Origin of the sequence: Enterobacter sp. Sphag1F (assembly GCF_014193275.1) — a bacterium.
GTDB classification, from domain to species: Bacteria; Pseudomonadota; Gammaproteobacteria; order Enterobacterales; family Enterobacteriaceae; genus Pantoea; species Pantoea symbiotica.
In genome coordinates this window covers 229,902-277,492 of sequence record NZ_JACHZD010000007.1, presented here as the reverse complement: position 1 = coordinate 277,492, position 47,591 = coordinate 229,902, and the positions used below count along the sequence as shown (strand labels likewise).

45 protein-coding genes (1 of these 45 only partly in view) are annotated in these 47,591 nt (G+C 55.9%); 12 read left to right on the top strand and 33 right to left on the bottom strand.

The annotated features are described in order from the left end of the window. Nucleotides 1-145: 145 nt before the first annotated feature. The 4 genes from hemG to pepQ are packed head-to-tail and all read right to left on the bottom strand — an operon-like array spanning nt 146 to nt 4,127. Nucleotides 146-682 (bottom strand): menaquinone-dependent protoporphyrinogen IX dehydrogenase, encoded by a 537-nt coding sequence (hemG, locus tag FHW71_RS20905; RefSeq protein ID WP_179452806.1) that lies wholly within the window; start codon nt 680-682, stop codon nt 146-148. 17 nt (nt 683-699) lie between these two features. Further along, on the bottom strand, nt 700-2,151 hold the full coding sequence (gene trkH / locus FHW71_RS20900; RefSeq protein WP_008105835.1) for a Trk system potassium transporter TrkH: 1,452 nt from the start codon (nt 2,149-2,151) through the stop codon (nt 700-702). Nucleotides 2,152-2,178: 27 nt separating this feature from the next. Continuing rightward, nucleotides 2,179-2,796 (bottom strand): IMPACT family protein, encoded by a 618-nt coding sequence (locus tag FHW71_RS20895; RefSeq protein WP_179452807.1) that lies wholly within the window; start codon nt 2,794-2,796, stop codon nt 2,179-2,181. Further along, on the bottom strand, nt 2,796-4,127 hold the full coding sequence (gene pepQ / locus FHW71_RS20890; protein WP_036648706.1) for a Xaa-Pro dipeptidase: 1,332 nt from the start codon (nt 4,125-4,127) through the stop codon (nt 2,796-2,798). The genes FHW71_RS20895 and pepQ overlap by 1 nt, the downstream gene beginning before the upstream one ends. A gap of 186 nt (nt 4,128-4,313) precedes the next feature. Here pepQ and fadB point away from each other — a divergent pair, with 186 nt between their 5' ends. After that, nucleotides 4,314-6,497 (top strand): fatty acid oxidation complex subunit alpha FadB, encoded by a 2,184-nt coding sequence (fadB, locus tag FHW71_RS20885; RefSeq protein ID WP_179452808.1) that lies wholly within the window; start codon nt 4,314-4,316, stop codon nt 6,495-6,497. A 10-nt stretch (nt 6,498-6,507) separates the two neighbouring features. After that, the gene (gene fadA, locus FHW71_RS20880; RefSeq protein ID WP_179452809.1) at nt 6,508-7,671 is read left to right on the top strand and encodes an acetyl-CoA C-acyltransferase FadA; all 1,164 of its coding nucleotides are present in this window, start codon (nt 6,508-6,510) and stop codon (nt 7,669-7,671) included. Between the two features lie 83 nt (nt 7,672-7,754). Here fadA and fre read toward each other — a convergent pair whose 3' ends face one another. The 3 genes from fre to pepE form a co-directional block, all read right to left on the bottom strand. After that, nucleotides 7,755-8,456, bottom strand: coding sequence for an NAD(P)H-flavin reductase (gene fre / locus FHW71_RS20875; RefSeq protein ID WP_179452810.1), 702 nt, complete (start codon nt 8,454-8,456; stop codon nt 7,755-7,757). Nucleotides 8,457-8,495: 39 nt separating this feature from the next. Next, on the bottom strand, nt 8,496-9,980 hold the full coding sequence (gene ubiD, locus FHW71_RS20870; protein ID WP_008105823.1) for a 4-hydroxy-3-polyprenylbenzoate decarboxylase: 1,485 nt from the start codon (nt 9,978-9,980) through the stop codon (nt 8,496-8,498). Between the two features lie 73 nt (nt 9,981-10,053). After that, nucleotides 10,054-10,785 (bottom strand): dipeptidase PepE, encoded by a 732-nt coding sequence (pepE, locus tag FHW71_RS20865; protein ID WP_008105821.1) that lies wholly within the window; start codon nt 10,783-10,785, stop codon nt 10,054-10,056. 209 nt (nt 10,786-10,994) lie between these two features. Between pepE and rfaH the strand changes: the two genes are divergently transcribed. Further along, a complete protein-coding gene (gene rfaH, locus FHW71_RS20860) occupies nt 10,995-11,483 on the top strand; it encodes a transcription/translation regulatory transformer protein RfaH (RefSeq protein WP_008105818.1) in 489 nt (162 codons plus the stop codon). Here the strand turns inward: rfaH and tatD are convergent. The 10 genes from tatD to udp all read right to left on the bottom strand — a co-directional run bounded on the left by tatD (nt 11,480) and on the right by udp (nt 20,814). Continuing rightward, nucleotides 11,480-12,262, bottom strand: coding sequence for a 3'-5' ssDNA/RNA exonuclease TatD (gene tatD, locus FHW71_RS20855; RefSeq protein WP_179452811.1), 783 nt, complete (start codon nt 12,260-12,262; stop codon nt 11,480-11,482). The genes rfaH and tatD overlap by 4 nt on opposite strands. A gap of 60 nt (nt 12,263-12,322) precedes the next feature. Continuing rightward, entirely contained in the window at nt 12,323-13,081 is a 759-nt protein-coding gene (gene tatC / locus FHW71_RS20850; protein WP_061719385.1) for a Sec-independent protein translocase subunit TatC, read from the bottom strand. A 2-nt stretch (nt 13,082-13,083) separates the two neighbouring features. After that, nucleotides 13,084-13,611: a Sec-independent protein translocase protein TatB gene (tatB, locus tag FHW71_RS20845; RefSeq protein ID WP_061719384.1), complete on the bottom strand. Its 528-nt coding sequence runs from the start codon at nt 13,609-13,611 to the stop codon at nt 13,084-13,086. Between the two features lie 2 nt (nt 13,612-13,613). After that, a complete protein-coding gene (tatA, locus tag FHW71_RS20840) occupies nt 13,614-13,868 on the bottom strand; it encodes a Sec-independent protein translocase subunit TatA (protein WP_008105810.1) in 255 nt (84 codons plus the stop codon). Between the two features lie 110 nt (nt 13,869-13,978). After that, on the bottom strand, nt 13,979-15,616 hold the full coding sequence (gene ubiB, locus FHW71_RS20835; RefSeq protein WP_179452812.1) for a ubiquinone biosynthesis regulatory protein kinase UbiB: 1,638 nt from the start codon (nt 15,614-15,616) through the stop codon (nt 13,979-13,981). Continuing rightward, nucleotides 15,613-16,218, bottom strand: coding sequence for an SCP2 domain-containing protein (locus FHW71_RS20830; protein WP_179452813.1), 606 nt, complete (start codon nt 16,216-16,218; stop codon nt 15,613-15,615). The genes ubiB and FHW71_RS20830 overlap by 4 nt, the downstream gene beginning before the upstream one ends. A gap of 6 nt (nt 16,219-16,224) precedes the next feature. After that, nucleotides 16,225-16,983, bottom strand: a complete 759-nt coding sequence (gene ubiE / locus FHW71_RS20825) for a bifunctional demethylmenaquinone methyltransferase/2-methoxy-6-polyprenyl-1,4-benzoquinol methylase UbiE (RefSeq protein WP_008105805.1) — start codon at nt 16,981-16,983, stop codon at nt 16,225-16,227. 75 nt (nt 16,984-17,058) lie between these two features. Beyond that, complete coding sequence (gene rmuC, locus FHW71_RS20820; RefSeq protein ID WP_179452814.1) at nt 17,059-18,570, bottom strand: DNA recombination protein RmuC; 1,512 nt, start codon at nt 18,568-18,570, stop codon at nt 17,059-17,061. Nucleotides 18,571-18,681: 111 nt separating this feature from the next. Then, nucleotides 18,682-19,953 (bottom strand): tetratricopeptide repeat protein, encoded by a 1,272-nt coding sequence (locus FHW71_RS20815; RefSeq protein ID WP_179452815.1) that lies wholly within the window; start codon nt 19,951-19,953, stop codon nt 18,682-18,684. 99 nt (nt 19,954-20,052) lie between these two features. Continuing rightward, nucleotides 20,053-20,814, bottom strand: a complete 762-nt coding sequence (gene udp, locus FHW71_RS20810; RefSeq protein WP_008105797.1) for a uridine phosphorylase — start codon at nt 20,812-20,814, stop codon at nt 20,053-20,055. 301 nt (nt 20,815-21,115) lie between these two features. Here udp and FHW71_RS20805 point away from each other — a divergent pair, with 301 nt between their 5' ends. Next, nucleotides 21,116-21,952 (top strand): dienelactone hydrolase family protein, encoded by an 837-nt coding sequence (locus FHW71_RS20805; RefSeq protein WP_008105796.1) that lies wholly within the window; start codon nt 21,116-21,118, stop codon nt 21,950-21,952. A gap of 40 nt (nt 21,953-21,992) precedes the next feature. On the opposite strand, the gene metE is transcribed toward FHW71_RS20805, so the two are convergent. Continuing rightward, nucleotides 21,993-24,263, bottom strand: a complete 2,271-nt coding sequence (metE, locus tag FHW71_RS20800) for a 5-methyltetrahydropteroyltriglutamate--homocysteine S-methyltransferase (RefSeq protein WP_179452816.1) — start codon at nt 24,261-24,263, stop codon at nt 21,993-21,995. A gap of 135 nt (nt 24,264-24,398) precedes the next feature. Here metE and metR point away from each other — a divergent pair, with 135 nt between their 5' ends. Then, the gene (metR, locus tag FHW71_RS20795; RefSeq protein ID WP_008105792.1) at nt 24,399-25,331 is read left to right on the top strand and encodes an HTH-type transcriptional regulator MetR; all 933 of its coding nucleotides are present in this window, start codon (nt 24,399-24,401) and stop codon (nt 25,329-25,331) included. A gap of 93 nt (nt 25,332-25,424) precedes the next feature. After that, a complete protein-coding gene (locus FHW71_RS20790; protein ID WP_179452817.1) occupies nt 25,425-25,904 on the top strand; it encodes a DUF1456 family protein in 480 nt (159 codons plus the stop codon). Between the two features lie 125 nt (nt 25,905-26,029). Here the strand turns inward: FHW71_RS20790 and FHW71_RS20785 are convergent, their stop codons facing one another. The 3 genes from FHW71_RS20785 to pldB all read right to left on the bottom strand — a co-directional run bounded on the left by FHW71_RS20785 (nt 26,030) and on the right by pldB (nt 28,889). After that, on the bottom strand, nt 26,030-26,893 hold the full coding sequence (locus FHW71_RS20785) for a carboxylate/amino acid/amine transporter (RefSeq protein WP_008105787.1): 864 nt from the start codon (nt 26,891-26,893) through the stop codon (nt 26,030-26,032). A gap of 165 nt (nt 26,894-27,058) precedes the next feature. After that, entirely contained in the window at nt 27,059-27,859 is an 801-nt protein-coding gene (yigL, locus tag FHW71_RS20780; RefSeq protein ID WP_179452818.1) for a sugar/pyridoxal phosphate phosphatase YigL, read from the bottom strand. Between the two features lie 37 nt (nt 27,860-27,896). Next, nucleotides 27,897-28,889, bottom strand: coding sequence for a lysophospholipase L2 (pldB, locus tag FHW71_RS20775; RefSeq protein WP_179452819.1), 993 nt, complete (start codon nt 28,887-28,889; stop codon nt 27,897-27,899). A 104-nt stretch (nt 28,890-28,993) separates the two neighbouring features. Here pldB and rhtB point away from each other — a divergent pair, with 104 nt between their 5' ends. Beyond that, nucleotides 28,994-29,617, top strand: a complete 624-nt coding sequence (gene rhtB, locus FHW71_RS20770; RefSeq protein ID WP_008105784.1) for a homoserine/homoserine lactone efflux protein — start codon at nt 28,994-28,996, stop codon at nt 29,615-29,617. Between the two features lie 62 nt (nt 29,618-29,679). Here rhtB and rhtC read toward each other — a convergent pair whose 3' ends face one another. From rhtC to pldA, 3 genes are read right to left on the bottom strand one after another with little or no spacing between them, the layout of a single operon-like run. Then, nucleotides 29,680-30,303: a threonine export protein RhtC gene (gene rhtC, locus FHW71_RS20765; protein WP_008105783.1), complete on the bottom strand. Its 624-nt coding sequence runs from the start codon at nt 30,301-30,303 to the stop codon at nt 29,680-29,682. 12 nt (nt 30,304-30,315) lie between these two features. Further along, the gene (gene recQ / locus FHW71_RS20760; RefSeq protein WP_061719374.1) at nt 30,316-32,142 is read right to left on the bottom strand and encodes an ATP-dependent DNA helicase RecQ; all 1,827 of its coding nucleotides are present in this window, start codon (nt 32,140-32,142) and stop codon (nt 30,316-30,318) included. 23 nt (nt 32,143-32,165) lie between these two features. Further along, entirely contained in the window at nt 32,166-33,044 is an 879-nt protein-coding gene (gene pldA, locus FHW71_RS20755; protein WP_008105781.1) for a phospholipase A, read from the bottom strand. A gap of 165 nt (nt 33,045-33,209) precedes the next feature. Between pldA and FHW71_RS20750 the strand changes: the two genes are divergently transcribed. Then, nucleotides 33,210-33,680 carry a thioesterase family protein gene (locus FHW71_RS20750; protein ID WP_179452820.1) on the top strand — a complete coding sequence of 157 codons (471 nt, stop codon included), beginning with the start codon at nt 33,210-33,212 and terminating at the stop codon, nt 33,678-33,680. A gap of 22 nt (nt 33,681-33,702) precedes the next feature. Next, nucleotides 33,703-34,602 (top strand): EamA family transporter RarD, encoded by a 900-nt coding sequence (gene rarD / locus FHW71_RS20745; protein ID WP_061719373.1) that lies wholly within the window; start codon nt 33,703-33,705, stop codon nt 34,600-34,602. Here the strand turns inward: rarD and FHW71_RS20740 are convergent. From FHW71_RS20740 to FHW71_RS20700, 9 genes are all read right to left on the bottom strand, one after another. Beyond that, entirely contained in the window at nt 34,573-35,625 is a 1,053-nt protein-coding gene (locus FHW71_RS20740; RefSeq protein ID WP_179452821.1) for an AbrB family transcriptional regulator, read from the bottom strand. The genes rarD and FHW71_RS20740 overlap by 30 nt on opposite strands. 145 nt (nt 35,626-35,770) lie before the next feature. Next, nucleotides 35,771-36,724 (bottom strand): magnesium/cobalt transporter CorA, encoded by a 954-nt coding sequence (gene corA / locus FHW71_RS20735; RefSeq protein ID WP_008105777.1) that lies wholly within the window; start codon nt 36,722-36,724, stop codon nt 35,771-35,773. Between the two features lie 308 nt (nt 36,725-37,032). Continuing rightward, the gene (uvrD, locus tag FHW71_RS20730; RefSeq protein ID WP_008105776.1) at nt 37,033-39,195 is read right to left on the bottom strand and encodes a DNA helicase II; all 2,163 of its coding nucleotides are present in this window, start codon (nt 39,193-39,195) and stop codon (nt 37,033-37,035) included. A gap of 52 nt (nt 39,196-39,247) precedes the next feature. Then, on the bottom strand, nt 39,248-39,964 hold the full coding sequence (yigB, locus tag FHW71_RS20725) for a 5-amino-6-(5-phospho-D-ribitylamino)uracil phosphatase YigB (protein ID WP_179452822.1): 717 nt from the start codon (nt 39,962-39,964) through the stop codon (nt 39,248-39,250). After that, complete coding sequence (xerC, locus tag FHW71_RS20720) at nt 39,964-40,872, bottom strand: tyrosine recombinase XerC (protein WP_154156862.1); 909 nt, start codon at nt 40,870-40,872, stop codon at nt 39,964-39,966. The genes yigB and xerC overlap by 1 nt, the downstream gene beginning before the upstream one ends. After that, the gene (locus tag FHW71_RS20715; protein ID WP_061719368.1) at nt 40,869-41,573 is read right to left on the bottom strand and encodes a DUF484 domain-containing protein; all 705 of its coding nucleotides are present in this window, start codon (nt 41,571-41,573) and stop codon (nt 40,869-40,871) included. The genes xerC and FHW71_RS20715 overlap by 4 nt, the downstream gene beginning before the upstream one ends. After that, the gene (gene dapF, locus FHW71_RS20710) at nt 41,570-42,394 is read right to left on the bottom strand and encodes a diaminopimelate epimerase (RefSeq protein WP_008105772.1); all 825 of its coding nucleotides are present in this window, start codon (nt 42,392-42,394) and stop codon (nt 41,570-41,572) included. The genes FHW71_RS20715 and dapF overlap by 4 nt, the downstream gene beginning before the upstream one ends. Before the next feature lie 29 nt (nt 42,395-42,423). Next, nucleotides 42,424-42,627 (bottom strand): lipoprotein, encoded by a 204-nt coding sequence (locus FHW71_RS20705; RefSeq protein ID WP_008105771.1) that lies wholly within the window; start codon nt 42,625-42,627, stop codon nt 42,424-42,426. Nucleotides 42,628-42,761: 134 nt separating this feature from the next. After that, a complete protein-coding gene (locus tag FHW71_RS20700) occupies nt 42,762-45,323 on the bottom strand; it encodes a class I adenylate cyclase (RefSeq protein WP_179452823.1) in 2,562 nt (853 codons plus the stop codon). 316 nt (nt 45,324-45,639) lie between these two features. Here FHW71_RS20700 and hemC point away from each other — a divergent pair, with 316 nt between their 5' ends. The 3 genes in view from hemC to hemX are tightly spaced (at most 23 nt apart) and all read left to right on the top strand, a layout consistent with a single transcriptional unit that may run on beyond the window. Further along, nucleotides 45,640-46,581: a hydroxymethylbilane synthase gene (hemC, locus tag FHW71_RS20695; RefSeq protein WP_179452824.1), complete on the top strand. Its 942-nt coding sequence runs from the start codon at nt 45,640-45,642 to the stop codon at nt 46,579-46,581. Beyond that, the gene (gene hemD / locus FHW71_RS20690; RefSeq protein WP_179452825.1) at nt 46,578-47,318 is read left to right on the top strand and encodes a uroporphyrinogen-III synthase; all 741 of its coding nucleotides are present in this window, start codon (nt 46,578-46,580) and stop codon (nt 47,316-47,318) included. The genes hemC and hemD overlap by 4 nt, the downstream gene beginning before the upstream one ends. Nucleotides 47,319-47,341: 23 nt before the next feature. Continuing rightward, nucleotides 47,342-47,591, top strand: partial view of a uroporphyrinogen-III C-methyltransferase gene (hemX, locus tag FHW71_RS20685; RefSeq protein ID WP_179452826.1) — the 5' end (the start) only. Its footprint extends 881 nt past the window's final position; the window shows 250 of its 1,131 coding nt (coding positions 1-250); it begins with the start codon at nt 47,342-47,344; its stop codon lies beyond the right edge, outside the window.

The window sequence follows — 47,591 nt, the reverse complement described above, 5'->3', positions numbered from 1 at the left end:
TGAATTTCTTCACTCCCTGCTGAGCCGTCTGCGTTGCCGCTTTGCCGTCTCAGTGGTGGCGCATTATAGGGAGTTATTCGGAGGTGACAAGGGTTTATTGCAAATAAATTACTGTTCGACCTAAATTTCGCCACAACGCTGTATTTCACAACGATTTGCCTGATAACTGCGCAAAATCCTGGGCAAAAAGCGCCACTTTATTCCAATCAGTGTATTCAACTTCTTTCGATGCATCGGTTTCGCCGCCGGTCATACGCATAATGAATTGAATCATGACGCGATCAAACCAGCGATAACGCGGATAACGCAACGCCCCGGCGAAAACCGCACAGCAATCAGGTTGCCACGGTGACTGCTCCAGGAACTTGCGCGTATACGCATTGGTCTCTGGTGTGCACTTATCGGCTTTGCGCGCCGTGAGATTGACACTAAAGAAGCCGCTTACGCGCTGCTGCAACTGAGCTTTATGCTGCGTAACAAACTTAAGCAAAGCCGGATTGAAATGACCGTAGCGGATCGAAGCACCAATCAGCACGCGATCGTACTGCAACCAATCAATCTGGTTTGCCTCCAGTAGATCGATCACGTCACACAGTTGATGCGGCACTAACGTCTGCGCAATGCGCGCGGCAATGTCACGGGTTTGCCCATCGCGGCTGGAATACAGAATCAACGCTTTCATTACTCAATCCTATTTTATTATTCGCGCCAGAAGGTCGGCGTGAACAGCACCAGCAGCGTGAACACTTCAAGGCGTCCAAACAGCATGGTCAAAATCAAAATCCACTTCGCGACATCATTCATTGAAGTGAAGTTGTCTGCCACGACACCCAAACCGGGCCCGAGGTTATTCAGAGTCGCGGCCACGGCAGCAAAAGCAGAGAAGTCATCCACGCCGGTGGCGATGATGGCCAGCATACTGAGCAGGAACACCAACGCATAAGCTGAGAAGAAACCCCACACCGCTTCGAGGATACGTTCCGGCAACGCGCGGTTACCCAGTTTGATGGTGTAAACCGCATTCGGGTGCACCAAACGCTTCAGCTCACGCGAACCCTGTTTGAACAGCAGCAGAATACGGATCACCTTCAAACCGCCGCCCGTTGAACCCGCCATGCCACCGATAAAGGCCGAACACAGCAGCAGCACCGGCAGGAACAGCGGCCAGCGTGCAATGCTGTCGGTGGTGAAACCGGCCGTGGTCGCCATCGAAACCACCTGGAAAAACGCCTGATTCAACGTTTGCCAGCCGCTGGCGTACACATTGTGGAACCACAGCACGATGGTACAGATCAGCACTAAGGTCAGTTGTACACCAATAAACATGCGGAATTCGGGATCGCGCCAGTACACTTTCAGGTTGCGACCGCTTAATAAAGAGAAGTGCAGGCCGTAATTACAACCCGAGATCAACAGAAATACCGCGACGATGGTATTGATGGTTGGGCTATTGAAGTAGCCGATGCTGGCATCATGGGTTGAAAACCCGCCAATCGCGATAGTCGAGAAGCTATGGCCGATAGCATCAAACATCGGCATGCCCGCCAGCCACAGCGCCAACGCGCACGCGACGGTGAGCAACACATAGATCAGCCACAGCGTTTTCGCTGTTTCCGCAATACGCGGGCGCATCTTGTTATCTTTCAGCGGACCCGGCATTTCAGCGCGATAGAGCTGCATGCCACCCACGCCCAGAATCGGCAGAATCGCCACCGCCAGCACAATGATCCCCATCCCGCCGAGCCACTGCAGCATCTGCCGATAGAACAGAATCGCTTTCGGCAGCGTATCCAGTCCCACCAGCGTGGTGGCTCCGGTGGTTGTGAGGCCAGAGAAGGATTCAAAGAACGCATCAGTAACTGAAAGATGTGGCTGCTCGGCGAAGATAAACGGCATCGCACCGACGCTGCCCAGCACGGTCCAGAACAGCACCACGATGAGGAAGCCTTCGCGCGGCTTAAGTTCGCTTTTCTGCTTACGGTTAGGCCACCACAGCAGCGAACCGATGACGATTGCCATCATAAAGGTCTGACTGAACGCGCGCCCGGCTCCATCACGGTAAATCAAGGCGACGAGGCCAGGTAGAATCATGGTCACCGAGAACAGAATCACCAGCAGGCCCACGATGCGGGTAATGGCGCGAAAATGCATTCAGCCGTTTCCTTTAAACAGAAGCTTTTAGTTTGTCAGCGGGATGAGCGTCAGCGCGCCCCGGCTGTAATCAGAGAGGTTTTGGCGAAAGCCATCAATCTGCGCATGCGGCAACGCTAAACGCAGCGCAATACGATCCTGATAATGGCTCTCTTCTATAATGCCGTCAAAACGTTGCAGTAAACGCTCGATGTCGCTGAGTTGGGCGTAATCGCATTGCAGGGTAAAAGATTCCATCGGCACTTTACGTTGACGCGCCAGTTGCTTCAGCCCTTGCTGCACGCCGCCGCCATATGCTTTTACCAGTCCGCCGGTGCCCAGCATAATGCCACCATAATAACGCACCACCACCGCAGTAATCTCACCGACACCGCTGCCCATCAACTGGGCCAGCATCGGTTTGCCGGCGGTGCCAGATGGTTCACCATCATCGGAGAAACCCAACTGTTGCGAATTATCCGGCGCGCCTGCCACCCACGCCCAGCAGTGATGCCGCGCGGTGGGATGTTCCTGTTTCACCTGCTGTACAAACGCGCGCGCCGCTTCCACGCCCGCCGTGTGCGCCAGCAAGGTAATGAAGCGGCTTTTCTTGATGGTTTCCTCGCTGAGACTCACGGCCTCAGCGGGAATATCGTAAGCATCCATCAGGCAAGGTGCAGATCGCGCGTCATGTTTTCAATGCGATTAGTGTGGATCACCACGTTATCCTCGATCCGAATACCGCCGTACGGTTTCAGTGCATCGATTGCCGCCCAGTCAAAGTATTGACTGAACTTGCCGCCGCGCAGCTTCGCCAGCAGCGAATCGATAATATAGAAGCCCGGTTCGATAGTCAGCACCATGCCAGGTTCCAGCACGCGCGTACAACGTAGATACGGATACTGCGACGGTGCCGCCAGATGCGTGCCGTTGTCGTCCTGCATAAAGCCAGCCACGTCGTGCACCTGCAGGCCGAGCGGATGTCCAAGGCCATGCGGCATAAACGGACCGGTTAAATCTTCCGCCACCAGCGTCTCTTCGGTCAGGCCTTTCACCAGTTCGAACTTCAGCAGCAGACGCGCAATGCGCTGATGCATCTGCAGATGATAATCGGTATAGCGCACGCCAGCTTTCAAGGTGGCGATCAGCGCCAGCTCTTCCTTGTTCATCGCCGCAACCATTTCGGCATAGCGCGATTTGCTCTGCGCCGCATAGCTGCGCGTCAGGTCAGCGGCGTAACCGAGATATTCCGCACCGGCGTCAATCAGGAAGCTGTGACGTTTGGCCGGCGGCTGATGATCCAGTTTGGTGTAATGCAGCACTGCGGCATGTTCATTCAGGGCGATGATATTGCCGTAAGGCACATCGGTATCGCGATGGCCGGTTGCGGTCAGATAGGCGATATTGATATCGAACTCGCTCATGCCAGAGAAGAACGCCTCTTTGGCCGCGCGATGCCCCGCCACCGCCAGCTTCTGCGCTTCGCGCATACACGCCAGTTCGTACTCGGTTTTAATACTACGATGATAATGCAGGAAATCGATCACGCCTTTCGGGTTCACCTGCTCGCTGTTAATGCCGAGCTGGGAAGCGCGTGACGGCACCGGACCGATATACGCCACGTTTTCGCGCTGTGCAGGCAGCAACTGCGCGATCTCATCGGCACTCTTCAGGCCAATAACGTCCACATCGTTGGTCCAGAAGCTGTTGGGCAGCGGCTCAACGTTGTGCCAGTAATCTACCGGTGAATAGAACCACAGCTTGGGTTTATTCACGCCATCAATCCATAACCAGCAGTTTGGCACCTGCGTCACCGGCACCCACGCTTTGAACTGGGGATTCACCTTAAACGGATAGTCGTGATCGTCGAGAAAAACGGTCAGCAGCTCGCCGGAATGAATCAGCATGGCATCAAGCTTGAAGCGAGCCAGCACCTGCTGCGCTCGCTGCTGCAGCGTATTGATGTGCGCGTGATACAGGGTTTTCAGTGAATCCATGGACTTGTCTCCGATGTCGCGAAAGTGGCCGCAGTGTAGCACAGCCGTGTAAGCGATGCCGTGCTGCACGCGCTGTGATCGTTGTATCAAATAAGCAAACTCTCGTTTGCAAATAATTAACATCAGACTCACACTCCAACTCATCTGGTATGACCAGATCAACTTTCGCGGTTTCAGGAGACGGACATGCTCTACCAAGGCGATACCCTTTCAGTTCACTGGCTTGACGACGGCATCGCCGAGCTGGTTTTCGATGCGCCCGGTTCGGTGAACAAACTCGATACCAAAACCGTTGCCTCATTGGGCGAGGCATTAAGCGTATTGGAACAGCAACCCGCGCTGCGCGGCCTGTTGCTCTCGTCGGCCAAACCGGCATTTATCGTCGGTGCCGACATCACAGAATTCCTGTCGCTGTTTGATGCGCCAGAAGAGAAGCTGAGTCAGTGGTTGGCATTTGCCAACAGCATCTTCAATCGCTTAGAGGATTTGCCGGTGCCAACCGTGGCCGCCATCGACGGCTATGCGCTGGGCGGCGGCTGTGAATGCATACTGGCAACCGACTTCCGCGTTGCCACGCCCACCGCACGCATCGGCCTGCCGGAAACCAAACTGGGCATCATGCCGGGCTTTGGCGGCAGCGTGCGTTTGCCGCGCCTGCTCGGTGCCGATAGCGCGATGGAAATCATCGCCGCCGGTAAAGATGTTGATGGCAACAGCGCCCTGAAACTCGGTTTGGTGGATGCAGTGGTCAGCAGCGACAAACTACGTGCCGCCGCACTCACCGTTTTGCAGGACGCCATCGTGCAAGGCAACTGGCAAGCACATCGCGCGCCGAAGCTGGCACCGCTGAAACTCAGCCCGATTGAAGCCGCCATGAGCTTCACCATCGCCAAAAGCATGGTGCTGCAAACCGCAGGCAAACACTATCCGGCACCGATTACCGCCGTGAAAACCATTGAAGCTGCCGCCAGCCTCGGACGTGATGATGCGCTGAAGCTGGAAACCGCTGCTTTTGTACCGCTGGCGCAGAGCGATGTGGCGCGTGCGCTGGTCGGCATCTTCCTGAACGATCAGTACGTCAAAGGCCTGGCGAAGAAGCACAGCAGCGCGGCCGGTGCGCCGCAGCAAGCCGCAGTGTTGGGCGCAGGCATTATGGGCGGCGGCATTGCTTATCAATCGGCATGGAAAGGCGTGCCGGTGATGATGAAAGATATCAATCCGCAGGCGTTAACGCTGGGCATGACCGAAGCCAGCAAGCTGCTGAACAAACAGCTGGAGCGCGGCAAAATTGACGGCGCCAAACTGGCCAGCGTACTCACCACCATTCAGCCGACGCTGGATTACGCCGGATTTGAACGCACCGACGTAGTGGTGGAAGCGGTAGTGGAAAATCCGCAGATCAAAGCCAAAGTGCTGGCAGAAACAGAACAGCATCTGCGCGAGGACGCCATTCTCGCCTCCAACACTTCAACCATCCCGATTAGCCAGCTGGCGCAGGCCTTAAAACGCCCGGAAAACTTCTGCGGCATGCACTTCTTCAATCCGGTGCCGCGTATGCCGCTGGTTGAAGTGATTCGCGGAGAGAAAACCTCAGAAGCCACCCTGAGTAAAGTGGTGGCCTGGGCGAGCAAAATGGGCAAGACGCCGATTGTGGTGAATGACTGTCCCGGCTTCTTTGTGAATCGCGTGCTGTTCCCCTACTTCGCCGCTTTCAGCCTGCTGCTGCGCGACGGCGCGGATTTCCGTCAGGTCGATAAAGTGATGGAAAAACAGTTCGGCTGGCCGATGGGCCCAGCGTGGCTGCTGGATGTGGTTGGCATTGATACCGCGCATCACGCTCAGCAAGTGATGGCGCAAGGCTTCCCGTCACGCATGCAGAAAGATTATCGCGACGCGATCGACGTGCTGTTCGAAGCCAAACGTTACGGCCAGAAAAACGGTCAGGGCTTTTACCGCTGGGAGCAGGATAAAAAAGGCAAAGCGCAGAAGAAAGCCGATGCAGCTGTCGATGCGCTGCTGGAACCTATTTGCCAGCCTAAGCGCGTGTTCAGCGATGACGAGATCGCCAACCGCATGATGCTGCCGATGCTCAACGAAGTGGTGCGCTGCCTCGAAGAGAAGATCATCGCTTCACCGGCCGAAGCCGATATGGCGCTGGTGTACGGTTTAGGCTTCCCGCCGTTCCGTGGCGGCGCGTTCCGCTACATGGATACGCTGGGCAACAGTAACGTGGTCGATCAGGCCAAACGTTATAGCGCGCTCGGCCCGCTTTACGCGCTGCCGGAGCTGCTGTTGCAAAAAGCCCATCAGCATCAGAGCTGGTATCCCGCGGTGCAACCGATTGACGAAGCGGCGCTGCAAAGTGCCTGAGGTAATGAAAATGGAAAAAGTAGTCATTGTTGATGCGGTCCGCACGCCGATGGGCCGCTCCAAAGGCGGTGCGTTCCGCCAGGTGCGCGCAGAAGATCTCTCGGCGCATTTGATGCGCGAGCTACTGAGCCGCAATCCGGCGGTCGATCCCGCCACGCTGGACGACATTATCTGGGGCTGCGTACAGCAGACGCTGGAGCAAGGTTTCAACATTGCACGTAACGCCGCGCTGCTGGCCGAGATCCCGCATCGCGTGCCAGCCAGCACTGTCAACCGCCTGTGCGGTTCGTCGATGCAGGCACTGCACGACGCGGCGCGTGCCATTATGGTTGGTGATGCGCACAGCTGCCTGATTGGCGGCGTAGAACATATGGGCCACGTGCCGATGAGCCACGGCGTGGATTTCCATCCCGGCCTTGGTCGCACGGTAGCGAAAGCGGCGGGCATGATGGGGTTAACCGCCGAAATGCTGGCGCGCATGCATCACATCACGCGTGAGCAGCAGGATGCTTTTGCGCTGCGTTCGCACCAACGTGCCTGGGCGGCAACCCAGCGCGGCGATTTCAAGCGTGAGATTGTGGCGACCTACGGCCACGACGCCGATGGCGTGTTGAAACGTTTTGAGAGCGACGAAGTGATTCGCGAAGAGACCAGCCTCGAAGGATTGGCTGCGCTGAGCCCGGCGTTCGATCCGGTCAACGGCACCGTGACCGCAGGCAGCTCCTCCGCACTTTCCGACGGCGCAGCCGCAATGCTGATCATGAGCGAAAGCCGCGCACGCGAACTCGGTCTGACGCCGCGCGCGCGTATTCGCAGCATGGCAGTGGTCGGCTGCGATCCGTCAATCATGGGCTACGGTCCGGTTCCAGCCAGCAAGCTGGCGCTCAAGCGTGCCGGACTCAGCGTGCAGGATATCGACCTGTTCGAGTTCAACGAGGCTTTTGCCGCACAGGCTCTGCCGTGCATCAAGGACATGGGCTTGATGGAACAGCTGGATGAGAAAGTGAATTTGAATGGCGGCGCGATTGCGCTCGGTCATCCGCTGGGATGTTCCGGTGCGCGTATCAGTACCACGCTGCTGAATCTGATGGATCGTCGCGATGCGCAATTTGGTCTGGCGACCATGTGCATTGGCTTAGGCCAGGGCATCGCCACGGTGTTCGAACGGGTTTAATACGTTAATGTTGCACGTGTTCCCGCCCTTTCGGGCGGGCTTTTTATGGCTAATCGTCGTAGGGTCGCCATTGATGGCGACCATCAGATAAACGCAAACGCATCGCCGAACATCTGCGCTTCCAGCGCGCCGCGCTCAGCACAGAAGCGCTCACGCGCAATCTTCGCCATCTCAAAACGACCGGCAATATAGATATCGTGCTCGCTCAGCGATGCGAAATCCTGCATCACTGCCGTCAGCACCGTGCCGCTGCGCCCGGTCCAGTCATCCGCCGGTTGTTCAACTACCGGGATCACTTTCAGGTTCGGATGCTTCACCGCCAGCGCATTCAGCTCATCCAGATCGTACAGATGCATCAACTCACGGCCGCCCCAGTAAATCGCAATCTCGCGATCGGATTTCTGTGCCAGCGCGGTCAGCAGAATAGAACGCGCATAGGAGAAGCCGGTGCCACCCGCAATCAGAATGATCGGACGCTCACTGTCTTCACGCAGCCAGGCATCGCCGTGCGGCATATCGACGGTAATCTGGCGATCGTTCTTGATGCGGTCCATCACCGCCATCGCGTAGAGATTGAGATCCGATGCGCCGATGTGCAGCTCAATGATGTCCTTTTCCATTGGCGTAGAAGCCAGGGAAAACGGGCGCTTATCGCGCTCATCCATCACCACCATCAAATACTGTCCTGCGCGGAAGTTAAAATCCGCCGCCGGAATTAAACGAACGCGGTAAACCGTGTCCGTAATCGCTTCAACCGAAGTCACTTTGCAGCTTAACGTTGTCATGCGTTCCCTTTTTCTTCGGGTCTAATTGGTCTGCCGCCGTTAGCGCTGCGGCGGCTCGGCAAAGATAGCTAACTCATCCCAAATGGCGTCAATGCGCGCGGTCACCGCCGGATCTTTCACAATCGGCGTGCCCCACTCGCGCGTGGTTTCGCCCGGCCACTTATTGGTCGCATCAAGTCCCATCTTCGAGCCTAAGCCGGAAACCGGCGAGGCGAAGTCGAGATAATCGATCGGCGTGTTCTCAACCAGCACCGTATCGCGCGCCGGATCCATGCGCGTGGTAATCGCCCAAATCACATCATTCCAGTCGCGTGCGTTAACGTCGTCATCGCACACAATCACGAACTTGGTGTACATGAACTGACGCAGGAACGACCACACGCCGAACATCACGCGCTTAGCGTGACCAGCATACTGTTTCTTGATCGTCACTACCGCGAGGCGATAAGAGCAACCTTCCGGCGGCAGATAGAAATCCACGATCTCCGGGAACTGCTTGATCAGAATCGGCACCAGCACTTCATTGAGCGCCACGCCCAGCACCGCCGGTTCATCCGGTGGACGTCCGGTGTAGGTTGAATGATAAATCGGGTTGCGACGTTGCGTTACGTGCGTCACGGTAAACACCGGGAAGCTGTCTACTTCATTGTAGTAGCCTGTGTGGTCGCCGTACGGACCTTCCGGCGCGACATCGCCCGGCTCGATGTATCCTTCCAACACGATTTCCGCACTGGCCGGCACTTCGAGTTCGTTCGAAACGCACTTCACCACTTCGGTTTTATTACCGCGCAGCAAACCGGCAAAGGCGTATTCGGAGAGCGTATCCGGCACTGGCGTTACCGCGCCGAGAATGGTGGCAGGATCGGCACCCAGCGCTACCGACACCGGGAAACGTTCGCCCGGATGCGCTTTACACCACTCCTGGAAATCCAGCGCGCCGCCGCGATGCGACAGCCAGCGCATAATCACGCGGTTCTTGCCGATCACCTGCTGACGATAGATACCCAGATTTTGTCGCTCTTTATGCGGGCCACGCGTGACGGTCAATCCCCACGTAATCAGCGGCGCAGCATCGCCCGGCCAGCATTTCATCACCGGGATGCGCGACAGATCGACTTCATCGCCGCTGAAAATTTCTTCCTGGCACGGCGCATTGCGCAGGCGCTTAGTAGGCATATTCAGCACTTGCTTGAACTGCGGCATCTTATCGAACAGATCGCGGAAGCCTTTTGGCGGTTCCGGCTCTTTCAGGAACGCCAGCAGCTTGCCGACTTCACGCAGCGCACTGACCTCTTCCTGGCCCATGCCCATCGCCACGCGTTTTGGTGTGCCAAACAGATTACACAGCACCGGCATGTCGTAGCCTTTCGGGTTTTCGAACAGCAGCGCCGGGCCGCCGGCGCGCAGCGTGCGATCGGCAATTTCAGTCATCTCTAACTCAGGATCGATCTCCTGAGTGATGCGCTTTAACTCGCCACGCTGTTCCAGCAATGCGAGGAAGTCTCGTAAATCCTGATATTTCATGCGGCTTTAGCTTTCCGGCCAGAGTGAAGCGCCATTATAGGGGCGTTTCACGCTGACATGTTGAGGTTTTGCGTCAGGCAGGCTGACAGGAAAACGGCACCAGCGACTGAATCGCCAATACATCGTGATAAGCGGCAATCGGCTCGCCGTGGCGGAACACTTTGAAGTCTTCGCCGCGTGCGCTGTAGTAACGCAGGCGATTCTCGCTCACGTGCAGGAAGCTGGCTTCGCGCAGCGCAATCACCGATTCATGCGGATTAACGGCACAGAACTCGGCCAGACGTTCGTCACGCGTTTCGCCCATGTGGCCGCTGACGTGCGCATCAAGGTAATGCGGATTGATCTGCACCGGGAACAGCCCAAGCGCGGGCAACACTACGCTGCTGCGCACCGGCATGTCATTGGTGGTACGAATAGAAGGCGTTGCCACATTGCAACCGGCGCTCCAGCCAACGTACGGCACATCACGCTCGCGCACCGCGCGTTGGATGGCAACGATCAAGCCGTGCTCATGCAGCATTTGGTTGAGGAACCAGGTATTTCCGCCGCTCACCAGAATCAGCTCAGCTTGTTCAATCGCCGCAACGGGCGATGCGAACTCGTGCACGGTGCGCACTTCAATGCCTAACGACGCGGATAAATCCTGCGCGCGCTGCGCATGATCGCCACGAATAATCGCGTACGGCACCAGCACCGCCGAGGTGATTCCGCGCTGGGCGATCATCGCGTGCAGCTGCGGGTGGGCGTAACCTAACAGCGGCGCATCGTCAGCCACTTTGCCGTTACTCAACAGGAACAGTTCCATCAGCCACTCCTTTTCAATCGAAAGATGGGGATGGAGTCTGATACAGATGGTCGTCAGCCGTCAATTTTCTTGCAAGAAAGCGTAAATAAGCCGCATCAATCGGATAAATCGTAGTGAAATTGTTTTCAGCGCCCGGTTTCCACCCGCCGATGCGCTATAACTCTGACAACTGATTTGATATTCTTAGCGTCCATTATTTGGGAGCGGTTATGGAATCCTGGTACTTACTCTATTGCAAACGTGGACAACTGTTGCGCGCGAAAGAGCATCTTGAGCGGCAAGAGGTGAATTGCCTCAGCCCAATGATCGCTCTGGAGAAGATTGTGCGCGGTAAACGCACCACCGTGAGTGAGCCGCTGTTCCCTAACTATCTGTTTATCGAGTTCGATCCCGAAGCGATTCACACCACCACCATCAGCAGCACGCGCGGCGTCAGCCACTTCGTGCGCTTCGGCACCATGCCGGCCACCGTATCACATGATGTGATCGAAGCGCTGCAGACCGACGCGCCGCAGATCGTGCTGGATCCGGAAACCCCGCAGAGCGGTGATGAAGTGATCATCACCGATGGCACTTTCGAAGGGCTGCGCGCCATTTTTGCCGAGCCGGATGGTGAAACGCGCTCCGTTCTGCTGCTCAACATGCTGAACAAACAGGTGATGCGCAGCGTGGATAACAAGCAGTTCCGCAAACTCTAAGCGAGTTTGAACAGCTGGCGCGCGTTGAGATTAACCTGCGCGCCTAGCGCTTCAGCTTCTTCGCCACGCCAGTTCGCCACCTGCTGCACAATATGCGGCAAGAAGCACGGTTCATTGCGGCGCGAAGTGGGACGCGGATGCATATCGCGCGGCAGTAAATACGGTGCATCGGTTTCCAGTAACAGGCGCTCAGCCGGAATCAGCGGCAGCAATTCACGCAGTTCCATACCGCGACGCTCATCGCATACCCAGCCGGTAATGCCCACCGACAATCCCAGCGCCAGACACGCTTGCAGCTCGTCACGCGTACCGGTAAAGCAGTGAACGACAGCGCCGACCAACTTCGGCAGCCACGGCTCAAGCACCGCGACAAAACGATCGTGCGCTTCACGGCAATGCAAAAACACCGGCAGCTGCAGCTCAGCGGCCAGCGCCAGCTGCGCATCGAAAGCGTATTCCTGCTGATCGTGGGCCGAAAGATTACGATTGAAATCCAGGCCACATTCGCCAATCGCGACCACCTGCTCGCTTTCCGCCAGGCGACGTAAGGTATTCGCGATTTCCGCCGACCATTCACTGGCATGGTGCGGATGGACGCCAGCGGTTGACCAGCAATATCCTGCATGTTGCGCTGCCAGTTGGCGTGCTTGCTGGCTCTCCAGCGCGTTGGTGCCGGTAATTAACAGGCCGGTGACGCCTGCTTCGCGCGCACGTTTTACCACCTGATCGCGATCTTTTGCGAATTGCGTGCTGGTCAGGTTTACACCGATATCAAACATGTTTTCTCCCCAATAAAAAACCGCCCAGCGGGGCGGTTTAGATGCATCTTACCGAAGACGTCAGGATTCGGTGTTGTGTTCCTCATCCGAAGCCTTACGTCCTTTACCCACATAGTAGCGGGAGAAGAATACGCCGACTTCAAACAGGCAGTACATCGGAATAGCGAGCAAAGTTTGCGAGAAAACATCCGGCGGTGTGAGCAGCATCCCAACCACGAACGCGCCAACCAACATATAAGGACGTTTCTTCTTCAAATCTTCGGGTGACGTAATGCCGGTCCAGCACAGCAGCACAATCGCAATCGGCACCTCAAACGCCACACCAAACGCCATGAAAATCGTCATGACGAAGTCGAGGTAGTTGGTGATATCCGTGGCGATGGTGACGCCTTGCGGCGCGGTTTTGGCGAAGAAGCCAAACGCCAGCGGGAACACGATGAAATAAGCAAACGCCACGCCGACGTAAAACAGCAGCGTACTGGAGAACAGCAACGGCATCACCAGTTTGCGCTCGTGGCGATAGAGCGCAGGCGCCACAAACGCCCACACCTGATACAAAATCACCGGCACGGCCAGAAACACCGAAACAATAATGGTGAGCTTGATCGGCGTGAAGAACGGCGATGCCACGTCGGTGGCGATCATGCTCGCCCCGGCTGGCATCTGGCTAATCAACGGTGCCGCAACCAGATGGTAGATATCATTCGCGAAATAGACCAGACACAAAAAGATGACTAAAACAGCGATGATGCAATTCAACAAACGCTTGCGCAGCTCAATCAAATGGCTAATGAGCGGTTGGGTATCTTCAACGGCCATGTTTATCGTTCATCTTTTACGAGAGAAATCTTCGCGGTGCTTTCAGGAGCACTGGCGACGGGATGGGTTTCTGCTTCTGAAGCGACGTTGTCTGGCTGCGGAGCCTGTGCGGGTGCACTGGTTTGATGTTCCGCTGCAGCAGGCGTGACCGCAGGTGAAGTGGCGGGCTGCGCTGCTGCTGGCTGAGTCTGATGAATGGTGTTGGCTTCATCTTCCTCTTTTTCGACATCGATACTCTGCTGCACCGAACGCTTCATCGAGTCGGCGGTTTTACGCAGTTCTTCCATCGACTCTTTCAGCTCGGGTGACAGCGTGCCACGGCCCGCTTCTTCCACCTTTTTCAGGCTGTCCTGCAGTTCCTGCAGTTTCAGCTCTTGCGCCAGTTCGTTTTGTACATTCGCGGCCAGCGAGCGAATGGCTCTGATCCAGCCGACGACGGTTTTCACCGCAACCGGTAATCGTTGCGGGCCAAGCACAATCAGCCCGATCACGAACACCAATACCAGTTCACTAAAACCAATGTCGAACACAGTTATACCTGCTTGTCGTTCCGGGCGTCGTCTTTAGTCGCCGTGGTTTGCTGTTTGTCTGCCAGAGTTTTGGCGTTGAAGTCAGCGTCCTGCTCTTTCGGTTGATCCTTTTTATCGTCTTCATCGCCCATGGCTTTTTTGAAGCCGCGAATGGAAGATCCTAAATCCGAACCCAGGTTGCGAAGCTTGTTGGTACCGAACAGAAGAACAACAATGACGGCAATGATTAACAATTGCCAAATACTGATACCGCCCATGAGATATGCCTCTAATATTCTGTGAAAAACTGTTGACTGTAACGCACAGAAAGCCCGTATGATTTCGGGCTTTAGCTTGCGACATTACGCGATTTGTACCAGGCAGACAATCAGTTTGTCTTGCGCCAGCCAATAAGCCAGGTGACGATGCCAGCGGCCATTAATAGCGCCGGGAAGAAATCCCAATCCGGTCGACTTAACAGCACGGCGGTGCCACTTAATAACAGTGTAGCGCCTACACCAAACAGATAGCGCGCCTGATGATTACGTGTTCGCTGTACGTTTAAATCGGTGACGAGTTTATCGACGCTGTGCTTCAATAATTTGTGCTGGCGCATGCTGTCGTAAAATAGCTCCGGCAACTCCGGCAGTTTTTCCGCCCAGTACGGCGCTTTCTCTTTCACCGCCCGCATAATCGCCGGGATACCAATCTGATCTTTGATCCAATCTTCGAGGAACGGCTTGGCGGTTTTCCACAGGTCGAGCTGCGGATAGAGCTGACGACCAATCCCTTCGATATACAGCAGCGTCTTCTGCAGCAGCACCAGCTGCGGCTGCACTTCCATATTAAAGCGACGCGCGGTGTTGAACAGGTTCAGCAGCACGTGACCAAACGAAATCTCAGCCAGCGGCTTTTCGAAAATCGGCTCACACACGGTACGAATGGCAAACTCAAAGTCTTCGACGTTGGTGTCCGGCGGCACCCAGCCCGAATCCACATGCAGCTCAGCCACTTTGCGGTAATCGCGGTTGAAGAAAGCAATAAAGTTCTCAGCCAGATAGCGCTTATCTTCTTTGTTCAGCGAACCGACGATACCGCAGTCGATGCCGATGTATTGCGGATCTTCCGGATGATCGTAACTGACGAAGATGTTGCCGGGATGCATATCGGCATGGAAGAAGCTGTCGCGGAACACCTGAGTGAAGAACACCTGCACACCACGCTCGGCCAGCAGTTTCATATTGACGCCATGCTGCTCCAGCGTGGCGATATCCGAGATAGGAATGCCGTAAATGCGCTCCATTACCATCATCGATTCGCTGCAATAATCCGAGAACACTTCCGGCACATACAGCATGCGGCTCTGGTCAAAGTTACGACGCAGCTGGATGGCGTTCGCCGCTTCACGCAGCAGATTCAGCTCATCAATTAAGGTCTTTTCGTAATCACGCACCACTTCCACCGGACGCAGACGACGTCCATCTGGCAGCAAACGCGGTACCCAACGCGCCAGACGGTAAATCAGTCGCATATCGGCTCTGATCACCGGCAGGATGTCGGGACGAATCACTTTTATCACTACCGCGCGGCCATTGGATTTCAGCGTGGCGGTATGCACCTGCGCGATAGATGCCGACGCCAGCGGTTTGATATCGAAGTCTTCAAACCAGGTTTCCACCGGGCCGCCAATCGACTTTTCAATCTGTTCTTTGGCTTTGACGCCATCAAACGGCGCAACGCGGTCTTGCAGCACCGCCAGCTCATCGGCAATCGCCGGTGGGAACAGATCGCGGCGCGTGGAGAGCATTTGACCGAATTTGATCCACACCGGACCCAGTTGCTCCATCGCTAAACGGATACGCACGCCAGCGCTGGCGTCTTGATGTTTATTGGGGATCCAGAAAATGCAGCGGCGCCACAAGCGTAAAAGCAGCGTGAAGCGCATGCGGGGAATCAGTTCATCAAGGCCGTAAGTCAGAAAGATCTTGATGATGAAGTATAAGCGCCGAATTTCTCCCAGCGTCATTTCGCCTCCAGCTGTGCTAAACGCGTTTCAAACGCATTGAGCGAACGTTCCATCGCTTCCACTTCCTCGCAAAACCATGCCAGCTCCAGTGCGCCCGGCGCAACGCGCCACTCTTCCGTCAGCACCTGACCAAGATAATCCTGGCGGCGGGTGAACTGCTGCTGCACGAATTTCAGCGCCTGCTGCGCGGCCTGACTTACGCCTTGCGCGGCGATATCGCCAATCCACGGCGCGAGATATTCCGCCGGATCCAGCTCGGCGAGATCCATCAGCGCGGAGAATTGCTGTACCACCTGCAAATCGCCGTCCACCTTCAGTTCACCGCTACGAATCAAGCTGGTGAGCTGCTGGCGGTCGCGCAGTTTCGGCAAGGTACTGACACGCAAGCTCACCGTGCAGTCGCTGTTGTCTTGCCAATCACTCAGCACATCGAGTTGGGATTCGCTAAACACCAGCACCAAAGGAAAATCGAGCTCTTGCAGACGCAGCATCAATACCTTGCCCGCCAAACGCTGGCGTGCGGCTTTCAGGCTGCGATCGCGATAGAGAACACGGTTCAGGGCGGTCTCAAGACCGCCGGTGATGAGAGGAGTTAAAGTCATGATGGATTAGAATTTAAATCCGCGATGCAGCGCGACAATACCGCCAGTCATGTTGAAGTAGGTGGTATTTTCAAAGCCCGCATCGTTCATCATCGCTTTCAGGGTTTCCTGATCGGGATGCATACGAATCGACTCCGCCAGATAGCGATAGCTTTCAGCATCTTGCGCCACCAGCTGACCAATACGCGGCAGAATATGGAATGAATAGGTATCGTAAGCTTTGCTGAGCGGCTCCAGCAGCGGCTTCGAGAACTCCAGCACCAGCAAACGTCCACCCGGCTTCAGCACGCGGAACATCGATGCCAGCGCTTTCTCTTTTTCGGTCACGTTACGCAAGCCGAAGGAGATGGTGATGCAATCGAAGTAGTTATCCGGGAACGGCAGCGCTTCGGCGTTCGCCTGCACATAGCTAACATTGCCCGACACGCCGAGATTACGCAGCTTTTCGCGGCCCATCTTCAGCATCGAGCTATTGATGTCTGCCAGCACAACCTGGCCGGTTTCGCCCACCAGACGTGAGAATTTTGCCGTCAGATCGCCGGTACCACCCGCCAGATCCAACACGCGCTGACCGCGGCGCACGCCGCTGCTGTCAATGGTAAAACGCTTCCAGACACGATGGATGCCAAACGACATCAAATCGTTCATCAGGTCATATTTTGCCGCGACGGAGTGAAACACGTCCGCGACTTTATCGGCCTTTTCGCTTTTCGCGACGGTCTGGAAGCCAAAATGGGTAGTTTCCTGCTGTGATTCATCTGCCATCGGTTTTACCTGTTCCACAAACAATTCTTGCCGAAGTGTATCAGAGTCGCGCTACACGAGCACGCGACCACCGTGCTATTCATTGATGCGGCGCAGCGAGTCTGTTGTTGGTTCTGCAACGTTTTCATCCTCGGTGCGATCGTCTGCCCAATCTTCATCCGCCTCTTCCGGCTGCGCTTGTTCAACCAGTTGCGGATTAATTGGACGTTTGATCTCCACGCCAAGCGTTCGAAAAGCTTCACTTTGCGCGATCAGGTTGCCGCGCCCTTCAGACAGCTTTTTCATCGCCTGATGATAACTTTGCTGCGCTTTGTCGAGATTGTGGCCGATACCGCTCATGTCATCGACAAACAGCCGCATTTTGTCGTACAGCCGCGTTGCCCGGTCGGCGATGCGCTGTGCGTTGCGGCTTTGGTGTTCATAACGCCAGAGATTGTTGATAGTGCGCAGCGCCACCAGCAACGTGGTGGGACTGACCAGCATAATGTTCTGCTGTAACGCTTCGCTGATTAGCTCGGGCTGACGATCAATCGCCAACAGAAACGCCGGTTCCACCGGGATAAACATCAACACATAATCCAGAGAGCGTAAACCGGGCAATTGTTGGTAATCTTTACGGCTCAGCAGGCGGATGTGGCCGCGCATGGCGTTAACGTGCTCCTGAATCGCCTGCTCACGCGTGGCTTCATCGTCGGCGTTGAAGTAGCGCTCGTAGGCAACCAGCGTCATTTTGGCGTCAATCACCACATCTTTGCCCTGCGGCAAACGGACGATCACATCCGGTTGCATCCTGCCCTGCTGTTCCAGCTGCACGCTTACCTGCGTTTGGTATTCGTAGCCTTCACGCAAGCCAGAGGCTTCCAGCACGCGGGCCAACACCACTTCGCCCCAGTTGCCCTGAATTTTGTTGTCGCCTTTCAGCGCCTTAGTAAGATTGACCGCTTCCTGCGCCATCTGCGCGTTGAGTTGCTGCAACTGGCGAATTTCGTGAGTCAGCGTGTGACGCTCGCGCGCTTCCACGCCAAAGCTATCAGTCACTTGACGGCGGAAACCATCCAGCTGTTCACGCAGTGGGCCAATCAGGCTATTCAGACTTTGACGGTTCTGTTCATCGACGCGCCGCCCGCTGTTTTCAAAGATGCGGTTGGCGAGATTTTCAAACTGCGCGCTGAGACGCTGTTCGCTGTTGGTCAGCAGTCGCTGCTTCTCTTCTGCACCGTAGCGTGTCTCTTCAAGACGAATGGTCACTTCACGCAGTTCGGCTTCCTGTGCGCTGTTTACTTCCAGCTGATTACGCAGCTCACGACTGAGCTGTTCACTTTCGCCGCGCCAGTAGTCAAGCTGCTGCAAACGTTCCTGCGCACCGCTGAGCGCGCCGTGTAGCTGGCGCATCTCCTGTTCGCGTTGCTGGATTTGCTGCTGTAACTGTTCGAGCTGCTGCTGTTGCCGCTGCTGCGCCTCTTCCAACAGGCGACGCTCGGTGGTGAAGCTGGCGTGCTGATGGCCGCCGCGCAGTTGGGCGATGATCCAGCCAATGCCCAAACCGGTCAGCGCCAGCGCGCCGCTAATGATAAGTTGCTGATCCATAATCCCCCCGCGGATCGTCTCGCTGAGGGAAAAGGTAGAGGCGTACTGTATGAATGTCCAGATTTTTTTCCCTTCACACTTCAAGCCGCATTTAGGGAAAACGTTTACTACTTATAGGGCTTTCACGGTTAGATCGCCCGCTTTCCACGCATCAATCAGGAAGAATGGCATCGGCAACACCCATTCGGTTTCACCCTGGATTTTGGCCGGATAGGTCCAGCTTTTTCCGTCGTAGGTGATCTCAACCTGCTGCCAACCGTTATCAGCATTTTCAACTGGGCCCGCCATGCTGGCAAAACCGGCGTTGCTGCCGACGTGGAAACTGTCGGTTTGCCAGCGAATTGGCTGATGTGCCGGCCATGGTTGTGCGTGGTGGAAGCGGAAAATATCGTCATGATTCAATATGCTTTCGCGCACCGTTGGCCACAGCGCCACTTTGAGGAAGTACTGATCGGTGAAGCGCTCGCTACCGGCATACTGGGCGATAAAATCACGCATCTGCTGTTCAACATTGTGGAACACGCCGTGGCAGCCGCCCCACATGCCTGCCAGCAGCAACTCAGTATGCGAGAAGTAATCACGCATATGATGGAACCAATAAGGCGAATTCAGCCATGCTTCTACCGCCACCACTTCGCGCTCGGACAGCAAGGAATCCGCGTCACGCACGATATAGCGTTTGACGCTGGCATCGTCCATCACCAGGAAACGCCACAGCGTTGGGAAGATAGTTTTCTCATGCGACATATCCACCAGCTGAGTGTTTGGCTGCTTCAGGCGCTGCCAGACGTGCTGCGGCACGCTGTCGTCAAGATAGATGCGGCAGATCCAGTCAGGGTAGAACTCACGCGCCACTTCGATGTTTTTAATCAAGGTTTCGCAGTAGCGTGGCTGGCCGCCATACAGGCTAAAGGAGATGATATTCTCTGCTGGATTACTGCGGTTAATCGGCGGCGGCGCGTCAGAAGGGAATGGTATTTTCGCCCCTTTACTGAAAGTCACATCGGAATTCTGCAGTGATTCGAGGCCGTAACGCGCCACCTCATCCTCTTTATTAAGCCAGCCACACACTTCGGTTAATCCATCCAGCCAGGTTTCCGACGCCTGCGCGCGCTGCGCGGCCGGAGCCTGATAGATCTTCTGGTAAATTTTATAGGATTTTTTGTGCTCGCCCACACGCATCAGGGTTAACGCGTAGTCGCTCAGCACCTGCATATGATTGGGCAACACGCGCAGCACTTCTTCACAGCACTGACGCGCAAGAGGATAGTTATTCGCCGCCATCGCCTGGCGAAATCTCGCTGCTGCACCTTCAACGCGTGATTGTGCAGTAGCGGGATTATTCATGAAATTGGGACGTGAGACAGAAACCATTTTGCGCATAAGAAATTTCTCAGTAGCTGCTGAAATTGCGCGCATTCTAATCAGGAAATAGCTGGAATCCTTATAAGCCTGGTCTCGAATTCATCCCTGACTGGCGCACTAAATTAAGCGACGCGCGGCTTCAACCACAATTTTCACCGCATCACTTTCGGTCTGTTTCATGGTCGCGGCATCCGGGATCTCTTTTTGCGTACGGTTCACGATAACACCCGCCACCATGCCGGCACGCAGTCCCTGACTGGCGCACATGGTTAACAGTGTAGCGGATTCCATCTCATAGTTAAGGACGCCCATTTGCTGCCACTCTTCCATTGAACCCTGGAAGCGATTCACCACGCGACCCGAGAAGGTGTCGTAGCGTTCCTGGCCTGGATAGAAGGTATCAGATGAGGCGGTAATACCAATGTGGGTTTTCGCGCCGCACGCTTCTGCGGCTGCCACCAGCGCGGTGGTACAGGTGAAATCAGCCACGGCCGGGAATTCCATCGGCGCAAAATGCAGGCTGGCGCCGTCGAGGCGCACCGATGCGGTGGTGACCAGAACATCGCCCACATTAATATGCGGCTGGATAGCGCCAGTGGTGCCAACGCGCAGGAAGGTGCGCACGCCGAGTTGTGCCAGCTCTTCAACCGCAATCGAAGTTGAAGGTCCGCCGATACCGGTGGAGCACACCACAACCGGTTTGCCATCCACTTCGGCCAGATAGGTGGTGAATTCACGGTGTGAAGCCAGATGCTGTGGATTGTCCATCAGCGCGGCGATTTTCTTCACGCGCTCAGGATCGCCAGGCACGATGGCCAACGTGGCTCCTTTCAAATCAGCTTTGGTGATGCCAAGGTGGAAAACGTCAGACTGGGCCATAACAGACTCCTGATAATTGGGGATGTGCGCGCCACTCTACGTGAGCAGACGGCATAAATATGTGACTCAATTCACCATCAACAATGAAACTTACATTATCAGAAAAACATTATGTGATTTACATCACACATTAACGTTGTGCAATTCTGAATTGCTACAAGCGGTGCTGTGTAAGTGTTGGTGGCAATGTTAATAGAGAAGCAGCACACGTGAAAAAATCCCTCTGCACCTTACGCCAGCCTTGCTTCACTTCGCCAGGCTATAGTTACGTGATTGCGCATTTGCTAGCACGGAGAGAACAATGAAAACCGAAGACAATATGGCACAAAAAACGGCACCCGGCGGCTTTGCACCCGCCGTTCAGCCCACCGCAAGCAGCACCATTATTACCACCAGCGACGCAATTCATGCTGGCGAGACCTCGGTTCCGAGCCAGGGGGAAAATCTGCCCGCCTATTATGCCCGACCAAAAGAGTATCAAGGCACCTTACCGGTGGTGTTGGTGGTGCAGGAGATTTTCGGCGTGCACGAGCATATCCGTGATGTCTGCCGCCGTCTGGCGCTGGAAGGTTATCTGGCGATCGCTCCCGAACTCTATTTCCGTGAAGGCGATCCCAACGATTACAACGACATTCCCACGCTGTTCAAAGAGTTGGTGAGCAAAGTTCCAGATTCGCAGGTGTTGTCCGATCTCGATCATGTGGCCAACTGGGCCACGCGCCACGATGGTGATATCCGTCGTCTGGCGATTACCGGTTTCTGCTGGGGCGGACGCATTAGCTGGCTGTTTGCCGCGCACAATCCGCAGGTCCGCGCGGCGGTGGCATGGTATGGCCGTTTAGACGGTGAGAAGACGCTGAAGCAGCAGAAGCATCCGATTGATGTTGCGGTCGATTTAAATGCGCCGGTGCTGGGTCTTTACGGTGGTCAGGATGAGAGCATCCCGCTGGAGAGCATTGATAAGATGCGTCAGGCGCTGCACGCCGCCAATGCCAAAGCAGAGATCGTGGTATATCCGGATGCCGGACATGCTTTCAACGCGGATTATCGTGCCAGTTATCACGCTGATTCCGCCAAAGATGGTTGGCAACGCATGCTGGCGTGGTTCGCGCAGTATGGCGTAGCGCCAAACGCGTAATAAAAGGGGCGCCTTTGCGCCCCAACCTCATTTACAGCTTCTAAGCCGTTTCACCCCGCAGGTTTTGCGCCGCTTTGACCATATTCGCCAGTGCCTGACGGGTTTCCGTCCAACCACGGGTTTTCAGGCCACAATCCGGATTCACCCACAAACGCGCTTCCGGAATGCTCTGCGCCGCTTTGCGCAGCAACTCTTCCATCCACTCCACGCTCGGCACGTTCGGCGAGTGAATGTCATACACGCCCGGACCGATTTCGTTGGGATAGTCGAATTCCTTAAAGGTATCCAGCAAATCCATATCGGAACGTGAGGTTTCGATGGTGATGACGTCCGCATCCAGCGCGGCAATCGAATCCATAATGTCATTGAACTCGCAGTAACACATGTGGGTGTGAATCTGGGTGTCATCCTGCGCTACGGCGGCATTGAGACGGAATGCATCCACTGCCCAGGTCAGATACGCGGCCCAATCGGACTGATGCAGCGGCAGGCCTTCGCGCAGTGCCGGTTCATCAATCTGAATAATGCCGATACCGGCTTTTTCCAGATCTTCCACTTCGTCACGCAATGCCAGCGCAATCTGTTTGGCGATGGTTTCGCGACTCACATCTTCACGCGGGAATGACCAGCAGAGAATCGTCACCGGACCGGTCAGCATGCCTTTCACCGGCTTGTCGGTCAGCGACTGCGCGTACTTCGCCCACTCAACGGTAATTGCTTGCGGACGACTTACGTCGCCGATGATGATCGGCGGTTTAACGCAGCGTGAACCGTAGCTCTGTACCCAGCCATTTTGGGTGAATACAAAGCCGTCGAGGTTCTCGCCGAAGTATTCCACCATGTCGTTACGCTCTGCTTCCCCGTGCACCAGCACGTCGAGACCCAAACGTTCCTGCTCAACAATCGCCTGTTTGATGTGTTCGGCGATGCCAGTGCGGTAATTACCGCCATCAATGTTGCCTTTTTTGAAGTCGAGACGCAGGCCGCGAATTTCGGTGGTTTGCGGGAATGAACCGATGGTGGTGGTCGGCCACGCTGGCAGGTTGAAGCGGTTACGCTGCGCTTTGGCACGTTGAGTGTAGTTGCTGGTACGTTCAACATCTTTAGCCTGGATTTTCGCCAAACGCTCGCCGACTGCGGCATTGTGAACGCGCGTGGAATTGGCACGCGCACGAATCGGTGCGCTCCATTCGACCAGCGAAGCGGCATCGTTGTTGTTCAGCGCCTGACTCAGTAGTGCAAGCTCAGCGCACTTCTGCAGGGCAAAGGCGAACCAGCTTTTCACCTCTTCATCAAGGCGCGTTTCCACACTGAGATCGATTGGGCTGTGCAGCAGCGAGCAAGATGATCCGATCCACAATTGTTGACGCTGACCCACCAGCGGCTGCAGACGTGCAAACCAGCTGCTGAGATCCGCGCGCCACACGTTACGTCCGTTGATCACGCCGACGGAAAGCAGCCAATCTGCCGGGATCTGTTCATTAAGCTGTTGGATATCGTCTTTTCCGTGCACCAGGTCAACGTGCAGGCCTTGCACCGGCAGCGCCTTGATCACGTCGAGGTTCTGACCGATGCTGTCGAAATAGGTGGTGAGCAGCAGTTTGCTTTCACCCTGCAGCGCGTCGTAAGCCGGTTTGAACGCATCGCGCCACGCTTGCGGCAGTTCCAGCGCCAGTGCAGGTTCGTCGATTTGTACCCATTCAATGCCGCGTTTTTTCAGTTCCGCCAGCACCTGTTGGTAAACCGGCAGAATGTCTTTAAGCAGTGACAGGCGATCGAACGGCACACCTTTCACTTTACCCAGCCACAGATAGGTAACCGGGCCGAGTAGCACCGGTTTAATCTTGTGGCCGAGCGCCAGCGCTTCGTCGACTTCATCCAGCAATTGAGTCCAGGCCAGCTTGAACTGCTGGCCTTGAGTGAATTCCGGCACCATGTAGTGATAGTTGGTGTTGAACCATTTAGTCATTTCCGCCGCCGCCGCCGGTGCACCGCTTGGGGCGCGGCCACGGCCAAGACGAAACAGCGTGTCGAGATCGACGGATCCATCTTTGTTCTGGTGGCGTGCAGGCACGTTGCCCAGCAGCAGGCTGGTTGTCAGCACGTGATCGTACCAGGCGAAATCGCCGACCGGCAGCAGATCGACGCCCGCCTCTTTCTGCTGTTGCCAGTGACGAGCGCGCAGTTCGCGCCCCACCGCCAGCAGCTCTTCCTGTGAGCTTTTACCTGCCCAGTAGCTTTCCTGTGCTTTTTTCAATTCACGACGCAATCCAACGCGAGGGAAACCGAGAGTGTGGTTCAGAATGGTCATTTTCTGTTCTCCAGATATTCTTAACTGAGTAGGGTGCAGAGATGTTTAGCCGTCCAGATGTTTACACCGCCATAATCTGCGGGTACTGTATGTTCCTCAAGCGCAATTTGTTCAATCTCGATGTGAAGGATTCTCATGATCGAACTCAAACACCTGCGGACGCTGCAGGCGTTACGGAACACCGGCTCGTTAGCCGCCGCCGCCTCACAGCTTCATCAGACGCAATCGGCGTTGTCTCACCAGTTCAGCGATCTGGAACAGCGGCTGGGCTTTCGTCTGTTTGTGCGCAAAAGCCAGCCGCTGCGTTTTACGCCGCAGGGAGAGATTTTGCTGCAGTTGGCCGAGCAGGTTTTGCCGCAGATTCAGCAGGCTTTGCAGGCGTGTCATGAGCCGCATCAGGCCACGTTGCGTATCGCCATTGAGTGTCACAGCTGTATTCAGTGGCTGACGCCCGCGCTGAATAATTTCCGCCAGAGCTGGCCGCAGGTGGTGATGGATTTCAAATCCGGCGTGACCTTTGATCCTCAACCCGCATTGCAGCAGGGCGAGCTGGATGTGGTGTTAACCTCCGATATTCTGCCGCGCAGCGGATTGTTCTATTCACCGATGTTCGATTTTGAAGTGCGTTTGGTGATGGCACCGGATCATCCATTGGCGCAGCTTGAGCATATTTCCCCGGAAGATATGGCCGATGAAGTGTTGATGATCTATCCGGTGCAGCGTCAGCGTTTAGATGTGTGGCGCCATTTCCTGCAGCCTGCGGGCGTCAGCCCGGCTTTGAAGAGCGTGGATAACACGCTATTGCTGATTCAGATGGTGTCGGCGCGCATGGGCATCGCCGCGCTGCCGCATTGGGTGGTAGAGAATTTTGAGCAGCAAGGTTTGGTGGTGACGAAGACCTTGGGCGATGGCCTGTGGAGCCGCTTGTATGCCGCCGTACGCGAAGGCGAGCAGCGCCAGCCAGTAATGGAAGCCTTTGTGCGGTTTGCCCGTCAGCACGCCTGTGAACATCTGCCATTCGTGCGCGATGCCGCGCGCCCGGGCTCACTGCAAACCCTCTCATCCTGATGTTGTTGGGCGGCGAAGGTCGCCCGCGCTGTTATCCCTGTCCCGCCTGCTCTATAATGCGCCGCCTCAACCCGCGACCAAGAGAGTTTCACCATGATGAGTAACGATGTTCTGCGCAGCGTGCGCTATATGCTTGATTTGAGCGATAGCAAAGTGGTGGAGATTTTTGCCCTGGCGGGGAGTGAAGTGCCGCTGGAAGATGTGCAGGCATGGATGAAGAAAGATGACGACGCCGCGTTTCGCAAGCTGCCGGATGTATTGATGGGCTATTTCCTCAACGGTCTGATTTTTTACCGTCGCGGTAAGAGTGAAGATGCGCCCGCGCCTTCGATTGAGCGCCGCATGAATAACAACATTTTCATGAAGAAATTGCGTATCGCGTTTGAGCTGAAGACCACCGATATCCCGGATGTGCTGCTGAAAGCGAACTTTAAGATTTCACAGGCTGAGGTTGGCGCGATTTTCCGCAATCCGGACCATAAGAATTTCCGCGAATGCGGTGACCAGATTCTGCGTAATTTCCTGAAAGGTTTGACGATGATTCATCGTCCGGGGCCGGCTAAGAAGAGTTAAAACGGTCGCCATAAATGGCGCTCCTACGACATACGACGATGATTTTGTAGGGTGCGCATTTATGCGCACCGAACATAAACGCGCAGATACTTTGCCCTCTGACGCGCTATCCCTTCCCTTTAGGCCTATGCGTTGCTTTTCTTACCTAATACCCAGCGTTTATGTACATAAAGCGAGGCAAAAATCACGGCGGCACCGGCGATAAAACTCGGCCAATGCGGTTTCTCCTGCCAGATCGCCAGATTCACCAGCAAGCCCGCTGGCACATGCATGTTATTCATAATGCCCAACGTACCGGCATCCACCTGCGTTGCGCCGTAGTTCCACATAAAGTAGCCCAAGCCTGAAGCCGCCACGCCCAGCCACACCAGAATGCCCCACTGCAGCGAGGTGGTTGGCAGTTTGTTCGGATTACCCCACAAGCTCCACGCGATTACCGCGATGATCACTGCGCCCAGATAGAACCAAGAAAACGCGGTGTGCTGCGGCATCGGGCGAGTTTCCTGCAGACGTTTGTAGCCCACCATGCCGATGGCGAAGCAGATGTTTGCCGCCTGCACCAGCAGCAATCCGAACCAGAAATGGTCACTGACTTTGTCGTAACGAATAATCGCCGCACCGATTACCGCCAGCAACGCGCTGAAGGCATAGCCAATACGCAGCGGACGTCGGCTGAGCAAATCGTAGATCAGCGTGACATACAGCGGCGTCATCACGGTGAACAGCAGGAACTCGGTCACGCTGAGATACAGATAAGCTTCAAAGCTCAGCAGATACATGATGCCGAGCTGCAGCATGCCCACCAGCATATACAGCAAGATGGTGGAAGCACGATATCCGCGCCAGCGCAGGAACGGCAGGAAGACGATGGCGGCAAGCGCCAGACGCATTAATACAGAGAACCAGGAATCCACCTGACCTGCGAGGTATTCCCCGATTAAACTGAAGGAAAAAGCCCACAGAATGGTGGTAACGATCAGTAACGGCACAGTGACGATCCCAAAATGAACAGTGGCGCTAGTGTAAACAAACTGTCGTTATCGGTCTGAACTATCTGGTTTACATATGGTTAAAATAACTTCATTTAACATTTCGGTGCGCATGAACATACTGACCGAACGTAGGGTCGCCATTGATGGCGACCACATCGCAAACTACGCGAGGAACAATTTACGCAGCGTGTGCGGTACGGCGTCATCCGCGTTGCTGCCAATCACTTCCAGCGTCGGCAAGGTATCTTTCAGGCGCTGCTGCGCATTACGCATGATGCAGCCTTTACCTGACATGCTGAGCATCTCCACATCATTCATGCCGTCGCCGAAGGCGATGCACTCTTTCAGCGAGTGGCCGAGCTGTTTCGCTACCGCTTCCAGCGCGTGACCTTTGGAAACGCCGCCCGCCATCACTTCCAGGCAGGTTGGCAGCGAGAAGCTGACATTCACGCGATCGCCCCAGCGCGCTTCAATCGCCTGCTCCATCGGAACTAAACGCTCCGGATCTTCGCAGGTGAAGAACACTTTGCTGATGCCGTCGGTCGGCAGCATGCCCGGCTGGTAAACCTGATAGTTAAATACCGATTCGCGGAAATAGTCCTGCTCGTCTGGGCGATGACGGCTCATGAACCACTCATCGTCGCGATAAACGTGCGTCAGGATGTGCTCGTCATGATATTGCAGGCCATACAAATCGCTGGCGATGTCGGCGTCGAGGTTGTGGCTGAACACCAGTTCACCTTCGGCGTTGTGCACGCGCGCACCATTGGACGTGATCATATAAGCCGGAATGCCGATCTTATCGCGCATCTGTCCGACGTCGATATAGTGACGGCCGGTGGCAAAAACAAAGTGGATGTCACGCGCCACCAGTTCCTGCAGCGTAGTGCGAGCGAACGGCGTCAGGCGGTGATCCGGAGAGAGCAGCGTGCCATCCAGGTCGGATGCGACGATGTGATACATGTAAACCTCGGGTGTTGATATCGGAAAGTAAAATTGATTAAGCGTGGTGTTCGAAGAAATCGACCACCACGTTTAGCGCTTCGGCACGCATCGCGTCTGTTTCAAACAAGATCTCATGACGCGCTCCTTTTATCACATACGGCGCGTTGCCCGCGCAGGGATGTCCTGCTTCGGCCATCGCCGTACAAAATAGATTTTGTGAGCGGTTATCCACCACATCATCTTCACTGGCCTGCAGCAGCAAGGTCGGCGTGGTGATGTTCGCCACCTGATTGAAGATGTCACGCCCGGCCTGCACGCCTTCGCGCACCCAGTGATAAGTGGGCCCACCGACGCGAAGCGCCGGATCGTCGGCGTAAAAACGCAGATTACGGCGATAGCGTTCGCGGCTGTGCGTCAGCCGGTTGATGCCAAACGGATTGGCGCGCCAGCGGCCGGTGCCCAGCGCGTAGCCTTCACGCAGCGCGGGCAGTTTTTCGGTCCAGTCGAGAATGCGGTGCGCCATCCAGTCGGGCAGCGGCAGCACAATGCCAAACATCGGCGCGGAGAACACCGCTGCATGAAACGCCTGCGGCTGACGCGCCAGAAACAGCGCTAAAATCGCGCCGCCCATCGAGTGGGCCAGCACGTAGCGCTGCTGATAATGGTTGCTGACTATCTCTTTCAGATACAGCGTTTCAAGATCGTCAACGTAGTCACCAAAATCCACCACATGGCCGCGATGCGAATCTTCCAGCAGACGTTCGGAACGTCCCTGACCGCGATGGTCGATAATCACCACATCATAGCCGCACATGAACAGGTCGTAAGCTAGTTCGGGATACTTGATGTAGCTCTCAATGCGGCCAGGCACGACCAGAATGACACGACGATGTTGCGGTGAGGTGAAACGGACGTAGCGAATCTTCAGGTTGCCGACGCCGGTGAATTCACACTCTTCACGGCGACGCCAGAAGTCGAGCAGCGGACCGGTAGCAAAGGCCGAAAAGCCTCGCTCACGTCCGAGCCAACTCTGTTTATGATGCTGCATCCGTCCCCCTGAAAAAAACGTGATTCGCGCGCCTGTGCTGCGTAGCGTGCGGCGATTTTCTGTCGTATTGTGTCACACTTCGCTAACTTCAGGGAATGTCACACATGACCATTGAATGGTGGTTAACGTACCTGCTGACCACAACTATCCTCAGCCTTTCACCCGGTTCCGGCGCGATTAACACCATGAGCACCGGCATCAGCCACGGTTATCGCGGCGCGGTGGCATCGATTACCGGCTTGCAGCTCGGCCTGGCCATTCATATTGTGCTGGTCGGCGCCGGTTTGGGTGCGCTGTTTTCCCAATCGATTCTGGCGTTTGAAGTCCTGAAGTGGGCTGGCGCAGCGTATCTGGTGTGGCTGGGCATTCAACAGTGGCGCTCAGCGGGCGGTATCGATCTCGACGCCGTTGCCAAAGCGATGCCGCGTCGCCGCCTGTTTAAGCGTGCGGTGTTGGTGAACCTCACCAACCCGAAAAGCATCGTGTTTCTTGCCGCGCTGTTCCCGCAGTTTATTCAGCCGCACCAGCCGCAGCTGATGCAATATCTGGTGCTCGGCGTTACCACCATTGTGGTCGATATCATCGTGATGATTGGTTACGCCACGCTGGCAACGCGCATTGCTGGCTGGATTAAAGGGCCGAAGCAGATGAAGCTGCTGAACCGCACCTTTGGTGGATTGTTTATGGCGGTTGGCGCGCTGTTAGCCAGCGCACGCAGAATGGCGTGATATTCAACCCGGTGGGCATAAATGCCCACCCTACGTAGGGTCGCCATTAATGGCGACCTGGCTTAGCGCGAAATAATCAGGTGAATACCGAATCCGGCAAATAACACGCCTGCCATACCATCCACCCACTTAGCCATACGCTGATACTTATCACGCATCCACGGCATAGCGAAAATCGCCGCTACCAGCGTAAACCACGCGAACGTCTCACCGATAATCAGCAGGAACAAGCCCCAGCGCTCCATCGCGCCAACGTCGTTGCCAACAAACAGTGAGAACACGCTACCGAAGTAGATGATCGCTTTTGGGTTCGACAGGTTAGTCAGGAAACCTTTCAGGAAGCTCATGCCTCTTTTCGGCAGCTCCACCACCGGCGCTTCCGATTGCGGCTGCTTGTGACGTTGACGCGCTGAACGCATCAGCTGCCAGCCCATCCACAGCAGATACAGTCCGCCGCCGACCATAATGATTTCATGCAGCCAGGCCATTTTTTCAAGGATCAGATGCAGGCCCATCAGCGCCACACCGGCCCAAATCACAATGCCCAAGGTAATGCCCAGAACGCCCATCATCGCCTCTTTGCGCGAGCGGCTTGCCGCCGTTTGCGACACAAAGAAGAAGTCCGGGCCGGGACTCATCAGCGCAACCAGATGCACCAGCGCGACGGTGGCGAATAACATCAGCATGAATTTTTTCCTTTAACCTTCATCAACATGTTCTTTGATCATCACCAGGAACGGCTTACCAAAACGCTCCAGTTTGCGATGACCGACGCCGTTCACGCTGAGCATTTCTGACGCGCTAATCGGCATTTGTTCTGCCATTTCAATCAGCGTGGCATCGTTAAACACCACGTACGGCGGAATATTCTCTTCATCGGCAATCGCTTTGCGCAGCTTACGCAGCTTGGCAAACAGCTGGCGATCGTAATTGCCGCTGTGTACTTTCGGCGAACTGCTGCCGCGCGTCTTCACCGTCACGATACGCGGCACCGCCAGCATCAGCGGAACTTCCGCGCGTAACACCGGGCGCGCCGCTTCGGTCAGTTGTAGCGCCGAATGCATGGCGATGTTTTGCGTCACCATGCCGAGGTGAATCAGCTGACGCAGCACGCTGATCCAGTGTTCGTGACTGTGCTCGCGGCCTAAGCCGTACACCGGCAGTTTGTCGTGGCCGTTGTCGCGAATACGCTGATTACTCGCTCCGCGCAAAACCTCAACAATATAGCCCATACCAAAGCGTTGGCCGGTACGATAGATGCTCGACAGCGCCTTTTGCGCCTCGAGCAAGCCGTCGTAGCGACGTGGCGGATCGAGGCAGATATCGCAGTTATCGCACTGCTGCTGGCGACCTTCGCCGAAATAGTTCAGCAATACCAGACGACGACAGGTTTGCGCTTCGGCAAATGCCCCCATCGCGTTGAGTTTGTGGCGTTCAATATCCTGCAACGGGCCGGGCACTTTCTCTTCCAGACATTTACGCAGCCACGCCATGTCGGCGGGATCGTAAAGCATCATCGCTTCGGCAGGCAGGCCATCACGCCCTGCGCGGCCAGTTTCCTGATAATAGGATTCGATGTTGCGCGGGATATCGAAATGCACCACAAAGCGCACGTTGGGTTTGTTGATGCCCATACCGAATGCGACGGTGGCGACCACAATTTGCAGATCGTCACGCTGGAAGGCTTCCTGCACGCTGGCACGCTGCGCGCTATCGATACCGGCGTGATAAGCGCCAACGCTCAAGCCACGGCTCTGCAGACGTGCGGCGGTGTCTTCCACTTTGGCGCGGCTGTTACAGTAAATAATGCCGCTTTTGCCGCGCTGATCCTGCACATAACGCAGTAACTGCTCGGTGGGTTTGAATTTCTCCACCAGCGTGTAGCGAATATTCGGGCGGTCAAAACTGCTGATTTGAATCAGCGGATCGTCCATCTGCAGCAGATGGGCGATGTCGTTACGCGTGGTTTCATCGGCGGTGGCGGTTAACGCCATCACCGGCAAATCAGGGAAGTGCTGACGCAGCTGGCCGATCGATCCATATTCCGGACGGAAATCGTGGCCCCACTGTGAAATACAGTGCGCTTCATCCACCGCCAGCATCACCGGATTCCACTGGTGCAGGCTGTCGAGGAAGTTGTCCATCATCAGGCGTTCAGGCGCGATATATAGCAGCTTGAGTTTGCCAGTACGACAGTCCGCAAACACCTGCTGCTGCTGCTCGCGCGTTTGCGTCGAGTTGAGGCACGCTGCTGCCACGCCGTTCGCCAGCAGCTGATCGACCTGATCTTTCATCAGTGAAATCAGCGGTGAAACCACCAGCGTCAGCCCTTCGCGCACCAGCGCCGGGATTTGATAGCACAGCGATTTACCGCCGCCGGTCGGCATCACCACCAGACAATCGCGTCCTGACAGGGCGGTTTCGATGATGTTTTGCTGACCTGGGCGGAACTGCTGGTAGCCGAAGGTATCTTGTAATACCTGCTGCGCCAGCATTTCCTGATTAAGCACTGCCGATGTTGCCACGGTAATCCTGTCTTTGTTGCGGGTTAGAACAGATCGTTGAGCGTCACGCCCACGCCGAAGCGCGTCTGGCGATGGTTATAGTCGATCAATGATTCACCATAACCGCTGAACACCTGCGTGTAAAAGCGCACGTGTTCAGAGATTGGGTAGCTCCAGGCGAAGGTTGCACCGCCAAAGCCGCTGTTCCAGTTGTAGTTACCTTCCACGCTGAAAATGTTCTCGCCCATCATGTAGCCGAGCTTGGCGCGGTAGTAACCCATGTATTTGGTGATGTCCGGGTTATCGTCATTGCTTTCACTTTCTGGCAGACGATACCAGGGTTTGATCTCCGCGAGCAGATTGCCGTTCTGCGCCATGAAACGCGCGTAAACTCGGTTCCAGCTGCGCGAAGTCGGCTCGCTGCGGCCGTTCGACTGATGCACTAAGCCGGTTTCCACATCGCGTAAGGTCCAGCCTGCGAAGGTGTAATCGGTGGCCCAGCCGAGGAAAATCTGTGGCTCATAATCGGTTTCACGGAACGGTGATGACGCGCCACGGTTCGAGAGCTGCCACCACGAGCGCTGAGTATAGGACGCCGCCAGCACCGAGTTATCGCCTAAAATGCCGCGCCACAGCGGAAACGCCAGGCTGAGCTGGAATTTTACTTCATCATTTTTAGCTTTGTCTGCCCAGTTGTACGAAGAGATCGCCTCTTTGTTCATGTCGGTGGTGTAGGTGTAGAGCAGATAGTTGTTTTCGTAAGGATAAAGCACGAACGGGTTATCGTGTTTCTCCAGCAGGTTAGCGATAATGCTGCCCTTCACTGCCGGTGCATCATGAACCTCTTTTATCGTGGCTTCTTCAGCCTGCGCCAGGCCAGGAAGGATCAGCGCCGCGGCCAGCAAGGCGTAATGCTTACGCATAGAATTCTCCAGAGAACTGCGTGTCGTAATCGTCAAGTGACGGTTCAAAAAGCAGGCCATTCTACACGCAAAACCTGCGGTTGATCAGCGCCGATTTCCGAAACTGGAAAGCGGCTCGAACGCGGCATAATATACACAACTCGTTAACATTTTAAGGCAGGAATTATGTCATCCCCGTTGCTGACACAGCTGGAAGCGCGCCGTCTGATTGGCGAAATTTTTGTTTATCACATGCCCTTCAATCAGGCGCTCGGATTAGAGCTGGATCGACTGGAAGCAGATTACGCCGAACTCGGCTTCGCCAATAAAACCATGCTGGTCGGCAACGCGGCGCAGCAGATTTTGCATGGCGGCGTCATCGCCTCGGTACTGGATGTCGCCGCCGGGCTGGTGTGTGTCAGCTATGCGCTGACGCGTCAGGAGAGCATTACCGAGGAAGAGCTGCGTCAGCGCCTGTCCCGTATGGGCACCATTGATATGCGCGTGGATTATCTGCGCCCAGGCCGCGGCGAGCGCTTTATCGCCACCAGCAGCCTGCTGCGCGGCGGCAACAAAGTCGCCGTGGCGCGCGTGGAGTTACATAACCAGCAAGGCGATTACATCGCTACTGCTACCGCCACCTATATGATTGGCTAATCAGTACTTTTGGAATGACTTGATGGATTCGCAACAAACTCGCCAGGGTATTGGCTACGCGCTCGGCGCTTACTTCATTTGGGGTATCGCGCCTGCCTATTTCAAGCTGGTCAAAGAGGTGCCCGCCACCGAAATTATGACGCATCGCGTGATTTGGTCCGCGCTGTTTATGCTGCTGCTGATCACCTTGACGCGTAGCTGGGCGCAGGTGCGCAGCGTGCTGGCGCAGCCGAAAAAGGTGCTGCTGCTGGCGCTGACCGCCGTGACCATTGGCGGCAACTGGCTGCTGTTTATCTGGGCGGTGAATAATCAGCACATGCTGGAAGCCAGCCTCGGCTACTTTATCAACCCGCTGATTAACGTGGTGTTTGGCATGCTGTTCCTGCGCGAACGCTTCCGCCGCTTGCAGTGGCTGGCGGTGCTGCTGGCGACCACCGGTGTGCTGGTGCAGCTGTGGCAATTTGGATCGCTGCCGATTATTGGCCTTGGTCTGGCGTTGAGTTTTGCGTTGTACGGTTTGGTGCGTAAGAAGATTCAGGTCGATGCGCAGAGCGGCATGCTGATCGAGACGTTGTGGCTGTTTCCGCTGGCGGCGATTTACCTGTTTGGCTTTGCCGATAGCGCCACCAGCCATCTCAGCGCCAACGCCATGAGCCTCAATCTCAAGCTGGTCGCAGCGGGCATTATCACCACCATTCCGCTGATGCTGTTTGCGGCGGCCTGCGCGCGTCTGCGCTTATCGACCGTCGGCTTCTTCCAGTATCTGGGCCCGACGCTGATGTTCCTGCTGGCGGTGCTGTTCTACGGCGAGAGCCTGACGCCGGATAAAATGGTGACCTTCGGCTTCATCTGGCTGGCGCTCGCCGTGTTTATTATCGATGCGGTCGCGTTCTCAGCTCGGGCGCGCATGCGCGTAGCGTGAAATAAAACGCGCCAGCGCCGGGCCGGTGAGCAAAATGGTGAACAGACGCAACGTCTGCAGCGCCATAACAAATGCCATATCGACCCGCGTGCCGGCCGCAATAATCGCCACGGTATCCAGCCCGCCCGGGCTGGTTGCCAGATAGGCAGTCATCAGATCGACGTGCAAAACGCGCGTCAGCATCCAGGCTAATCCGCCGCACAGCAGCATCAAGCCGAAAATCGACAGCAACATTTGCGGCAGCGTTCGCAGCGCAAGCTTGAAAATCGGCCGGGTGAAGCGCAACCCCACGCTCCAGCCTATCAACGCATAAGCCAGCGCCAGCAACCATTCCGGTACCTGCAAGGTCGCCACATCGGTGCCGTGCAGCACCGCGCCGATCAGCGCCGGTAGCAACAAAGCACCGGAAGGAATGCGCAGCTTCTGGCCGAGCCACGCACCGGCGAACATCACCAGCAATGTCAGCAGAAAGCTGCTGTGCAGCGCGGGAAACCACACCAGTTCAGCCGCACCGCCGTTGGTGCCGAGGCCAATGCGCGCCACCACGGCCGCAGCGGTGGCGACAAACAGCACGCGCAGATACTGCATAAACGCCACCAGCCGCACATCCGCCCCAAAATCACCGGCCATCGCCACCATCGCCGAAGCACCGCCGGGCGATGATCCCCATGCGCCAGTTGGGCCGGGCAAATTACTGAAGCGCACCAGCAGAAAACCAGAAAGGCCGCTGGCTGCTAACGTCAGCACCAGTACGGCCAGCACTACCGGCCAATCCTGTATCAGCGGTGTGAGAATGCCCGGCGATAAAGTCTGGCCAATCATGCAGCCGAGCACCGCTTGTGCCAGCACGAAGAAACGTTTATCGATGCGCACGGTCGCGCCGGACAAGCCCATAAAGGTGCCGACGATCATCGGGCCAAGCAGCAGAGCCGCAGGAAGGTGGAACAGCTGGAGGATAATCCCCAGCACTAACGAAGCAATCAGCAGAAGTGTCCATTGCAGTCGCAATGAGAAGCGCGCCATAGGAGAGAATCAGATAGTGAGCAGAGCCAACAGGTTACGCAGAAAATTGAAGTTTATCTACCAGGTCGCCATAAATGGCGACCCTACGTTTGTCATGAGCGGTTTTGTAGGGTCGTCATTCATGACGACCTGGACTTGAGATAGGTTACAACCAATTCTTGCGTTTGAAATAGAGGTACGGCGCCAGGCCGGCGAGGATCATCAGGCTAATCGCGCCCGGGTAACCAAAGCTCCATTTCAGCTCCGGCATAAACTCGAAGTTCATGCCGTAGCTTGATGCCACCAGCGTTGGCGGCAGGAACACCACCGATACCACCGAGAAGATCTTGATGATGCGGTTCTGCTCGATGTTAATGAAGCCCATCGCCGCCTGCATCAGGAAGTTAACCTTCTGGAACAGCGATTCGTTATGCGGCAGCAGTGATTCGATATCGCGCAGGATTTCACGCGCCTGCTCCAGCTGGTTGCCCGGCAGACGTGCTTTGCGCACCAGAAAGTTGAGGGCGCGCTGGGTATCCATCAGACACAAACGCACTTTCCAGCCGATATCTTCCAGCTCCGCCAAACGTGACAGCGCCTGGTCGTACTCTTCGCCTTGCTGGCCTTCCATGATCACGCGGCTGAGTTTCTCCAGCGCGCTGTAGATGTTCTCGATCTCATCCGCCAGCTGTTCGATTTTGGTCTCAAACAGATCCAGCAGCAGCTCATAGGCGTTGCCATCGGTCAGCATCTGGTTGCGCGCACGCATGCGATAGAGACGGAAAGCTGGCAGCTCGCGTTCGCGCAGCGTATACAGGCGATCTTCGCGGATGGTGAATGCCACAGTGGAGTTGCCCGCGTGGTCTTCGGCATCTTCAAAGAAGAAGAAGGAGTGAATGTGCAGGCCGTCTTCGTCTTCGAAGAAACGCGCCGAGGCTTCGATGTCTTCCAGCTCCGGACGCGTTGCCAGGCTCTGGCCGAGCTCGCACTGCACGCGATCGCGTTCGCTGTCGTCGGGTTCGATCAGATCGACCCAAACAGACGTGTTGAGTTTGTCGTTGTCTTCTTCCAGCTCGATGCGCGTCAGGCGATTACGATCGAGTTTAAATGCGCTCAGCATAGCAATAACTCCCCATTTTTTCGGAATGGGACAAAGCGGTGACCACTGTAGATTACGGGCACGGCGAAGCCTGAACGGAAACTTTCGCTTCAAGGGTAAATCAGTGCTAACTCACGCGACGAGAGTAAAAAAGGGAGGTCGCTGATAACCGCTAAGGCTACCAGCTAAAAGAGGTAACCTTAGGAGTTCCTGTTAAACAGGTGATTGAGCCAGCATCGACTGGGCGCGTCCAAGGCATTGTCCTCTCATGATAATAGTGCGCGCATGTTACGCTGAGACGAAAAAGTCGTCAAGGTAGCGCAACCGCGCTACACCGTTTCCAGACGGGCATAAGCCGCCACCAGCCACTTGATTCCCTGGCCCTGAAACGCCACCTGCAAACGGCTGTGTTCGCCGCTGCCTTCGAGGTTAATGATGGTGCCTTCGCCGAATTTGGCATGGCGCACGCGCTGGCCGAGCGTGAAGCCGCTGTCGTTTTGCGCGATTGGCGTACCCATGCGCTGATGGCTCACTGGACGGCTGACGCTGGCGCGCAAACGCACCTCTTCCACGCACTCTTCCGGCAGCTCGCCGATAAAGCGTGATGGACGGTGATACACTTCCTTACCATAAAGACGACGGCTTTCGGCATAGGTGAGCGTCAGCTTGACCATCGCACGCGTCACGCCGACATAAGCCAGACGACGCTCCTCTTCCAGACGACCGCCTTCATCCAGCGACATCTGGCTCGGGAACATGCCCTCTTCCATGCCGACGATAAATACCTGGCTGAACTCCAGCCCTTTCGCCGAGTGCATGGTCATCAGCTGCACCGCATCCTGCCATTTGTCGGCCTGGCCTTCGCCCGCTTCCAGCGCCGCATGCGACAAAAACGCCTGCAGCGGCATCAGATCTTCGTCTTCGTCCTGATAGCTGAACTGGCGCGTTGCCGTGACCAGTTCTTCAAGGTTTTCAATACGCGCCTGGCCTTTCTCGCCCTTCTCCTGCTCGTACATCACCCACAATCCGGAGTCTTTAATCACGCGATCGGTTTGCACATGCAGCGGCATCTCGGATGTTTCGCTGGCCAGTGAATCGACCAGCTCGCAGAAGCGCTGCAGCGCCGACGCGGCGCGTCCGGCTAACACTTTGTTCTGTAACAGCTCGCGCGTGGCCTGCCATAAAGTGAGTTGCTGATCGCGCGCGGTCTGGCGCACCACGTCGAGCGTACGATCGCCCACGCCGCGCACCGGCGTGTTCACCACACGCTCAAATGCCGCATCGTCATTGCGATTGGCCATCAAACGCAGATAGGCCAGCGCATCTTTAATCTCCTGACGCTCGAAGAAGCGCATGCCGCCATAAATGCGATACGGCATGCTGCCTTGCAGCAGCGCCTCTTCCAGCACACGCGATTGGGCGTTGCTGCGATAGAGAATGGCGCAATCCTGCAGCGCGTTGCCGTTTTCATGCCAGCTTTTAATACGATTGACCACAAAGCGCGCTTCATCCAGCTCGTTGAATGCGCAGTAGAGCGAGATCTTTTCGCCATCGCTGCCGTCGGTCCACAGCTCTTTACCGAGGCGGCCATTGTTGTTGGCGATCAGCGTGTTCGCGGCTTTCAGAATGTTGTTGGTCGAGCGATAGTTCTGCTCCAGGCGAATGGTTTCTGCGCCGGGGAAATCCTGCAGGAAGCGCTGGATGTTTTCTACCTGAGCACCGCGCCAGCCGTAAATCGACTGATCGTCATCGCCGACGATAATCACGCGGCCGGTATCACCCGCCAGCATGCGAATCCACGCGTACTGAATGTTGTTGGTATCCTGGAACTCATCCACCAGCACGTTGCTGAAACGCTCGCGGTAATGGTTGAGGATATGCGGCTTGTTAAGCCAAAGTTCGTGGGCGCGCAGCAGCAGCTCGGCGAAATCCACTAAACCGGCGCGATCGCAGGCTTCCTGATACGCCTGATAGATGCGCAGCCAGGTTTGCTCAACCGGATTGCCATAGCTTTCGATGTGTTTTGGTCGCAGACCTTCATCTTTTTTGCCGTTGATGTACCACATGCCCTGACGCGCAGGCCACTGTTTCTCATCAAGGTTCATGGCTTTGATCAGGCGCTTCAGCAGACGCAGCTGATCGTCACTGTCGAGAATCTGAAAATCCTGCGGCAAACCGGCATCCAGGTGATGCGCGCGCAGTAAACGGTGCGCCAGGCCGTGGAAGGTACCAATCCACATGCCGCCCTGGCTGGTGCCGATCAGCTGATCGATACGATGGCGCATTTCTGCCGCCGCTTTATTGGTAAAGGTCACCGCCATAATCGAATACGGTGAGCAGTTCTCTACCGACAGCAGCCACGCAATGCGATGCACCAGCACACGGGTTTTGCCACTGCCTGCTCCGGCCAGCACCAGCAGGTTGCTGCGCGGTGCGGCGACCGCCTCGCGCTGTTTGTCATTCAAGCCGTCAAGCAGATCAGAAACGTCCATAAGCACCGTCTAAAAAAGGAGAGCATCCAGTTACTGGATAAATTTACAGCTATTATAGCAGCGAGGTCAGAGATGCCAACCGATCAATTTCAACATGCGGCAGCAAACGCGCATCGTCGATCTTCATCAGATTGCCTTCACGCAGGTTGATCCAGCAGGCTTGCATCCCGGCACGCAGCGAACCGGCAACATCGGTGGTGAGATCGTCGCCGACGTGCAGAATGTGCTGTGGCGCGATGTCCAAACGCTCAGCGGCCAGATGATACATATCCTGCCACGGCTTGGCGCGACCGTGCGGACCGGCACGCAGCGCGAACTGGAAGTGGTGATGGATACCGAGCTTTTCCGGACAGGCATTGCCGTTGGTAATCGCCACCAGCGGCACGCGCTCGCCCAGCCACGTCAGCGTTTGATGCGTCTCTTCCGGCATGGTCACTTCGCTGCGCCACTGATGGAACACGCTCATCACGTCGCTGGCACCGGCGCTGGCTTCTGATGCCGGCAAGCCGACATTGAGCAGCGCCAGCTCCACCGAGCGGCGGCGCCATTCAGACACGTCGTGATAAATTTCCGGTTCGCGCGCCAGCAACTCATTACGCAGCGCCTGATAATCCGCCGGGGTGAATTCACGCAGCGCCGGATGATACGCCTGCAGTGCTGCATGCGATTCGGCGGTGGTTTTGCGGATCACGGGATGGTTGTCATACAAGGTGTCGTCGAGATCAAAAGTGATCGCTTTGATCGGGCCGAGCGGACGATAAAACTTCATTAAGACTTTCCTCGTTTGGCACGCGGATGGGCCGCATCATAAACCGTCGCCAGATGCTGGAAATCCAGATGGGTATAGATTTGCGTAGTCGCCAGATTAGCGTGGCCGAGCAGTTCCTGTACCGCGCGCAGATCGCCGCTCGATTCCAGCAAATGCGTGGCAAAAGAGTGGCGCAGTTTATGCGGATGAATATGGCTGGCAACGCCTTGCTTGATGCCCCATTCGGCAAAACGCTTCTGCACGTTGCGCGTCGAAATTCGGCTGCCGCGGCTGGAGACAAACACCGCATCATCCTGCGGCGCAAAGCTATCGCGCAGCGATAACCAGTGCTGAATCCAGGTGACCGCCGTGCCGCCAATCGGTACGCGGCGCTCTTTGCTGCCTTTACCCAGCACCCGCACTTCGCCCGCTTCCAAATCCATGTGCCGACAATCCATATTCACCAGCTCGGAGAGACGCAAGCCGCCGCCGTACATGGTTTCCAGCATCGCGCGATCGCGCACCGCCAGCGGATCGTTGAGATCGATCTCCAGCAGTTGGTTAACTTCATCGACGTCCATGTTTTTCGGCAGATGGCGCGCGTTACGCGGCGTGGAAATGCCTTTGGCGGGATTGGCGCTTAACATGCCTTGATGTACTTGCCAGTCGAGAAAACTGCGCAGCGCCGACATGCGCAGCGCCAGACTGCTGGCGCCTAAACCGCCACGGCGGCTGCGTGCCGCCAGGCTGCGCACCTGCGCCGGTTCCAGCTGCGACCAGCTCGTCAGCTTCATCTCATCGGCCATTGCCATAATCGCCTGCAATTGCCGTTGGTAATTCTTTTGCGTCAGCGGACTGAGCTGGCGTTCGACCTTCAGATAACGCAGAAAGTCATCCACGGCCGGCAGCAGCGGACTGACGTGACTCATGCGCGTTCAATCCAGCGTGACAGCAGATCCGGCAGCATTTGCGCCAGGTGCTGCAGCAGCAGCGTGCCCATGCCTGCCTGATAGTGCTGATTATCGCGGCTGGTAAACATCAATACGCCCAGCTCGCCGCGTTCGCCCATCAGCGACATCGCCACCGAGCCAATCGCTTTGGCCTGCGGCAACAACAGCAGCAATTCCGGGCCGTTGAGGCTGCCGAGATAGTGATGTTCATTGCCGAAGCGCTGAATGCGCAATGGTTCGAATGCCTGACGTGACAAGCCGAGTTGGGTGAAATCAGACGGTGCGCCGATGTGCCACTTGTCATTGAACACACGCACGTGCGCACCGGCCAGACCGAGTTCGCGCGCCCAGCGGTGCAAACGCGTCAGCATCTCTTGCAAGCTGTCGGCGGCGGCAAGATGACCTTGTAGCGCCAGCAGGCGATCAAACAGCTGATGGTTAGCCGTTGCCTGCTCCATCAGCAGCGTGATCTCCTCTTCCAACTGCTGGATGTGGTTACGCTGACGCGCCATATGCCACTCCACCAGTGAAACGCTGCCGCGTACCGGATGCGGCACCATCATCTGTTCAACCTGGCGCGCATTGCGAATAAAGAAATCGGGGTTTTCACGCAGAAATGCGCTTACCGATTGATCGTCCAGCAAAACCTCGCTTTCGGTCTGCTCTTCGACATTTTTCATAGATGAATAAACCCATCGTAGACGTGTGTGGCAGGACCGGTCATAAACAGCGGTTGCCCTTCCCCTTTCCAGGCAATATGCAGCGTTCCGCCCGGCAAATCGACGCGGACATTCTCCGCCAAAATGCCCTGCTGAACGCCGCAGGCCACCGCCGCACAAGCGCCGCTGCCGCAAGCCTGGGTTTCGCCCGCGCCACGTTCGTACACGCGCAGACGGATGTGTTCACGATTGACCACTTCCATGAAACCGACGTTAACGCGCTCCGGGAAACGCTCGTGGCTTTCCAGCTCTGGACCGAGCGTTTCCACCGGCGCGGTTTTCACGCTTTCTACCTGAATCACGCAGTGCGGATTGCCCATCGATACCGCACCAAACATCACGGTTTGATCGGCAACACGCTGCAAATAAAGGTTCTCAGCTTTATTGGCACGCAGCGGCACGCTTTGCGGTTCGAAGTTCGGTTGTCCCATATTGACGCGCACCAGCTCATCATTGGTAACGCTGAGCACCATGCGCCCGGTTTGTGTACTGACGCGAATGTCGCTTTTGTTGGTCAACCCTTTCAGACGCACAAAGCGGGCGAAACAGCGAGCGCCGTTGCCGCACTGCGCGACTTCGCTGCCATCGGCGTTGAAAATGCGGTAATGGAAATCGAGATCCGGATCGTAAGGCGGTTCGACGATCAGAAGCTGATCAAAACCGATCCCCAGATTTCTGTCCGCCAGGCGGCGAATCAGTTCCGGCGAAAAAAAGACGTTTTGCGTCACAGCATCCACGACCATAAAGTCGTTGCCGAGACCGTGCATTTTTGAGAACTGCATTTTCTGCTCCGCCGGATTACTCATAGATTTTAGTTCGCCTGCGAACCAGGCTTGCTGGTGACCAAACCACCGACATCAGCATCCTGAGCGGCTTTTTGCTGCTGCTCGGTGACCTGCTGTTTCGGCTTGTTTGGCTGATCTTTCGGCGGGAAATACAGCGGTCCTTTCAGGCCACAGCCTACCAGGCTGACCAGTGCCAGCGCCATACCCAGCTGACTCATCACTCGTATCATTCTGTCTGCTCTTCTGTCCTTAAGCCATGGTTGCTTATCATCGCAGTTGACGTTGTAAAAGCAACAGGAAATAGCCGCATTTCCTGCGGCAGGTCAGAGTAACAGCGCATCCCGCCGCGCGAACGCAGGCGGGATCAATGCATTTGGTAGCGTGGCTGGAAGTCGCCGTTGTCGTTGTCAGGCTGCGTGGCGCAGAGCTGCGTTAACGTTTGGCTGCGGAAAGGAATCACCTGGAAACGTTCGCCAGTATTCACAATCTGGTAGAACTGCGGCAGGTTGAAATTGATAAAGCTGGAGCCGTAGGTAAAACGGTCATGCGACGACGAATAGAATCGACTCACGTCGCGCACCAGCTCTTCTTTACTGCCTTCGCAATGGTGATAAACCTCAACGCGATTGGTTTCGTCGAGGATATAGATGTTGAAGCCGCGATCGTCATTGGTGTCTTCAAAGAAGAACTGAATGATGCCTTCGCTGGCGTAGCCATTCACCACCGGCGGCAACGGCGTCTGGTTCGATTCCACTTTGATCGACAAGCCGTGCAGCTTGTTGTTAGAAATCGCGCCATAGAATTCGACGGCGTTTTCCAGCTTCTGCACCGACACGCTCATGCGTTCGAAGAATAAGCCCCAGGTTTGGCCCGCCATGCGCAACGCTTTAAAGCGGCCCGGTTCCTGACGCGTGCTCGACAGACGCAGCTCAATGCATTCCGAAACCAACTGCTGCACGCGAGTACGAATCAAACCGCGCAGATGCTGGCTATAGCAGAACACTTCTACCGTATCCGGCGGCGCAGCATCCTGATGCATTTTGCCCAGAATGGTTTTTAGCGCTTCAATCATCGCCTGCTCGCCGTTGAAGTGCAGCGTACGCACTTCATTCCACGAGTTGCGATAGAGCAGATCGATGCTGCCAATCAGGCATTGCTGCTGCTGACCGAAGCTGAACACATCCAGCTTGCGGAAATCAAAATGCACCACCTGATTGCGGAACGCCGAGGTAGGATCGTGCTCAAGATTGACGATAATCGCTAAGTGACGAATTTCGCACGGGCTGTAGAGCGCTTTTGGCGTCGGTGCCGGCACGCGCAGCGGGAAGTGGCTCGACACATCGTTCACCAGCTCCTGCAAACGTGGCAGATCGCACAGATCGTTGCCTTTCATATGCAGACGCGTTTTGCTGGTCAGCAAACCGTTAAACCACGCCCACGCCACCAGCTTGTTCAGATAGCGGTTATATTCCAGCGGCTGATGGCTGATGATGGAACTCATGTCCGGCGATTGGTTATACAGATACCAACCGGCACGATTGGCGCGGCCCGCCGGAACGTGAATAAAGGTGAGATTCTCTTCCGAGAGATCGGGCGAAATCTGCGGGTTCACTAAGGTGACTTTACCCGGCAGCGCCTCGAATGCGGCATACAGTTTACGCGTCAGCACGCCGATATCCTGCGGGCTGGCGCTGACGCTTAAATTGTTGCGGCGCGCAAAGCGAATCAGGTTGCGATAGCTCTGCATCATCGCATCCAGCAGCTCATTATGCGCTTCACGTACGCGTTCGATTTTCCACTGCGCGCGGTTATCAAGTACCGCTAACTTCTCTTCATCCCAGCCCCACTCTTTAACCAGCTGCGATAGAATCTCGCGGCGCCAGCCAGTGCGCTGATGATGGTGATCTTCGCTCGAGAGCTTTTCACACACTTTTAAATAGAAACATCGACGCACTAAATCGAGGCGCGCCATGTCATCAACGCTGGTGAGATAGCGCGTCACGCGCTCCAGCATCATGCAGTAAGGATCGAGACCGAAGCAGACAATTTCGCCGTCGTGCAGGCGCTGCTTGATGTCCATCGACAGCAGCTGCGTGTTGGGATATTCCCAGCTGTAGGCTTCCAGCAGCAGGGTTTTAAGCACCGCTTTGTACGGCGAATCGATACTTTTATATAGCTGCCACAAGCTGGCACCGAAGTACTCTTCCGCAGACAACGTGCCAAGCCCGCCGAGATCCAGCCACTCATTCGGCGTCAGAACGCCTTGTGAATAGAGCGACATGACGTAATCATCGTAATGGTGCTCCTCTTCACCGGGCACCATATTCCACAGGATGCGTTTACCCGCCATACGCACGGCGGTACGGTAAAACTCATCCAGCAGCAAAATATGTTGGGTAGAACCGCAATCTTCACCGCCGAGGCTGCCGCTTTCATTATGGCGGAAACGGTTCTCGTCAATCAGGAAGAAGCTAACTTCCACACCCATCGACACACACCATTTCTGCAACAGCGTACACTTACGCTGCAGATTGAGGCGCTCTTCATTATCCAGCCACGATTGGTGGCACACCCAGATATCAAGATCGGAGATGCTGTTTTGCCCAACGGACGAAGTGCTGCCCATTGAGTAAATGCCGGTAATCGGACGTTCGCCTGCCACGGCAGAGCTGAGCTCGAGCGGTTGACCGCCCGCTAAGTTCTGCAGCAGCTGAAATTGGTTTTCATCGGGCGTGTAGAGGCAGACGCCATGCGGAACGTTACCTTCAACGTAGCCAGGCATCAGTGGATGATGGTAGTGCAATAATGTTGGCAGCAGACTGTAGACTTGCTGGAAAGCAGGTCCCATGGCAGCCAGTGCGCGATCTACACGCAGCTGGTTAATCGCATCCAGTCTCTGTTTCAGTGTCTCAATGTAGAGGTACAAGACGTTTCGCCTGATTGTCCCAGTGTTAAGCACCCTGTTTCCGAATTTTGCCGCTTAATAATAAATATATTGGGCAAATAATTGCTGGAAACGTGATCAATCTAACACCTGGAGGATTGACCGTAAAGAAAGTTGCGCTACTTAACAGTTTAGCATGTTCCGACCGTAGCTCTGCTTTTTTCAGACTTCGACTCTAAACTGCGACCCTCAAGATCCAGGCACAGTCTGACATCGCGGCCTTTTCAATCCGTTGAAACTGACAGCATTCCCCTATCAATGATAGGATATTCGATGAACGATCAAAATGGTTAACAGCATGTTAAACAAAATTTTCAGAATTGCTACCAGACAAAGTCCCCTTGCTCTGTGGCAGGCACAATATGTCCAGCAGCGCCTGATGGCGGCTCATCCGGGTCTGCAAGTTGAGCTGCTGCCGATGGTCACCAAAGGTGATGTCATTCTTGATACGCCACTGGCAAAGGTTGGCGGCAAAGGGCTGTTCGTTAAAGAGCTCGAGCTGGCAATGCTGGAAGGACGCGCCGATCTCGCCGTGCACTCGATGAAAGATGTGCCGATCGATTTTCCAGAAGGTCTCGGTCTGGTGACCATTTGCGAGCGTGAAGATCCGCGCGATGCTTTCGTCTCCAATCGTTACAACAGTATTGATGAGCTGCCGCAAGGCGCGGTTGTCGGGACGTCCAGCCTGCGCCGCCAGTGTCAGCTTAGCGCCCGCCGTCCGGACTTAGTGATTCGCTCGCTGCGCGGCAACGTCGGCACGCGTCTTGGCAAACTCGATGCCGGTGAATATGACGCCATCATTCTGGCGGCGGCGGGTTTGAAGCGTTTAGGGCTGGAAGATCGCATTCGTCAGGCAATGCCTGCAGAGATTTCACTGCCAGCTGTGGGTCAAGGCGCTGTCGGCATTGAATGCCGCGTGGATGATGAACAATTAATTACGCTGCTAGAGGCGTTGAATCATGACGATACCGCCGTGTGCGTGCGTGCCGAACGTGCGATGAATACGCGGCTGGAAGGCGGTTGTCAGGTGCCAATAGGCAGCTTCGCGGTGCTGGAAGACGATCAGCTGTGGCTGCGCGGATTAGTCGGCTCACCGGACGGCAGTCAAATGGTGGTGGGCGAGCGCCGTGGTCCGCGCGATCACGCCGAAAAAATGGGCATTTCGCTGGCCGAAGAGCTGCTGGATGGCGGCGCGCGCGACATTCTGCGTGAAGTCTATCAAGGTCAACCGCCAGCATGACCATCCTCGTGACCCGCCCGGAACCGGCCGCCACTGAACTGGTCTCGCGTTTGCGCAGCCTGGGCAAGCTGGCATGGAGCCTTCCGCTGATTGAATTCACGCCGGGTCGCGATCTTATTCATCTACCCAAGCGACTTGCTGCGCTCCAGCCAGGCGATCTGGTGTTTTTGCTGTCGCAGCAGGTCGTCACGTTCGCCGAACCCGCTTTACAGCAGAGCGCGATTACGTGGCCTGAAGCTCTCAACTATTATGCTATTGGCCGCAGTACTGCTTTAGCCCTGCATACCGTCAGTAATCTAAAAGTAGACTATCCTCATGCGCGAGAGACCAGTGAAGAGCTGGTGCGCCTGAATCGTCTGCAGCAGGTCAGTGGCAAACGCGCGCTGATTCTGCGCGGCAGCCCAGGGCGCGAGTTGCTGGCGGAAACGCTGATTGAGCGCGGCGCTGAGGTGCAATATTGCGAGTGTTATCAGCGTTGTGAAAAGCACTACAACGGCGCGACGGAAGGCCGCCGCTGGCGCGATCGCGGCATTACAACGCTGGTGGTCACCAGCGGCGAAATGTTACAACAACTCTTTTCTCTGTTTCCGCCAATTGATCGTCGGGAATGGTTACTACACTGTCGGCTTGTGGTCGTCAGTGAACGTTTGGCTACGCAAGCCGCTGAATTAGGCTGGCAGGACATTGATGTAGCCGATGGTGCCGATAACGACGCGCTGCTGCGCGCGTTACGCTGAACTTAACAATGGGATGAGCCATAATGACGGAACAAAAAGCCTCCTCCGCCATGGTTGAAGAAACCACCCCAGCGGACAATTCTCCCTCTCCAGCAACTAAGCCACCACGCGATAAAAAAAGCGATGGCAAGGTGCTGAGTGCAGTGGCGATTGTGATTGCGCTGGCGATTGGGGCGGGACTTTACCTTAATGGGAAACACCAGGCCGATTTACAGGCTCAAACTAATCAGAATCTCAGTGAGCAGTTGAGCGCCTTGCAGCAGCAACTCGGCA

What these genes read in the sequence shown, in the direction of transcription:
- FHW71_RS20740 (WP_179452821.1), bottom strand. Translation starts at nt 35,625, where the DNA reads ATGGCGCGCTTCTCATTGCGACTGCAATGGACACTTCTGCTGATTGCT.
- FHW71_RS20715 (WP_061719368.1), bottom strand. Translation starts at nt 41,573, where the DNA reads ATGAAAAATGTCGAAGAGCAGACCGAAAGCGAGGTTTTGCTGGACGAT.
- ubiD (WP_008105823.1), bottom strand. Translation starts at nt 9,980, where the DNA reads ATGAAATATCAGGATTTACGAGACTTCCTCGCATTGCTGGAACAGCGT.
- fre (WP_179452810.1), bottom strand. Translation starts at nt 8,456, where the DNA reads ATGACAACGTTAAGCTGCAAAGTGACTTCGGTTGAAGCGATTACGGAC.
- trkH (WP_008105835.1), bottom strand. Translation starts at nt 2,151, where the DNA reads ATGCATTTTCGCGCCATTACCCGCATCGTGGGCCTGCTGGTGATTCTG.
- hemC (WP_179452824.1), top strand. Translation starts at nt 45,640, where the DNA reads ATGTTAAACAAAATTTTCAGAATTGCTACCAGACAAAGTCCCCTTGCT.
- xerC (WP_154156862.1), bottom strand. Translation starts at nt 40,872, where the DNA reads ATGAGTCACGTCAGTCCGCTGCTGCCGGCCGTGGATGACTTTCTGCGT.
- tatC (WP_061719385.1), bottom strand. Translation starts at nt 13,081, where the DNA reads ATGGCCGTTGAAGATACCCAACCGCTCATTAGCCATTTGATTGAGCTG.
- corA (WP_008105777.1), bottom strand. Translation starts at nt 36,724, where the DNA reads ATGCTGAGCGCATTTAAACTCGATCGTAATCGCCTGACGCGCATCGAG.
- pepQ (WP_036648706.1), bottom strand. Translation starts at nt 4,127, where the DNA reads ATGGATTCACTGAAAACCCTGTATCACGCGCACATCAATACGCTGCAG.
- fadA (WP_179452809.1), top strand. Translation starts at nt 6,508, where the DNA reads ATGGAAAAAGTAGTCATTGTTGATGCGGTCCGCACGCCGATGGGCCGC.
- fadB (WP_179452808.1), top strand. Translation starts at nt 4,314, where the DNA reads ATGCTCTACCAAGGCGATACCCTTTCAGTTCACTGGCTTGACGACGGC.
- tatA (WP_008105810.1), bottom strand. Translation starts at nt 13,868, where the DNA reads ATGGGCGGTATCAGTATTTGGCAATTGTTAATCATTGCCGTCATTGTT.
- yigL (WP_179452818.1), bottom strand. Translation starts at nt 27,859, where the DNA reads ATGTATCACATCGTCGCATCCGACCTGGATGGCACGCTGCTCTCTCCG.
- metR (WP_008105792.1), top strand. Translation starts at nt 24,399, where the DNA reads ATGATCGAACTCAAACACCTGCGGACGCTGCAGGCGTTACGGAACACC.
- FHW71_RS20815 (WP_179452815.1), bottom strand. Translation starts at nt 19,953, where the DNA reads ATGCGCAAAATGGTTTCTGTCTCACGTCCCAATTTCATGAATAATCCC.
- ubiE (WP_008105805.1), bottom strand. Translation starts at nt 16,983, where the DNA reads ATGGCAGATGAATCACAGCAGGAAACTACCCATTTTGGCTTCCAGACC.
- uvrD (WP_008105776.1), bottom strand. Translation starts at nt 39,195, where the DNA reads ATGGACGTTTCTGATCTGCTTGACGGCTTGAATGACAAACAGCGCGAG.
- rfaH (WP_008105818.1), top strand. Translation starts at nt 10,995, where the DNA reads ATGGAATCCTGGTACTTACTCTATTGCAAACGTGGACAACTGTTGCGC.
- pldA (WP_008105781.1), bottom strand. Translation starts at nt 33,044, where the DNA reads ATGCGTAAGCATTACGCCTTGCTGGCCGCGGCGCTGATCCTTCCTGGC.
- FHW71_RS20790 (WP_179452817.1), top strand. Translation starts at nt 25,425, where the DNA reads ATGATGAGTAACGATGTTCTGCGCAGCGTGCGCTATATGCTTGATTTG.
- FHW71_RS20805 (WP_008105796.1), top strand. Translation starts at nt 21,116, where the DNA reads ATGAAAACCGAAGACAATATGGCACAAAAAACGGCACCCGGCGGCTTT.
- pldB (WP_179452819.1), bottom strand. Translation starts at nt 28,889, where the DNA reads ATGCAGCATCATAAACAGAGTTGGCTCGGACGTGAGCGAGGCTTTTCG.
- rmuC (WP_179452814.1), bottom strand. Translation starts at nt 18,570, where the DNA reads ATGGATCAGCAACTTATCATTAGCGGCGCGCTGGCGCTGACCGGTTTG.
- FHW71_RS20830 (WP_179452813.1), bottom strand. Translation starts at nt 16,218, where the DNA reads ATGACTTTAACTCCTCTCATCACCGGCGGTCTTGAGACCGCCCTGAAC.
- rhtC (WP_008105783.1), bottom strand. Translation starts at nt 30,303, where the DNA reads ATGCTGATGTTATTCGCCACCGTCGCGCTGGTGCATCTGGTTGCGCTG.
- tatD (WP_179452811.1), bottom strand. Translation starts at nt 12,262, where the DNA reads ATGTTTGATATCGGTGTAAACCTGACCAGCACGCAATTCGCAAAAGAT.
- FHW71_RS20705 (WP_008105771.1), bottom strand. Translation starts at nt 42,627, where the DNA reads ATGATACGAGTGATGAGTCAGCTGGGTATGGCGCTGGCACTGGTCAGC.
- rarD (WP_061719373.1), top strand. Translation starts at nt 33,703, where the DNA reads ATGGATTCGCAACAAACTCGCCAGGGTATTGGCTACGCGCTCGGCGCT.
- rhtB (WP_008105784.1), top strand. Translation starts at nt 28,994, where the DNA reads ATGACCATTGAATGGTGGTTAACGTACCTGCTGACCACAACTATCCTC.
- yigB (WP_179452822.1), bottom strand. Translation starts at nt 39,964, where the DNA reads ATGAAGTTTTATCGTCCGCTCGGCCCGATCAAAGCGATCACTTTTGAT.
- dapF (WP_008105772.1), bottom strand. Translation starts at nt 42,394, where the DNA reads ATGCAGTTCTCAAAAATGCACGGTCTCGGCAACGACTTTATGGTCGTG.
- hemD (WP_179452825.1), top strand. Translation starts at nt 46,578, where the DNA reads ATGACCATCCTCGTGACCCGCCCGGAACCGGCCGCCACTGAACTGGTC.
- FHW71_RS20750 (WP_179452820.1), top strand. Translation starts at nt 33,210, where the DNA reads ATGTCATCCCCGTTGCTGACACAGCTGGAAGCGCGCCGTCTGATTGGC.
- FHW71_RS20895 (WP_179452807.1), bottom strand. Translation starts at nt 2,796, where the DNA reads ATGGATGCTTACGATATTCCCGCTGAGGCCGTGAGTCTCAGCGAGGAA.
- hemG (WP_179452806.1), bottom strand. Translation starts at nt 682, where the DNA reads ATGAAAGCGTTGATTCTGTATTCCAGCCGCGATGGGCAAACCCGTGAC.
- udp (WP_008105797.1), bottom strand. Translation starts at nt 20,814, where the DNA reads ATGGCCCAGTCTGACGTTTTCCACCTTGGCATCACCAAAGCTGATTTG.
- metE (WP_179452816.1), bottom strand. Translation starts at nt 24,263, where the DNA reads ATGACCATTCTGAACCACACTCTCGGTTTCCCTCGCGTTGGATTGCGT.
- pepE (WP_008105821.1), bottom strand. Translation starts at nt 10,785, where the DNA reads ATGGAACTGTTCCTGTTGAGTAACGGCAAAGTGGCTGACGATGCGCCG.
- ubiB (WP_179452812.1), bottom strand. Translation starts at nt 15,616, where the DNA reads ATGACGCTGGGAGAAATTCGGCGCTTATACTTCATCATCAAGATCTTT.